34 protein-coding genes and 1 pseudogene are annotated in these 45523 nt (G+C 70.5%); 17 read left to right on the top strand and 18 right to left on the bottom strand.

Annotated elements, in window-relative coordinates; all coding sequences use genetic code 11:
• Positions 1 to 180: 180 nt before the first annotated feature.
• From OV207_RS29225 to OV207_RS29215, 3 genes are read right to left on the bottom strand one after another with little or no spacing between them, the layout of a single operon-like run.
• A complete protein-coding gene (locus tag OV207_RS29225; RefSeq protein WP_267558349.1) occupies positions 181 to 1785 on the bottom strand; it encodes an FHA domain-containing protein in 1605 nt (534 codons plus the stop codon).
• A 6-nt stretch (positions 1786 to 1791) separates the two neighbouring features.
• Positions 1792 to 2721 carry a helix-turn-helix transcriptional regulator gene (locus OV207_RS29220; protein ID WP_267558347.1) on the bottom strand — a complete coding sequence of 310 codons (930 nt, stop codon included), beginning with the start codon at positions 2719 to 2721 and terminating at the stop codon, positions 1792 to 1794.
• Positions 2718 to 3743 carry a helix-turn-helix transcriptional regulator gene (locus OV207_RS29215; RefSeq protein ID WP_267558346.1) on the bottom strand — a complete coding sequence of 342 codons (1026 nt, stop codon included), beginning with the start codon at positions 3741 to 3743 and terminating at the stop codon, positions 2718 to 2720. The genes OV207_RS29220 and OV207_RS29215 overlap by 4 nt, the downstream gene beginning before the upstream one ends.
• 363 nt (positions 3744 to 4106) lie before the next feature.
• Between OV207_RS29215 and OV207_RS29210 the strand changes: the two genes are divergently transcribed.
• The gene (locus OV207_RS29210; RefSeq protein ID WP_267558344.1) at positions 4107 to 4583 is read left to right on the top strand and encodes a hypothetical protein; all 477 of its coding nucleotides are present in this window, start codon (positions 4107 to 4109) and stop codon (positions 4581 to 4583) included.
• A 33-nt stretch (positions 4584 to 4616) separates the two neighbouring features.
• Here the strand turns inward: OV207_RS29210 and proB are convergent, their stop codons facing one another.
• On the bottom strand, positions 4617 to 5720 hold the full coding sequence (gene proB, locus OV207_RS29205) for a glutamate 5-kinase (protein WP_267558353.1): 1104 nt from the start codon (positions 5718 to 5720) through the stop codon (positions 4617 to 4619).
• A gap of 194 nt (positions 5721 to 5914) precedes the next feature.
• Here proB and hflX point away from each other — a divergent pair, with 194 nt between their 5' ends.
• Together hflX and OV207_RS29195 are read left to right on the top strand one after the other, a co-directional pair.
• Complete coding sequence (hflX, locus tag OV207_RS29200; RefSeq protein ID WP_267558343.1) at positions 5915 to 7585, top strand: GTPase HflX; 1671 nt, start codon at positions 5915 to 5917, stop codon at positions 7583 to 7585.
• A 46-nt stretch (positions 7586 to 7631) separates the two neighbouring features.
• A complete protein-coding gene (locus OV207_RS29195; RefSeq protein WP_420715273.1) occupies positions 7632 to 8093 on the top strand; it encodes a hypothetical protein in 462 nt (153 codons plus the stop codon).
• 49 nt (positions 8094 to 8142) lie between these two features.
• Here OV207_RS29195 and OV207_RS29190 read toward each other — a convergent pair whose 3' ends face one another.
• Positions 8143 to 9150, bottom strand: coding sequence for an NAD(P)H-dependent glycerol-3-phosphate dehydrogenase (locus tag OV207_RS29190; RefSeq protein WP_267558342.1), 1008 nt, complete (start codon positions 9148 to 9150; stop codon positions 8143 to 8145).
• 32 nt (positions 9151 to 9182) lie between these two features.
• On the bottom strand, positions 9183 to 9731 hold the full coding sequence (locus OV207_RS29185; protein ID WP_227026920.1) for a hypothetical protein: 549 nt from the start codon (positions 9729 to 9731) through the stop codon (positions 9183 to 9185).
• Between the two features lie 579 nt (positions 9732 to 10310).
• On the opposite strand from OV207_RS29185, the gene OV207_RS29180 reads away from it, so the two are divergent.
• Positions 10311 to 11468, top strand: coding sequence for a hypothetical protein (locus OV207_RS29180; protein ID WP_267558341.1), 1158 nt, complete (start codon positions 10311 to 10313; stop codon positions 11466 to 11468).
• A gap of 176 nt (positions 11469 to 11644) precedes the next feature.
• Complete coding sequence (locus OV207_RS29175; protein WP_267558339.1) at positions 11645 to 14365, top strand: hypothetical protein; 2721 nt, start codon at positions 11645 to 11647, stop codon at positions 14363 to 14365.
• Positions 14366 to 14414: 49 nt separating this feature from the next.
• On the opposite strand, the gene OV207_RS29170 is transcribed toward OV207_RS29175, so the two are convergent.
• Positions 14415 to 16448 carry a c-type cytochrome gene (locus OV207_RS29170; protein WP_267558338.1) on the bottom strand — a complete coding sequence of 678 codons (2034 nt, stop codon included), beginning with the start codon at positions 16446 to 16448 and terminating at the stop codon, positions 14415 to 14417.
• A gap of 256 nt (positions 16449 to 16704) precedes the next feature.
• Here OV207_RS29170 and OV207_RS29165 point away from each other — a divergent pair, with 256 nt between their 5' ends.
• Together OV207_RS29165 and OV207_RS29160 are read left to right on the top strand one after the other, a co-directional pair.
• A complete protein-coding gene (locus OV207_RS29165) occupies positions 16705 to 18237 on the top strand; it encodes a sensor histidine kinase (RefSeq protein ID WP_267558337.1) in 1533 nt (510 codons plus the stop codon).
• A complete protein-coding gene (locus tag OV207_RS29160; protein ID WP_193346986.1) occupies positions 18234 to 18938 on the top strand; it encodes a response regulator transcription factor in 705 nt (234 codons plus the stop codon). Before OV207_RS29165 ends, OV207_RS29160 begins: the two co-directional genes overlap by 4 nt.
• A gap of 18 nt (positions 18939 to 18956) precedes the next feature.
• Here the strand turns inward: OV207_RS29160 and OV207_RS29155 are convergent, their stop codons facing one another.
• Positions 18957 to 19655, bottom strand: coding sequence for a class I SAM-dependent methyltransferase (locus OV207_RS29155; protein ID WP_193346985.1), 699 nt, complete (start codon positions 19653 to 19655; stop codon positions 18957 to 18959).
• 220 nt (positions 19656 to 19875) lie between these two features.
• On the opposite strand from OV207_RS29155, the gene OV207_RS29150 reads away from it, so the two are divergent.
• The 4 genes from OV207_RS29150 to OV207_RS29135 all read left to right on the top strand — a co-directional run bounded on the left by OV207_RS29150 (position 19876) and on the right by OV207_RS29135 (position 26874).
• Entirely contained in the window at positions 19876 to 21567 is a 1692-nt protein-coding gene (locus OV207_RS29150) for a hypothetical protein (protein ID WP_267558335.1), read from the top strand.
• Positions 21568 to 22001: 434 nt separating this feature from the next.
• Positions 22002 to 24608 carry a right-handed parallel beta-helix repeat-containing protein gene (locus tag OV207_RS29145; protein ID WP_267558333.1) on the top strand — a complete coding sequence of 869 codons (2607 nt, stop codon included), beginning with the start codon at positions 22002 to 22004 and terminating at the stop codon, positions 24606 to 24608.
• A 195-nt stretch (positions 24609 to 24803) separates the two neighbouring features.
• The gene (locus OV207_RS29140; RefSeq protein ID WP_267558332.1) at positions 24804 to 26168 is read left to right on the top strand and encodes a sigma 54-interacting transcriptional regulator; all 1365 of its coding nucleotides are present in this window, start codon (positions 24804 to 24806) and stop codon (positions 26166 to 26168) included.
• A gap of 58 nt (positions 26169 to 26226) precedes the next feature.
• Positions 26227 to 26874 carry a DUF3332 domain-containing protein gene (locus OV207_RS29135; RefSeq protein ID WP_267558331.1) on the top strand — a complete coding sequence of 216 codons (648 nt, stop codon included), beginning with the start codon at positions 26227 to 26229 and terminating at the stop codon, positions 26872 to 26874.
• Positions 26875 to 26930: 56 nt separating this feature from the next.
• On the opposite strand, the gene OV207_RS29130 is transcribed toward OV207_RS29135, so the two are convergent.
• From OV207_RS29130 to OV207_RS29120, 3 genes are all read right to left on the bottom strand, one after another.
• Complete coding sequence (locus OV207_RS29130; RefSeq protein ID WP_267558330.1) at positions 26931 to 27449, bottom strand: hypothetical protein; 519 nt, start codon at positions 27447 to 27449, stop codon at positions 26931 to 26933.
• Positions 27450 to 27604: 155 nt separating this feature from the next.
• Entirely contained in the window at positions 27605 to 28156 is a 552-nt protein-coding gene (locus tag OV207_RS29125) for a hypothetical protein (RefSeq protein ID WP_193346980.1), read from the bottom strand.
• On the bottom strand, positions 28153 to 29472 hold the full coding sequence (locus OV207_RS29120) for a hypothetical protein (RefSeq protein WP_267558327.1): 1320 nt from the start codon (positions 29470 to 29472) through the stop codon (positions 28153 to 28155). Before OV207_RS29120 ends, OV207_RS29125 begins: the two co-directional genes overlap by 4 nt.
• 180 nt (positions 29473 to 29652) lie before the next feature.
• Between OV207_RS29120 and OV207_RS29115 the strand changes: the two genes are divergently transcribed.
• Together OV207_RS29115 and OV207_RS29110 are read left to right on the top strand one after the other, a co-directional pair.
• Positions 29653 to 30303, top strand: a complete 651-nt coding sequence (locus tag OV207_RS29115; protein WP_267558326.1) for a gluconate 2-dehydrogenase subunit 3 family protein — start codon at positions 29653 to 29655, stop codon at positions 30301 to 30303.
• Positions 30300 to 31946, top strand: a complete 1647-nt coding sequence (locus OV207_RS29110; protein WP_267558324.1) for a GMC family oxidoreductase — start codon at positions 30300 to 30302, stop codon at positions 31944 to 31946. Before OV207_RS29115 ends, OV207_RS29110 begins: the two co-directional genes overlap by 4 nt.
• 17 nt (positions 31947 to 31963) lie before the next feature.
• Here OV207_RS29110 and OV207_RS29105 read toward each other — a convergent pair whose 3' ends face one another.
• Complete coding sequence (locus OV207_RS29105; protein WP_267558322.1) at positions 31964 to 32431, bottom strand: hypothetical protein; 468 nt, start codon at positions 32429 to 32431, stop codon at positions 31964 to 31966.
• Positions 32432 to 32491: 60 nt separating this feature from the next.
• Between OV207_RS29105 and OV207_RS29100 the strand changes: the two genes are divergently transcribed.
• A complete protein-coding gene (locus OV207_RS29100; protein ID WP_193346976.1) occupies positions 32492 to 32926 on the top strand; it encodes a hypothetical protein in 435 nt (144 codons plus the stop codon).
• Between the two features lie 59 nt (positions 32927 to 32985).
• Here OV207_RS29100 and OV207_RS29095 read toward each other — a convergent pair whose 3' ends face one another.
• The 5 genes from OV207_RS29095 to OV207_RS29075 form a co-directional block, all read right to left on the bottom strand.
• Positions 32986 to 35289 (bottom strand): hypothetical protein, encoded by a 2304-nt coding sequence (locus OV207_RS29095; RefSeq protein WP_267558320.1) that lies wholly within the window; start codon positions 35287 to 35289, stop codon positions 32986 to 32988.
• A 20-nt stretch (positions 35290 to 35309) separates the two neighbouring features.
• The gene (locus tag OV207_RS29090) at positions 35310 to 37100 is read right to left on the bottom strand and encodes a VWA domain-containing protein (RefSeq protein ID WP_267558319.1); all 1791 of its coding nucleotides are present in this window, start codon (positions 37098 to 37100) and stop codon (positions 35310 to 35312) included.
• Positions 37097 to 39085 (bottom strand): cell-cell cohesion protein MtsD, encoded by a 1989-nt coding sequence (gene mtsD / locus OV207_RS29085; protein ID WP_267558318.1) that lies wholly within the window; start codon positions 39083 to 39085, stop codon positions 37097 to 37099. Before mtsD ends, OV207_RS29090 begins: the two co-directional genes overlap by 4 nt.
• A gap of 33 nt (positions 39086 to 39118) precedes the next feature.
• Positions 39119 to 40438 (bottom strand): cell-cell cohesion MYXO-CTERM protein MtsC, encoded by a 1320-nt coding sequence (mtsC, locus tag OV207_RS29080; protein WP_267558310.1) that lies wholly within the window; start codon positions 40436 to 40438, stop codon positions 39119 to 39121.
• A 170-nt stretch (positions 40439 to 40608) separates the two neighbouring features.
• A complete protein-coding gene (locus OV207_RS29075; RefSeq protein WP_267558308.1) occupies positions 40609 to 42246 on the bottom strand; it encodes a calcium-binding protein in 1638 nt (545 codons plus the stop codon).
• Between the two features lie 247 nt (positions 42247 to 42493).
• Here OV207_RS29075 and OV207_RS29070 point away from each other — a divergent pair, with 247 nt between their 5' ends.
• The 3 genes from OV207_RS29070 to OV207_RS29060 all read left to right on the top strand — a co-directional run bounded on the left by OV207_RS29070 (position 42494) and on the right by OV207_RS29060 (position 44399).
• The gene (locus OV207_RS29070; RefSeq protein ID WP_267558307.1) at positions 42494 to 42805 is read left to right on the top strand and encodes a hypothetical protein; all 312 of its coding nucleotides are present in this window, start codon (positions 42494 to 42496) and stop codon (positions 42803 to 42805) included.
• Positions 42806 to 42906: 101 nt separating this feature from the next.
• The gene (locus OV207_RS29065; RefSeq protein WP_267558305.1) at positions 42907 to 43440 is read left to right on the top strand and encodes a hypothetical protein; all 534 of its coding nucleotides are present in this window, start codon (positions 42907 to 42909) and stop codon (positions 43438 to 43440) included.
• Positions 43437 to 44399: a hypothetical protein gene (locus OV207_RS29060; protein WP_267558304.1), complete on the top strand. Its 963-nt coding sequence runs from the start codon at positions 43437 to 43439 to the stop codon at positions 44397 to 44399. Before OV207_RS29065 ends, OV207_RS29060 begins: the two co-directional genes overlap by 4 nt.
• A gap of 24 nt (positions 44400 to 44423) precedes the next feature.
• On the opposite strand, the pseudogene OV207_RS29055 reads toward OV207_RS29060, so the two are convergent.
• Positions 44424 to 45523 (bottom strand): annotated as a pseudogene (locus tag OV207_RS29055) (MtsA protein); the annotation flags it as partial.

Below are 45523 nucleotides of genomic sequence, written 5' to 3'. Positions count from 1 at the left end.
GGCGCTCGGCCCTCACCGGCCGGGCCCCCATGGGAGCCTGCCCTTCCCCTCCGCCCTCCTCCCCCCGAAGCTCACGCATCACCCTTTTCAGGGTGGGAACGGAAGGGGGGGCCGGCAACCCGGACGGGCCCTGCCCGCCTCCCAGGCGGGGTTGCACCGTTGGCTACCGGACCCGGCGGACTACAGGCCGTACTCGGTGCGCTTGTTCTCCGCGCGCGTGGCGCACGGCTGGTCGTACTCGGGGAAGTACTCGCGCATGTGGTTCAGGGTGGCGGCGGCCTGCTTGTACTGGCTCTGGTTGTAGTAGCCCTCCACCTCCAGCAGCAGCTTGGAGCAGGTCCGGTCCAGCTCCTGCTGGGCGGCCTTCATGCGCTCCTGGGCCTCGAAGTAGAGGTCCGGCTTGGGGTCCGGGTGGGCCTCCAGCATCAGCCACGCCTCGCGGAAGGACTTCCACGCCTCGTAGCGGTTGCCCGCGCCGATGTCCGGCGTCTCGAACTTCTTGCGGCCCTTCTTGTAGGACTCGCTGGCCATCTGCACCAGCTGCACCGTGGAGAGCTGCTCCGGCAGCAGGGCGCGCTCCACCCAGACGTTCCAGATGCGCCAGGGGTCCTCGCCGGGCGGGTTGCGGGTGTTGTCGAAGATGATGCGGTTGGGCTCGCCCTTGCGCAGGTGCTGGGGCGGGATCATCAGCTCCAGCGAGCGCTCCTGGCTGGCCAGCGTGTCCGGGGGCACCTTGCCCACGTCCACGCCGTTGACGCTCACCACGATCTCGTCCTTGGAGATGCCCTGCGCCTGGTAGTGGAGGATGACCACCGCGCGCGTGGCGGCGACGAACTCCCACTCGAAGACCTTCATGTCCGGCCGGTTCCAGGTGACGCCGGGCCCCAGGCCGAACGAATCGTTGATGGGCTGGTTGCTCAGGCGCACCGGCTCCTCGCCGCGCTGCACCTCTTCACCGCCGCCCAGCACCAGCCAGTACAGCAGGCCGAAGAGGCCCAGCACCACCACGGCGCCGCCGGCCATGACGACCCCGCGGACCTTGGCGTTGGCCTCCGCCCAGAACAGGCGCAGGTTGGCCGCGATGCCCGGCGTCTCACGGCGGATGCGGGCGCGCTCCGCGGCGGACAGGCCGCCCCCGGTGCCGGCGCGCGGAGACGACGCGCGGGCCACCGACCGGGAGGACTGGGCGCCCGTGCGGCGCGCGGGGGAGGACGCCCCGGACGGACGCGGCGCCAGCGCCTGGGGCGCGTCCTCGTCGGGGGGCGGCAGGGCGGCGCGCTGGGGGTTCGTGGTGGGCCGGCGGATCGCCCGCATGTTCATGCGGGTGGACTCCGCGCGGATGCCCTGGAGCTCCTCCTCGTCGGCGCCTTCCGGAGCCAGCGCCGCGGCGGCCTTCTTGTTGCGCTGCTTGCGCAGCGAGTCCATGGACACGATGCGGGTGCTGTTGGCGCCGTCTTCCTGGGGCGCGTCGTCCTCGCCCGTTTGCGCCTCGTCCTGCGCGATGGCGAACAGGAACGTCACCGGCCCCAGCGTGATGGCATCCCCGTCGACGAGCTCGTGCTTCTGCACCGCCGCGCCGTTGATGAGCGTGCCGTTGGCGCTCTTCTGGTCCTCCACCCCGTAGCCCTCGCCCATCTTCACGATGCGGCAGTGGCGGCGGGACACACCGGGGTCGTACAGCACCACGTCACACTCGGAGGTGCGACCGATGAGCACGGAGTCCTGGTCGAAGACGAACTCCTTGCCAGCGTCTTTTCCCTCGGAGATCGTCAGTTGGAAAGCCATGTCGTCCTAGGAGCCTATCGAGGCATGCACGGCTCGGGCAACGGCGGCGCGAGCGCTCGCCGGCTCCAGCACCTCCGCCTCGCCGCCGAAGGATAGCACCCACTGGGTGAGCCAGCGCTCACTGTCTCCGGCCACGCGCACCTCCACCCCTCCGTCAGCGAGCGGGCGGGCGTCCTGCCCGAAGCGCTCCTTCACGTAGGGTGCGGCCGTGGGCGAGAAGCGCACCCGCACGGAGGCCTCGCTCGCGCCGCGCGCCGGGTTGGGCACGTCCGCGCGGGCATCCGCCGGGGGCTGGAAGCCGGTGGTGGTGACGCCCAGGTCCTCCATCCGGTCCAGCCGGAACAGGCGGGCGTCCTGGCGGGTGTGGCAGAAGCCCTGGAGGTACCACTGACCCCGGTTGCTGAGCAGCTCGTAGGGGCGCACCCGGCGCGGCTCGGACGGGCGGCCGGGGCTGGCGTAGGCGAACGTCACCTCCAGCCGCTCCAGGATGGCCCGGGTGAGCGGCCCCAGCGCCAGGGGCGCCTCGCCCGTGGCGTCGATCTTCCGGTACATGTCCCGGAAGCGCTCGCGCGCGGCGGGCGGGATGATGTTCTCCAGCTTCGTCAGGGCGCTCTGGAGCGCGTCCCCGGTGGCCGGGCGCAGCAGCTCCGCCGCGGCGGCCAGGGCCGCGGCCTCGCCCGCCGTCAGCCGGGGCGGCGCGTACAGGCGCTGATCCAGGTCCACGTAGACGCGGTCGTTGTCCACGTAGATGTCGATGTAGTCGTCCGGGTTGAAGGGCGGCCGGCCCACGCACGTGAGCAGGTCCAGCTCCTCCAGCAGGTCCTCGCGGCTGATGGTGAGCGCCTTGGCCAGGGCCTCCACCGTGACGCCCGGGTGCTTGGAGACGTAGGGGACGAGGAACAGCAGGCGGCGCAGCCGCTCGTGGACGTTGCTCATGCGCTCACCCGGGGGCCATCCACCATCGCGTGCTTCTCCAGGATGCGCGCCGCCATCCGCTCCAGCCGCTCGCGCGCCTCCGGAGGTCCCTCCACGCGGCAGTCCGCGCCGAGCGACAGGACGAACCGCGCCAGCCCGTCCACGAACGTCACCGGGAAGCGGGCGCGCGTCACGCCCTCCCCCACCGGCTCCAGCGCCGCGCCGGGGAACAGCGAGCCCGCGCGCGAGGCCAGCGGCCCCGTCAGCAGCAGCGTCACCTCCATGGGCTCATGGAAGCGGTACTGCCACGGGAAGTAGGCCACGTGCGCGTCCAGCGAGAAGTCAGCCGGAACCTCGAAGTCCGGGGTGCGCGGCCGGGCGGTGTTCGCCTTCAGCTCGCGGATGCGGTGGACGTGGAAGGTGCGCAGGCCCTGGCGCAGGTGGCAGTAGCCCACCAGCGTCCACACGCCGCGCCGGAGCGCGAGCCCATACGGGTCCACGCGCCGCTCCGTCACCCCCACCTGCTTGGGGCTGCCGTAGGTCAGCTGCACCCACTTGTGCGCGGAGCACGCCTCCCAGAGCGTCTCCAGCCGGGCGGAGACCTCCTTCTCCTGGCCCTCCTGGCCGGTGCCCAGCTCCATGCGCACGCGCGGGGTGGGCAGGGATTCGCCGGCGAAGAAGCCGATCTTGCGCAGCGCGTGCGCCAGGTCGTCCCGGCCCGGGAAGGCCCCGGACGCCAGCGCGGCGGAGCCGGCGGCGTAGAGCACGGCCAGCTCCTCCTTCGTGAGGTCCGCCTCCGGCAGGTAGTAGACGTTCCGGTCGACGAGGTAGCCGTCGCGCCGCTCGTCGTCCCCCTGCACGTAGCTCAGGGGGAAGCCCAGCTCGACGAGCTCCGCCTTGTCGCGCTCGAACTTGCGCTCCGCGGCGTCATCCGAACCGCCGTAGTCGGCGGGGAAGTGCTCGCGCAGCTCCGCCCACGAGATGGGTTCCCGCGCGTCGAGCAGCAGTGCCACGAGATCAAGGATGCGTTCCGTGCGGTCCATTCAGAAGATCGGTGACGATGGCGGACAGGACCCGGGAGATCAAGCAGACCGGGTACTTCCGGGAGGTTTTGGGGGGACATGGAGCCAGGGAAGGGACAGCTCCATGAACAGCGCGGAAGGCCGCGCCCGTCCGGAAGGGATAGCCTCCCCCACCTGAACAGGCAAGCAGGTATCGGCATGGCCTCCCTGATTCGTCCGCAAGGCAGCAGACAACCAGGGGCGTGGGGCTCGCACTCGGGGCGCGTCTGGGTTATTCCTTGGGAATTGTCGAAATGAGTGCGAAGCGACGGCGGACCTTCGCGGGTCCGTTGGCTGCCGTGGGGCCGACGCGGCGGACGGATGCTTTAGACGAGGGGCTCACCCATGGACCGCACCTCCCTGCTGAAGACATGGCTTCCCGGGCTGGCGCTGGTGCTGCTGGCCCTCTTCGCCGCGCCCCCGGCGCACGCGCGCTCCGAACCGCTCTACTTCGCGCTGGAGGTCCGCCGCGACGGCCGGCTCATCGCCCAGCCCAAGCTGCTGGGCCAGTCCGGCCGCACGCTGCGCGCCGAGCGCCGCCGTCCGGGCGCCCTGGCCCCGGACTACCGCCTGGTGCTCACGCCGCGGGGTGAAGGGAACGCGTTCCAGTTGGAGCTGGACCTGTCGCTGCCCGAAGCCGAAGGCCACTCGCGGCTCGCCCTGCTGCACGGCCAGGAGCGCAAGTTCCAGCTCGGCCGGGTGCCGGGGGAGCTGGAGGTGTCGCTGCTCCTGATGAAGGTGGACTCGCCGGAGTTCCGCGCGCTGATGCGGCTCACGGAAGAGGCGCCCGGCACGGTGCAGTCGGTCTCCTCCTCCATCTAGGCGGCCCGGGGCCCGCGGCCGTTGCGCCTCCCGCTACAGCACCGCCAGATCGTCGCGGTGCACCGCTTCGTCCAGGTAGCGGTAGCCCAGCACCCCTTCGATGTCCGCGCTGCGCCGTCCGGCGATGCGCCGCAGGTCGCTGGCGTCGTAGGTGGAGAGCCCCCGGGCGAACACCGTCCCGGTCGCATCCGCCAGGTCCACGGGGTCGCCCCGGCTGAACTCCCCCTCCACGCCCTTCACGCCGCTGGGCAGCAGGCTGCGCTTGCCGGTGACGATGGCTTCCCGGGCCCCCGCGTCCACCACCAGCCGGCCCCGGGGCCTGAGGGCGTGGGCGATCCACGCGGTGCGCGCGCTGCGGCGGCTGCCCGCGGGCTCGAAGAGCGTGCCCACGGGCTCGCCCTCCAGCACGCCGCGCAGCCGGCCGGGCACCGCGCCGGAGGTGATGACGCACGGGATGCCCAGCTCCGCGGCGCGCGAGGCGGCGCGGACCTTGGACGCCATGCCTCCGGTGCCCACGGCGCTGGTGGCGTCCCCGGCGAGCGCCAGGACCTCCGGCGTGACGCCCGGCACGGTGGACATCAGCCGCGCCTCGGGGTCGCGGCGGGGGTCGGCGGTGTACAGGCCCTCCACGTCGGACAGGAGCACCAGCGCGTCGGCCTCCACCACGCCGGCCACCAGGCTCGCCAGGGTGTCGTTGTCGCCGAACTTGAGCTCGTCCACCGACACGGTGTCGTTCTCGTTGATGACGGGCACCACGCCCGCGGCCAGCAGCCGGTCCAGGGTGTGCTTGACGTTGAGGTAGCGCCGCCGCTCCTGCACGTCCTCATGGGTGAGCAGCACCTGCGCCACGGCGCGGGCCGCGTGGCCGAAGGCCTCCTCGTAGGCCTGCATCAGGCGGCTCTGCCCCACCGCCGCGCACGCCTGCTTGCCCGGGATGTCCCGGGGCCGCGCGGGCAGCCCCAGCCGCTCCATGCCCAGCGCGATGGCGCCGCTGGACACCACCACCAGCTCCCGCCCCCGGGCGGCCCACAGCAGGTCCTCTCCCAGGGCCTGGAAGTGGGCGCGGTTGAAGCGGCCGGTGGCGCTGGTCAGCGCGTTGGTCCCAATCTTCACCACCACGCGGCGGGCCCCGCGCAGGGCGTTGCGTGCGGAATCGGTCACCCGGTGCAGCGTAGGCTGGAAACGGGAGGGACGCGCGCGGCCCGATTGTTCTCCCATGTCCGTCGCGGTCCGAATGGTGGTGGCTTTGTCATGAAACCCGAAGGCCCGCTGTCCATCCAAAGCCTTGAACATGGCGCGGGCCCGTCGATGGCCGTGCCAGGAGAAATGGTTTGAAGGAAATCTTCGGCAATACCCTGGGTCTGAAGTCGAGCGAGCAGCAGCGGCTGCGCAACACCTTCCGCCGCCGGGTGGATCCGCGCGAAATCGTCTCCGCGGAGCTTGCCCGCCACCTCACCGAGCTGTCGCACGAGCTCAACCGGCAGGTGGGCGTCCTCATCAACCGCAAGGGCGACATCGAACACGTCGTGGTGGGCAACGCGCACAAGCTGGAGCTGCCGGACATCGGCCGTGCGCGCGCCGGTCAGATCCGCCTTCGTGGCCTGCGGCTGGTCCACACGCACCTGAAGAGCGAACCCCTGACGAAGGACGACCTCACGGACCTGGCGCTGCTGCGCCTGGACTGCGTGGCCGCCGTGGGCGTGGGCCAGGAAGGCCTGCCCGGGGTGCTGCACTACGCCCACCTGGTGCCGGAGAACGGCACCGGCGAGTTCTGGCAGGTGGCCACGCTGCCCAGCGTGCACGTCGAGCAGCCGGACCTGCTGGCGACGCTGGACGCGCTGGAGGAGGAGTTCAACCGCAAGGCGGCCGCGCGCACGGTGTCCGGCCGCGAGCGCGCCATCCTCGTGGCGGTGTGCCTGGACGGCAACCGCGCGCGGGCGGAGTCCTCGCTGGAGGAGCTGAAGGAGCTGGCGCGCACCGCGGGCGTGGAGGTGATGGACAGCGTGCTCCAGGTGCGGCGGGAAGCGGATCCGCGCTACCTGATTGGCCGGGGCAAGCTGGACGACCTGAACCTGCGCTCCATGCAGTCCATGGTGGACCTGCTCATCTTCGACAAGGACCTCACCCCGTCGCAGGGGCGCCACATCGGTGACGCGACCAGCCTCAAGGTGCTGGACCGCACGCAGCTCATCCTGGACATCTTCGCCCAGCGCGCGCAGACGGCGGAGGGCAAGCTCCAGGTGGAGCTGGCGCAGCAGAAGTACCGGCTGCCCCGGCTGGTGCAGGGCGACGACTCGCTCAGCCGGCTCATGGGTGGTGGCGTGGGCGGACGCGGCCCCGGCGAGACGAAGCTGGAGATCGACCGTCGCCGCGTGCGCGAGCGCATCACGAATCTGGAGAAGCGCATCGACCTCATCAGCCGCGAGCGCAGCGTCCGGCGCGCCCAGCGCAACCGGCGCGAGGTGCCCGTCATCTCCATCGTGGGCTACACCAACGCGGGCAAGTCCACGCTGCTCAACGCCATCACCAACGCGAAGGTGCTGGCGGAGGACAAGCTGTTCGCCACGTTGGACCCCACGAGCCGCCGGCTGAACTTCCCCCGCGACCGCGAGGTCATCATCACCGACACGGTGGGCTTCATCCGGGACCTGCCCAAGGACCTGGTCGCCGCCTTCCGCGCCACGCTGGAGGAGCTGTACGACGCAAGCCTCCTGCTGCACGTCGTGGACGCGAACGACCCCGCCCGGGATGAGCAGGTGGAGGCGGTGGAGACCATCCTCAACTCGCTGGGCCTGATGGAGAAGCCTCGCCTGATGGTGTGGAACAAGGCGGACCTGCTGGCGCCGGAGGAGGTGGAGACGCTGCTGCGCTCCCAGGGCGGCGTGGCCATCAGCGCGGCGAAGCGCGAGGGCCTGGCGACGCTGCTCGCCAAGGCGGACACCACCCTGTTCGCCGAGGGGGCGTCCGAGTCCATGGGCGTCGTCCAGGCGCCCGGGGTGTAGGAGCGGGTTGCCGGCACGGGGGCCTCCCCTCTAGAGTCGAGGGGCCTTGGCTCCCGTGCTGAAACTGCTCATCCCCCTGTTGACGGCTCAAATCGAAGGCCTGCCCGGACAAGACTCCGAGCCGGCCTACGACAAGCCCGTCTCGTCCATCTCGACCGGCTACATCGAGGTGCTCGAGAAGAACAGCCACATCCTCTACCCGGCCATCGCCGTGGTGACGCTGGCGCTCATCGCCTGGGGCATCCTCTCCGCGTGGCGGACGCAGGACCTGGACGGCGTGCAGAAGAACGAGTTCAAGCGCGCCATCATCAACGAGCTGCGGCGGCAGCTCAGCGGCATGCCCGGTGACCTGCTGGGCAAGACCATCGGGCTGGACCGCCTCAAGACGAACCGCCTGCTGGAGGAGATGCAGACGGAGGGGCTGGTGCAGAGCCACACCAACTCCGAGCGGCTCACCGTGTGGCGCGTGCGCGGCGCGGGCCCGGAAGTCAAACCCCGCCGCTACTGAGCCGCGCCCCCCGGGCTCCGGCCTTCCCCGGAGCCCACCCCACCGCGCGCTAGCCGCCGGACAGCTCCGACTTCGGCTGGCGCGTCATCAGGTCCACCACCGCGGTCTTCGCGTTCTTGCCCTCGTAGGCAATCTCGTAGACCTGCTGGCAGATGGGCAGCTCCACGCCCGTCTTGAGCGACAGGTCGCGCGCGCTCTTCGCCGTCTTCACGCCCTCGGCGACCTCCTTCATGTCCGCGAGGATGTCCGGCAGCTTGCGGCCCTTGCCCAGCTCCATGCCCACGTGGCGGTTGCGGCTGAGCTCGCCCGTGCACGTGAGCACCAGGTCCCCCATGCCGGACAGGCCGGAGAGCGTGAGCGGGTTGGCGCCCTTGCGCACGGCGAGCCGGGTGATCTCCGCCAGGCCGCGCGTGATGATGGCCGCGCGCGCGTTGTGGCCCATGCCCAGGCCGTCCGCCATGCCCGCGGCGATGGCGATGACGTTCTTGAGCGCGCCGCCGTACTGCACGCCCACCACGTCCGTGGAGGTGTACGAGCGGAAGGTGTCCGTCTGAAGCGCCTTCTGACAGCGCTGGGCCACCTTGTCCCAGTGCGACGCGATGGTCACCACCGTGGGCATGCGCCGCGCCAGCTCCTTGGCGAAGCTGGGGCCGGAGAGCACCGCGACGTACGGGTGGAACTCCTCCGGCAGACAGTCCTCCAACAGCTCCGTCATGGTGAGGAGCGTTTCGTTCTCGATGCCCTTGGACACCGTCACCAGGGGCACGCCCCTGGGCAGGAACGTCTTCGCGCGCGCGAGCACCTCCCGCGTGGCGTGGCTGGGCGTGGCGAGCACCACCATCTCCGAGCCCGCCAGCGCCTCCTCCAGGTCCGTGGTGGCGCGCACGCGCTCGGACAGGGGGATGCCCTTGAGGTAGGTGACGTTCTCGTGGCGGGTGTTGATGGCTTCCACCGCGCCGGGCTCGCGGCCCCACAGGCGGACCTCCTCGCAATTCACGGCGAGCACGTTCGCGAGCGCCGTACCGAACGAGCCTGCACCGATGACACTGCCGCGCATGGATGACCTCGGGGGGAGTAGGAAGGGGGCTTCTAGAACAACGTGGACACCACGCCCATGGACAGCGTGGGCATGAACTCCGCGTCCGTGGAGCGGCTGCGGAAGTCGCCTCCCACGGAGACAGCGTAGGACGTCTTTTCACCGACCGGAAACTCCAGGCCCAGGCGCAGGAGGATGGACGCGTCCACCTTCCACGCGGGCGGCACGCCGCCCAGGGGGTCGGACTGGATGGGGTCCAGGTCGAAGGCCAGCAGGCACCGGAGGTCCATGTACGGCCGCACCGCGCGCGGCGCGTCTCCCTGGAAGGAGGCCACGACGCCCGGGGCCACGTTCCAGTCACGCCGGCCGCTCAGGTAGCGCGCCCCCTTCTGCTCCGTGTCCGGAGGGCGCAGGAAGAACGCGCGCCCGCCGTCCACCACCGCCGCCAGGCTGACGTTCGGGCTGTCCAGGAGCGTGAAGCGCGCGCTCGCGCGCGCCTCCGTCATCAGGCCGTAGACGCTGTCCACGCCCAGCCCCAGGTCCAGGCGCGGCAGCACGCCGTACACGCCCCGCGCGGACACGAAGGGGAAGCCCACCTCCATGCCCACCCCCAGGCGCCCCGCCCCCAACGACCGTCCCCCGTAGAGCCCGTACCGGTTGGGCGCCTGGGGAGGCTTGGGGGGCGGGGAGGGGCGCTCCGCGGGGAGTGGCGGCGGCGTGTACCGGGGGGGAGCTTGCGGCGCGGGGATGGGATCCGGGGCACCGGGAAACGCCTCCCAGCCTTCGTCTCCGGAGGGAGACGTCTGGGGGCTGGGGGACGCGTCCGGTTCTCTCCGGGGTGGGGCCTCGGAGGGGGCAGGGCCTCCCGGTTCGCTCCAGGACTCGTCGGGCGCCACGTCGCGGGCCGGAGGGGGAGCTTCGGGGGCCTGGGCCCGGGCAGGGCTTCCCCAGGACAGGACCAGGGCCGACAGGGTGAGGAGACCGGGGACGCGCATGGTGGAAAGAAGGCAGGCAGCCTAGCCCACGCTCCAGCCGTGAACGAGGCCGGCCTGCCCGTCCTGCGTCCCACCCTCCGGCCGCATCCGGAAAGTGGCAGCCCTGGCACAATGCTGATGACGGGGGCTGGGCCCGGTCTACCATCCGCGCTCGCGCGAGATGCGTCGGTGAGGAGAGCAGACGGGATGAGGGTCGGACGGGGGGCATGGCTGGTGGCGCTCGCCCTGGGCGCGTGCAGCAGGCCCGGCGCGAACACGGGGGCGGCGGACGCGGGCGCCATCGGGCTTCCGGGAAGGCCCTCCCCGCTGGCGATTCCCTCGTGCGACGTGCTCCTGCCGGAGGACCTGCGCGACCTCACGCTCAACGGGTTCACGATGAAGGAGGAGCGGGCCTGTCCCTCGTGTGGCCCGCTCTGCACGTTGCGCTCGGCCGCCGCGCCCGACGTGTCCCTGTCCGTGACCTACGACTGCCAGCCGGGGTACGCGGGCGCGGACGTGCGCGCGTTGCTCGCGCCCACGTTGAACGCGGGCGGCGAGGAGGTCTCCGCGCTGGGGCGGGCCGCCGCCCGGCGCAGCCCCGTGCAGGGCATGACGCAGGTGGTGGCGTGGGATGACGACACGCCGTGCGTCGTCGTCGTCACCTTGCTGGGGGATGATCCCGACCGCGCGATGGACGTGGCCCGGCTCGCGTTGACGTCCCACAAGGGGATGGGGGACGCGGCCGCCGACGCGGGCACGGCGGAGGCACCGCGCGCCGAGGGCGACAATCCGTTCGGGAATGCGCCGCTGGAGCCGCTGGACAACCTCACCACGCCGCGCGCTGGAACGACGGACGTGCTGTCCGCGCCCTCGGGGACCCGCGCCCCTGCGCCGCCCCCTGCCCCGCCTCCGCCTCGCCCTCGTCCCATCCGGGCGGCGCCGCCGGACGTCGGCGCCACGGCGGGAGGAGTGGCGCCGGTGCGACCTGCGACCGCGCCCCCCGCCAACGTGCCCGCCGAGGCGACACCGCGTCCGGCGACGGCGCCCGTGACGCCCACGCCCGCGCCAGCTCCGGATGCACCGGCGGCCGGGACGCCTGCGCCCAAGCCCGTGACGCCCACGCCCGCGCCAGCTCCGGATGCACCGGCGGCCGGGACGCCTGCGCCCAAGCCCGTGACGCCCGCGCCGGAGGCTCCGAGCGCAACGGCTCCCGCTCCGACGAGAGCGCCCGCGCTGGAGGCTCCGAGCGCAACGGTTCCCGCTCCGACGGGAGCGCCCTCGCTGGAGGCTTCTAGCGCAACGGCTCCCGCTCCAACGGGAGCGCCCGCGCCAGCCTCCGCGACGGACGCACCGAACGCGGGATAGGCATCCCGGTACGCGGCGCCTGTGATTGCGCGAGGACGGGTGCGCCCGTCCTACCCCACGCGTTCCACGACGTTGAAGCTCCGCCCGGTCAGGGGGGGAGCGTGTGGCAGGTGTGCTAGGAACTGGAGGGTTTGGCGGACCGTCGCTCCCACTCTTCGCACCTGCTCCAATCGCTCATGAAGAAAGTCATTCTCGTCCTGGCCGTCGTCCTCGTCGGACTTGGCGTGGCCGGCGCGTTGCTCTACCGCAACGCCTCGCCCTCCAACGCGGACCACCGGCTGCTCTCCGTCGCCTCGAACGATGAGACGGTCGCGTCGGTCGTGGTCAACCTGCGGCTGCTGAAGTCGGTGCGCTCGGTGGCGTCCTGGAAGGACCGCATCGAGCCGGCGGAGAAGTACCTGCTCAAGGTCGGCAACCTGCCGCACCGGCACCGGGAGCTCCTCCTCGAAACGTTCTCGTCGTTCGCCTCGGGCTTCGTGAAGACCGCCGAGGGCCCCGCCCCCTTCCGCATGTTCGCCTCCCACGGCTCGGCGGAGGAGGCCCTCGACGCGCTCAAGAAGGCCCACCTGGTCGAAGTTACCAGCGGCGAGGACTACGTCCTCATCGACGCCGAGACCTGCGACCGCGAAGGCCCGTTCCGGCTGCTCAAGGGCGACAAGCTCCTCGCCTTCGTCCCCACCGCGCTCGCGACGGACCTCGCGGCCCGGCTCGCCCAGGAGCCCGGTCAGAAGATGGCGCCGCTGTTGATCGCCCAGGGCGCCATCAACCTGCTCCCCTTCCTTGAGTCCCTGGCCCCGCCGCTCGTGCAGATGGCCCTGGCGCGGGAGGAGATCACAGACAACGCCAAGAGGCTCACGCTCACCCTGCGCACGGACACGGACGGAGGCATCTGGGCGGAGCTCGACGTCTTCGGCGAGCACCCGGATCAACTCCAGAAGCTCTGGGAGAAGGCCACGGCCGCGGACTCGCCGCTGAAGTCCGTGGCGGAGACGTCCGTCAAGGTCACGCCCTCGAAGGACGCCTTCCGCCTCACCGTCGACGTGAACGCCCTCCAGAAGCACACGGACGTGCTGACCCGCAGCTTCTCCCCCTTCCAGAACGAAGCGCTCACGGCGGAGGCCCTCAAGGAACTCGACGACGTCGAGGAAGCGCTGCTGGACCCCAAGGACCTCCACCCCTACGACGAAGCCCTGACGCCCGCATCCTTCTTCACCCTCTCGGGTGAGGACTGCAGCCCCAGGAACGGGTTCGCCCTGGATGACACGAAGAAGCTCCGCCTCGCGTTCGCCTCCCTGAGCAGCCGGGAGAACCAGCCGGGGGTCGACTTCGTCAGCCTGACCTCCTCCGTCTGCCTGCCGCCGCACTACACCCCCGTCCTCGCGAAGCGCGAGTGGATGGAGGTCCGCATCCAACAGCCGGAGCTCGGCCGGCCCACCTGTGGCCCGCTGGCGGACGAAGCGGACGGGATGACGTCCGAGGAGGACTTCTCCAGCGAAAGCTCCAACGACATGGACGTCGCCAAGGCCCGCGTCGGCTTCGCGCTCAAGCCCGGCGTGGACACGCAGAAGCTGTCGTCCATCGAAGGCTCGGTCACCGTGCAGGTCCCCACGCGGGTGAAGAAGGCCACGCTGGCCTTCCGTCCCCCCTATGGCAGGGCGGAGCTCGTCTTCCCCGAGGGCAAGCTCTCCGTGGAAGCCACCCGCGTCAGCGGCGACGGGCTGACGTTCCAGCTGGGCTCGGAGGGCACCCCGCCCTCGGTGCTGGCCGTGCGCGTCCTGAACGCGGCCGGGAAGCACCTTGAAACGGAGTCGCGCTCGGGCTTCTCCGCCAGCATGACGCTGCCGTTCATTGGCCGGGTCCAATCCAATGACACCTCCATCCTCGCCCGTGGCAAGCCCGACCAGCTCGAGTTCGTCCTGGTGGACGCGACCACGCCGCACGTCCTGCCCTTCAAGCTCACCCCACCCTTCCCCGCATCGGAGGAGGACGAGCAGGAAGGCGGCGAGGAGCCCGGCGCCACGCTCGAGCCGCTCAGCCAGGCCGTCTTCGAGAAGACGCTCCAGGCCCCCGAGGCCATCGCCCAGAGGCAGGAGCACTACACCCGCTACGCCAGCGGCGGGCTGATCGCCTCCCCGGAAGCGCCGGGCGCCGTGCCCTCCCCGTTCAAGGTCCTGCTGCAGACCCAGGGCATCTTCGAGAACAACCTGGAGATCGTCTGGACGGAGGACGTGCGGCGGCACTTCGTGCAGATGGACACGACCCTCCAACTGGAGATCCTGGAGGTGGACTTCGTGGACGGCACGCGCCTGCGCCCCGAGAACATGCAGGAGACCCAGGAGTCAGAGTCCGGCGCGAAGGAATACGTCTGGGGCTCCCGGTTCGGGGATCAGCGCACCTGGAGCAAGACCGTGTCACTGGGCAGCCCCAACGTCGCCGCCAACGACCTCCGGGGCGTCCTCTACAGCGACTTCCTTCCCCACCGCCTGGAAGAAGTGCCCATCGCGCGCATCAAGGGCCAGCTCTCGTTCTCCCTGCCCGAAACCGTCGCGGTGTCGCCGCTCACGCCGCTGAGCCTGCACTCGCGGGCCACGATTGGGGAAGCGCGCTTCCACGTCTCCTCCATCGCCCAGGAGGAGCTCAGCCTCCTGAGCGAGAACACGGCCCTGCCCGGCTTCGCGGCGATGTTCGCCGACGCCCAGGGAAGGCCGGTGCGCGCGAACCTGGAGAAGCGCACGGACTTCGACGACGCGACCTTCCGGCTCGACTTCGAGACCCAGGGGCCCGTGCGCCAATGGCAGATGCTCCAGGCCGGGGGCGCGAGCAAGACCTATACATACCCGTTTGAGATCACGGCCCAGGCGCCGAAGCCCGTGGCCGCGCGCAAGCAGAGGCGGTGACCGGGGCGCTCTCCGGGGCGCGGCTTCCGCCCCGGAGCGCCAGCAGGGCCTACAGCGTCTGCAAATACGCCACGAGGTCGTCCACGTCCGCGTCGGACAGCTGCGACGTCTGGCCGTGCTGGTTCGTCTCACGGCCGTTCAGCAGGCGGGCCCGGAGCGTGGGCGCGCTGCCGTCGTGCAGGTACGGCGCGGTGCGGCCCACGCCCAGCAGCGACGGCGTGTTGAGCCCCGCCTTGATGACCTGCGCCGCGTCCTGCAACACGCCCGTGCGCACGAAGGTGCCCACGTCCGCGTTGGTGTTGTTCGTGAGCACGGCCCCACCGTGGCAGGTGTCGCACGCCGCCTTCTTGTAGAGCGCGGCGCCGCGCGCCTGGGCCTCGTTCAGCGGCTCGCCCCGGTGCGGGTTGTCCGTCGCCGGGATGGTGTCGATGAACGCCGCCAGCTTCGCCACCGTGTCGGCGTCCAGCTCCGTGCCGCCCATGCGGTCCTTCACCGTGGCGTTCATGAACTCACCCAGCCCGGAGAACTCCCCGCTCCAGTGGAAGGGCGCCGTCGACGTCGTCATGCGTCCCGCGAGGCTGGGCGTCTGGCGCGGCCCGTCCGGGAAGCCCCAGACGTGCCCGTCCTCGCGGCCCTCGAAGTGACACGACGCGCAGGAGACGGCCACCCTGGGGCTCGTCATCCGCGCGTCCGCCGCGGAGAAGAACAGCCGCCGGCCCGCCGCCGCCAGGGGCGCCAGGACATCGCCCGCGAGCGCCAGCCGCTGGCGCTCCTCGAACACGCCGCCCTCCGGCCCCTCTCCGCCGCTCACCAGCGTGCTGAGCGTGTGGTCGAACGCGTTGTAGACGTACGCCTTGCGCCCGTCGCGCGTGAGGGCGATGCCGTTGGGCCCCGCGCCCACCGCCACCACCTGCCGCACGGAGCTGGACGGGTTCGGCATATCGCCGCCCGAACGACGCCAGGCGGGCACGATGGCCACGTTGTTCGTCTCCTGGTTCACCAGGAACAGCCACGAGCCCGACGGATCCACCACCGCCGCCGTGGGCCCCTGCAGGGGCGTCAACATCGACGGGCTCGCGATGAGCGACGTGGGGTAGTCCGGCTTCTCCTCGGGCGGCGGCCTGCACTCGTCCAGGTCGTCCACCACCGGCTCCGGCGCCTCCCCGTCCGCGTCGAAGGTGATGAGGCCCGCGGCCACCACGCCTCCGCCCACGTCCGCGCCGCAGGGCGTGCCTCCGCCGTACATGGAGCCGCCCCCCGACATGCCGTCATCCGGCGAGGCGGCCAGCGGATCCTCGCGCGACCAGAGCACCGGCGCGAAGAGGCGCCGTCCGTCCGGAGCGCCCAGCAGGTCCGCCATCGCCCGGGCGCGGAAGGTGCGCGGCCCCTGCTTGGGGCCGGGCAGGGGTGGGGACTCCAGGGCGGAGACGCGGTCGGGCCTGGAGGCCGCCCGGTTCGCCCGCGCGTTCAGGTCCGTCCCCTCGCGCAGGACGCGGGGCCGGTCCGCGTCCGTCAGGTCCACCGTCATCACGTCGCCCTGCCGGAACAGCGTCACCGCCGCCTTCCGGCCGTCCTCCAGCAGCGCGATGCCGCGCGGCTCCTCGCCCAGCGGCAGCTCCCAGCGCGCCGTCAGGGAGTCCGTGTCGATGGCGGTGAGGCTGCCGTGCTCGCTGGACGCGAGCGTGGCGCTGTTCACCACGTACAGCGTCCTGCCATCCGGCGACACCGTGAGCCCCGTGGGCTCCACGCCCACCGGGATGCGCGCCGCCTCCACCGCGTCACCCCTGCGGATGACGGACACGCTGCGGCCGCCCCGGTTCGTCACGTACACGGTGTCGTCCGGGCCCACCGTCACGCGCTCCGGACGCGACCCCACGCGCACCTCGGACACCTTCTCCCGGCGCTCGGTGTCCACCACCGCGAGGAGGCCGTTGTCGGCGTCCACCACGTAGAGCAGCGAGTCATCGCGGCTGAGCGCCACGGACCCGGAGGCATTGCTCCAGGTGTCCACCACCTTGCGCTCACTGCACCCCGAAAGCACCAGCGTCACCGCGCAGAACGCGGCCCAACCCTGCCGTCGCATCGGAAAGCCTTCCCCTCCCGTGTGGCCCGCGCGTCCGTCCCGGCCCCGGTCTCTTTCGCGCGTGTGCCCCACGGCCTGTCGGGAGCGTGCCGGCCCTGCTCACACGCCGTCCCGAGGGCCGCATGCTCGCCCACCCGTCCACCAGAAGTCGATGCCCTCCACACCCGCCGTGCGCCCCCGGACAGTGTGGGGAAGCCTCCCCCCTGCTCCAAATGCCCCGAGCACCGGGCCCCCGTCGCGTGTAGACACGGAGGTCGTGTTACGCCCCGCGCCCGTCATCCTCAGCTTCCGGCGCACGTTCGCGCTGCTCATCCTGCTGGTCGTGCTGCCCTCGGCCGGCCTGTCGGGCTTCGGCGTCGTGGCCATCATCAACGAGCGCGCCGCGGTGGAGAAGCGCCTGGAGGCCGCCTGGCGCGGCACGCTGGCGGACCTGTCCGCGGAGGTGCCCCGCGAGCTGAACAGCGGACGGCTGGAGCCGGTGGAGGACGGGCGGCTGGCGTTCCTCCTGCCGGACGACCAGGAGCTGTCCGACCCGGAGGGCACCTTCCACGTGGAGAACGGGATGGTGCGCACGAAGGACCCCCAGCTCGCCGAGTCCCTGGCGGCGCTGGTCCCGGAGGCCGCGTCGCTGCCGACGGTGCCCACCGTGTTCTCGCTCGCGACGGGCAACCGGGCGGTCATGGTGGCCGCCGAGCGCAAGGGCTCCACGGTGCAGGGCGTGCGGCTGTCCGCCATCGCGCTGGACCGGCTCCTGTCGGACAAGGCCCAGGGGCGGGCCACGTCGGAGCCGGTGCGCTTCACGCTGCTGCCCGTGCCGCGCGACACCACCAGCGAGGGCGGGCTCGTCAACCGGCTGATGTCGGAGGTGGCGCAGGCGCGGCAGAACGCGATGGGGCCGCCGGTGCTCGCGGAGCGGGTGCTGTCCGCGCCGCTGCAGGACTTCCGGCTGGTGGTGCTGCCCACCGGCGAGGACCCCGTGGCGAGCACCTCCACGCGCAACCGCGCCGTGTACGGCGTGCTGCTGGGCCTCTTCTACCTGACGCTCACCTTCGGCGTCATCTACACCGGCCGCGTGCTCTACCGCGAGGCGCGCCTGTCGCGCATGAAGACGGACTTCGTGTCGCTGGTGAGCCATGAGCTGCGCACGCCGCTCACCTCCATCCGCATGTTCATCGAAACGCTGGCGCTGGGCCGGCTGAAGGACCCCGCGCAGATGCAGGAGGTGCTGGACCTGCTCACGCGCGAAACCGAGCGCCTGTCGGAATTGATTGAACGGGTGCTGGACTGGGCGCGCATCGAGAGCGGCCGCAAGGTGTACCAGCGCGAGCCCGTGCCGGTGGCGGAGGTGGTGGAGGCGGCGGTGGCGGCCTTCCGCGCGCAGCGACTGGGGGACGACATGGAGCTGAGCGTGGAGGTGGCCGGGCCGCTGCCGTCGGTGGACATGGACCGCGTCGCGGTGTCCGGCGCGCTGCTCAACCTGTTGCAGAACGCGTACAAGTACAGTGGACCGACGAACCGGAGAATCGCGCTACGGGCGCGCAGGGACGGCAGACACGTGAACCTGTCGGTGGAGGACAACGGGGTGGGAATCGCCAGGAAGGACCGCAGGCGCATCTTCGAGCGCTTCTACCGCGTGGACAACCTGCTCACGCGCAGGACGGAGGGCAGCGGCCTGGGGCTCGCCATCAGCAGGCGCATCGTGGAGGCGCACGGCGGGCGCATCACCGTGGAGAGCGAGCCGGGCCAGGGCAGCCACTTCACCATCCAACTGCCGGTGGGCCGCGCATGAGCACGCCTGAAGAGAAGCCTCGCCGCATCCTGGTGGTGGAGGACGACCTGTCCATCCTCACCGGCGTGTCCATGAACCTGCGCTTCGAGGGCTACGAGGTGCTCCAGGCCCAGGACGGACGCACGGGCCTGGCCAAGGCGCTGGACGAAGCGCCGGACCTGCTGGTGTTGGACCTGATGCTCCCGGAGCTCAACGGCTACGAGGTCATCCGCGAGCTGCGCGAGCGCGGCCGCGACACGCCCGTGGTGGTGCTGTCCGCCCGGGGCCAGGAGTCGGACAAGATCCTGGGCCTCAACCTGGGCGCGGACGACTACGTGGTGAAGCCCTTCGGCCTCCAGGAGCTGCTCGCGCGCATCAAGGCGGTGCTGCGGCGCCGGTTCGGGGCCACGGGCACCACCGCGCCGCCGGTGACGTTCGGGGACGTGAAGGTGGACCTGGGCCTGCGCACGGTGGCGCGCGACGGGCAGCCGGTGGAGCTGACGGCGCAGGAGTTCAAGCTGCTCGCGCACTTCCTGGCGCACCCGGGCCGCACCTTCACCCGCGAGGAGCTGCTGTCGGGCGCGTGGGGCTACCACTACGAGGGCAGCGCGCGCACGGTGGACAACTTCATGCGGCAGCTGCGGCTGAAGTTCGAAAGCGACCCGGAGGCGCCCCGGCACTTCCTCACCGTGCGGGGGCTGGGCTACCGCTTCGAGCGCTGAAGCGCGGCCCTCCCCAGCTCACAGCCCCGCGACGCCGATGTGGCGCAGGTCCTCCAGGTCGAAGGGCTTGCCGTCGAAGCGGCCGAAGCGCTCGCGGGGGGTGAGGCCGCTGGCGATGAGGGCGGCCTCCAGCTCCTCCGGGAGGAAGTGGCGCAGCTTGAGCCGGCGGATGGGGCTCGTCCCTCCGGGCGGGCGCCGCTCGCGCAGGTGCAGGGCGAACAGCGGGCGGCGGGGCTCCACGGAGGCGCCGGGCTCGTCCTCGTCGCGCGGCAGCACGGGCTCGCGCGGGGCGTTGAGCACGTCGTAGACGAAGGTGCCCCCGGGGGCCAGGTGGTGGACGACGGTGGCGAGGAAGGCCTCCACGTCGTCGCGGCCGGGCATCAGGCCCAGCGCGTGCTGCGGGGCGAGCACCAGCGGGAACTTCTCCGGCAGCCGCAGCGTGCGCAGGTCCTGGGACATGAGGCGCGTGCGCCCGGAGACGTCCGGGGCTTCGGAGGCGCGGCGCTCCTCCGCGGAGCGGATCATCACCTCCGAGGGATCCACGCCCACGGTGGCGAAGCCGTGGCCCGCCAGGGCCCAGGGCACCCGGCCGTTGGCGGCGCCCAGCACCAGCACGGGCGAGCCGTGTTCGGTCGCCTGCCGCGTGTAGAAGACGAGATCCGGCTCCTGTCCCACGAGGGACAGCGGGGTGCGGCCGCGTGCGTCGTTCCCAGCCATTGCCCAGGCCCTAGCACGGTTGCGGGGCCCTCCGGGACTCCCGGGTGCGCACCGTGGGCAATCCTTTGCCCACCCGCTGTCAGCCAACCGACGCCCTCCTGACGCTTCCCGACGGTTGTCCCGTCCCCAGGGGCTGGCACCTTCCTTGCCTTGGTCCGCCCCATCACGGGGCGCCCGTCCGGGCGCTCCGCCCTTTGAGCGGATGTGAGGTGTTCGTCATATGAGGCACGGGTGGCGGTGGACGGGGGCGGTCCTGCTGGTGGGAGCGCTGGGGTGGGCGGGCTGCGGCGGCGATGACGGTGCCACGCGCGACGTGGACGATCCGGTGGTGCCGGTGACGCCCGTGGAGGATCCACGGCTGCCGGGCACCGGCGCGGACGCGGGCACGGGCGGCACCGACGCGGGCACCGGCACGGACGCCGGCACCGGGACCGACGCGGGAACGGGTGGCACGGACGCGGGCACGGGCGGCACCGACGCGGGTACCGGCACGGATGCCGGCACCGTGGACCCTGGAGAGACGACCTACCCGATGCCTTCCGCGCCGGGCTGGACGTTCTACGGCCGTGAGCAGGGTGGACCGCGCCACGTCTACGGGGTGACCGCGGATGAAGGCGGCAACATCTGGGTCGCCGGAGGTGAAGAGGGGCTGTTCCTCCTGAAGAAGGGAGAGAGCCGCTTCAAGAAGTTCACCATGGCCGAAGGCCTGCGCCCCTACGGCTACATGCCAGATGGCAGCGCGCCTCCGGGGACGCCCTACCTCAAGGTCATCTCCGTCGCCGGCGCATGGGATGGCACGGTCTTCGTGGGCTACGAGGGCAAGCCGTCAGGCCCCGGAACCGCGCCCTGCGAGGGCGAATTCGATGTGGCCAAGAATGACAAGCGCCCCGCGGACGCCAGCATCTACAAGAGCGGAGATGCGGATCGCGTCAGCCTGCGCGCCGACGGGAGCCTGGACGTCGTGCACTACGACATCTCCTCCGGGCCCGGCGTCGTGCCGGGCTATGAGCGGCGTGAGAAGATCTGCAACATCTGGCGGATTGCCTACGACAAGGATCCCGACCCCAAGAAGAGCAGCGTCTGGTTCGGCGCGAACCACGGCTTTGCTCGGGGTGACGCGCACTACGCCGGCAATCCGACGTGCAATGGCAGGCTGACCTGCTCGGGCGTCGAGGAACACAGCCACCCGGCCTACAGCGCCTTCATCTACACCAACGCCGCGCGGGACAAGGAAGCCTACGGCACCGACTACGCGAAATATCAGGTGCGGGACGCGCTGCTGACGGACGCGTACTGGGGACTCGCGCCCCTGCCCAACCACGACGTCTGGATTGGCGGCGCCAACCGCTCCACCAAGTACTACTACGGCTCGAACGGCAACAACTTCTGGGCGGCGCAGTCCCTGACGGAGGACGCCGAGAACAAGTGGAACCGTCGCGACCTCTGGCAGGACGCGGTGGGTGAGAAGGAATGGCCCTACGCCCGGCCGGAGGAGCGGACGGAGGACCTCGTGTCGGGCATGGCCATCGTTCCCGCGGGGGACCTGGCCAACATCAAGGTCTGGGTGAGCTCCTTCGCCAACGGCCTCGTCCAGTTGGACGCGGAAGGAAACGTCCTCCGCTCCCTGAAGAACGACCTCGTCGCGCCGCACACGGCCAGCGTCGCCGTGGATCCCCTGGACAACAGCGCCTGGGCCGGGGCGGCCTGGGGCGGCGGCATCAGTCGCGTGGGCAGCGGCGTCACGAAGTACAGCTACTCGCTCTTCGGCAACCCGCTCTCCGACATGCGCATCCCGGACATCCAGGTGGACCGCTCCGGGGCACGGCGCCGCATGCTCGTGGCCTTCCAGGGAACCGCGCCCAAGACGGGCCCGGTGGTGCCTGGCGCCATCGGCATCTACGACGGCGACTGAGCCCCCTCTCCACGGCAAGTGATCCCACGGCCGTCCTCCTCGTCATGGGGAGGGCGGCCGTTGTCCTTGGACCGTCGACCTTCCAGCAAAGCATTCCGCCCAATGACAACCGGATGACAAATCATTTCCCTCGCGGACAAGGAGTGCCGGCTTGCGGTCAGGCATCAGCCTCCCGGACGTAGTGGAAAGGCGCGGTGAGGACAGACATCGCGCACAACCCCCACCCATCCGGAGCGTCTCCTGTGAAACGCCGTGCCGTCATCCCATTCCTGCTCTGTGCGACCTGGCTTCTCGCCCCGCCCGCCCACGCGGCCCTTGAGCGAGACATCGTCGCGGGCTCTGAAGCCTTCGCCCTGCCCCACGCGAACTTCGTCCCGGCTCCCGCCAACCTCCGCTACGTAGATTCAGCCTTTACCGGCACCTCGGATGGCAGCGTGAGCCACCCCTGGAAGTCCATCCAGGCGGCCATCAATGCCTTGCAGCCGGGACAGGCAGCCTATGTCCGAGGCACCTTCCTGGAAAACCTGAGCTGGAACGCGGCCGTGCACGGCACCGGCGCCCTTCCCATCACCCTGATGGCGTGGCCGGGCCACCGAGCCGTGGTGCGCAATCCGGGCGCGGGACCGCTGATGGATGTCGCGAAGAGCTATTGGATCATCGATGGCTTCGAACTCGACGGGAACAACGTCCTCGCGAACGTCGTACGGTTCAAGGGCTCAAGCTCCCATGACTCCATCCTGCGCAATGCAATCGTCACCAACGCACGCGGTGGCGCGGCCCTCTTCGTCGGAGACTTCGCCCACCACATCCAGATCCATCGCACCACCGTCAAGGGGACCTCGCACTGGAGCAATCCACGTCCTGCCACGAGCTGCGACACCCATGCGGATTGCGCGGCCCAGGAACCCGCCACGCCCGTGGGGCTCGTCTGCACCCATCTGGACCAGTGCGCCACCCGCGAGGACGGCCACGCCGTCAGCATCTACCCGGACAGCCACCACGTCCTGCTCACCGAGAACACGCTGCGCGACAATTCGGGAGACGGCGTCCAGTGCGTGGGCCCCGTTTACGCGGAGCCCACGGGCACCGGCACCGTGCGCCCCCACGACATCCTGATGATCGACAACACCATCGACAACACGAGTTCCAGCGATGGCAACACGGAGAACGCCGTCGACATCAAGGACTGCGACCGGGTGACGATCCGTGGCGGCCAGATGAGCCATTTCCGAGCGACCCGCAACGAGACAGGCAACGCGAGCAAGGGTGAAGCCATCGTCGCCCACTTCGATGCCCAGGGAATCCTCATCGAAGGCGTGGAGATCTCCGACGCCTGCCGCGGCATCTACCTGGGCCGCTATTCCGCGAACGAGCAACTGGCCAACGTGGTCATCCGCCGCAACATCATCCGCGACCCGACACTCAAGACGGAGCGGTGCCCCTCGAACGCGGTCTGGATGACGCGCATTTCGGGCGTGGACATGTACCACAACACGTTTGATGGCTGGGAAGGCGCCACCGTGTCCGTGGGAGAGGAGATGGCAGGCGTCAATGTCGCGAACGTCGATATCTGGAACAACATCTTCAAGGGCGGCGTGGGCTACTACCTGGGCGCGAGTCAGTACGGCGTGAGCCAGTTCGAGAGCGGCTACAACCTCTTCGCCCAGGGTACGTCGAAGATGCTCCGCTGCAACTACGACTTGGTCGACATGGTGGGATGGAAGGCCTGCCTGGGCATTCCTGGCCTGTCGCTCGAAGCGAACAGCGAATGGGGAGATCCGCTCTTCTCCTCCCTGGCACGCGACACCCAGCCCGTGTCGCCGGCCCGGGACATGGCGCTCAATGACAGCCAGACCCTGGACTACTGCGGCGATGGCCCGGACGTGGGCGCGAAGGAAAGCTGCTCCACCGGCACCCAGCAACCCACGGACGTCGCGCCTTCACCTTCGTGGGGGCTCCAGCGTGGCACCACGGAGGACGACGTCTTCGAGGCGGTCACCACCAATGCGCAGAACGACATCTTCTATGCAGGCTGGACGCAGGGTGAGTTCAACTATCCGCAGCAGGGGGGCGAGGACGCCATTATTGGTCGCTACTCGTCCTCGGGCTCCCTCGGATGGTCGCGTCTGCTGGGCGGTTCGGGCCACGAAATCGCCTACTCCGTCACGGTCGATGCCACGAACAATGTCTACGCGGCGGGGGGAACCTCCAGCAGCCTGGGGGGCCTCCAGTTGGGCGGGGGAGATGGTTTCGTCGTGAAGTACGACGTCAATGGCGTGAAGCAATGGGTCGTTCAGCCCGGGACCGCACAGGAAGACATCCTCCAAGGCATCACCTCGGACGGCAGCGCGGTCTACGCGGGTGGATACACCCGGGGCAGCTTTCCGGGTCAGCCCCATCACGCGGTGGCAGGGGGCGACTATCTGCTCGTGAAACTCGATGTGAACGGCAACACGCTTTGGACCCGCGTGTGGGGCACGGAAGAGGACGAGTCCGTGGAAGCCGTGGCCTACGGCGCAGGCGGCGTGTACGTCCTGGGGCACCGCTACAACCGGTTCGTGTCGGTCACAAAGTTCACGACCAGCGGCGACAAGGTCTGGGAGAAGTTCTTCCACCAGCCACTTGCCCGGGCCTCCGACATCACCGTCGATGCCACGGGTAACGTCTATGTGGGTGGCTTCTTCCAGCCCCATCCCGAGTCCTACACGCCCATGATCTTCAAGCTCGACAGCAACGGGAACGAGCAGTGGGCGCGGACCACCTTCACGCTGCCGTTCACCATCCTGTTCGGGCTTCGCACGGACTCGGCGGGCAACATCATCGCCGCGGGCCAGCACGGGCTGTCCATGGCGGTCTGGAAGCTCACTCCCGCAGGCACCCTCATCTGGGCGGGCGGCTATCCGAGCACGGCGGTGACCTACGGGCTGGGCGTCACGGTCGACAGCGCGGATGACATCATCCTCGTGGGAGAAACTCGGGGAGATGTCTTCAGCACCAACCAGGGCGAACGTGATGCGTTCATCCTAAAGTACCCCAACTAGCGCAACGCTCCGTGACGGCCCCTCTGCGCCAGCAGAGGGGCTGTCACACGGATGCGACCTCTCACGGGGCGAGAAACGAACCGTGGAACCGCCCACCCACCATGACCCACCGTGCCCGGCCGGCCACCGGGCGGGCACCGACTTCCGACAGAAAGCACGCGCGGGCCGGAAGGCGACTAGAATGCGTGGCCGTTCATGTCCACCGTCCCTCCCGCCCCCATCCCCTCGCACACCGTCGTCGTCGCCCGTGCGCAGGCGGAGCGGCTGTCCGCGCAGCGCTTCCACCTGGTGCTGCTGGACACCGAGCGCGCGGGAACCGTGTACCCGCTCTCCACCGAGGACCTGCGCGTCGGCAAGTCCACGGACAACGACGTCGTCATCGACCACCCCACGGTGAGCCGCAACCACCTGGTGGTGCGCCGCCAGGGCGACCGCTTCCTCGTGCAGGACCTGGACTCCACCAACGGCACCTTCCTGGATGGTGCCCAGGTGCGCGAAGCCTACCTGCGCCCCGGCGCCCTGCTGGAGGTGGGCGACGTGCGCCTGCGCTTCAGCCCGCAGATGGCGCCCGTGCAGGTGGAGCCCACCGTCGAGGACCGGCTGGGCGACCTCGTGGGCCGCAGCGTGCCCATGCGGCAGATCTTCGCGCTCCTCCAGCGCATCGCCCCCACGGACTCCACCGTGCTGCTGGTGGGCGAAACCGGCTCCGGCAAGGGCGCGGGCGCCAAGGCCATCCACAAGTTGAGCCCGCGCGCGGCCGGGCCCCTGGTCGTCTTCGACTGCGCCAGCGTGTCCGACTCCCTCATCGAGAGCGAGCTGTTCGGCCACGAGAAGGGCGCCTTCACCGGCGCCGTGTCCCAGCGCATCGGCTGTCTGGAGCGCGCCCACGGCGGCACGCTCTTCCTGGACGAGATCGACGACCTGGCGCTGGACCTGCAACCCAAGCTGCTGCGCGCCATCGAGGACCGGGAGTTCCGCCGCCTGGGCTCCTCCACGCCCATCTCCTTCGACGCGCGCATCGTCGTGGCCAGCAAGAAGGACCTCTGGTCGGAGACGCAGGCGGGACGCTTCCGCGAGGACCTCTACTTCCGCCTGTCCGTCTTCACCGTCAGCCTGCCGCCCCTGCGCGACCGCAAGGAGGACATCCCGCTGCTCGTGGGCGCCTTCGCGGGCGAAGGCCTGTGGCCCCGGCTGCCGGAGAAGATTCAAGAGCAGTTCCTGGGACACACCTGGCCGGGCAACGTGCGCGAGCTGCGCAACGCCCTGGAGCGCGCCCGGCACATGGTGGACATCCCCGGCCTCACCGGGGACAACCTGCTGCGCGAGTTCACCCGCGACGTGCCCTCGCCCGCAGGGGACTTCCTGCCGGTGGAGTTCACCGGGCCCTTCAAGGTCTGCAAGGACGAGCTGGTGCGCGCCTTCGAGCGCGAGTACCTCACGCGCCTGCTGGGCCGAGCCCGGGGCAACATCGCCCGCGCCGCCCGGGAGGCGGAGCTGGATCGCAAGCACCTCTATTCGCTGCTGCACAAGTACGGCCTCGTTCAGAGCGAGTCAGACTGACCCTTCGTGGCATGGTGGCGCCGCTTTCGAGGTCCACCTACCCCCCAAGGAGGGTCCCATGAAGATGCGTTCGTCTCGCTGGCTGGGCGCGCTGTGCGCCGGTGTCCTGATGACGCATGCGACGGGCTGCTTCGGCTCGTTCAAGCTCACGCAGAAGATCTGGCAGTTCAACAAGGGCGTCTCCGGCAACAAGTTCGTCCAGTGGCTGGTGTTCCTCGTCCTCGTCGTCGTCCCCGTCTATGAAATCGGAGCGCTGGTGGACGCGCTCGTCGTCAACAGCATCGAGTTCTGGACCGGCGGCAACCCGGTGAGCAGCGTGGAGGGCGAGGATTCGAATACGCGCATCGTGAAGCTCGGGCCCACCGACACTCTGAAGATGACGCGCGACCTGGACTCCGGCGTCATGCGTCTGGAATTGCAGCGCGAAGGCCAGGCCCCGCTGGTGCGCTACTTCGAACCGCTGGAGGACGGCATGGTCGCGCGCGACGAAGCGGGCGCCCTGCTCATCCGCGCGCAGGGCCAGGAGGACGGCGCCGTGAAGGTGACGAACGCCACGGGCGCCACGATGACCGTGCACGCCCGGGACGCGGTGGACACCGCGCGGCAGCTCTTCATGGACGGCGGCGCCCCGGCGCTCGCGCGGTTCGCCACGCACCAGGGACAGCTCTCCCAGGGCATGGCGGCGCTCAACACCTGCACGCCCTGAAGCCTGGCACGTCGTGCAGCGGGCTTCCGGTGGCTGAAGGCACCGGAAGCCCCCTGTCAGGTCGGTCCGAACAACGTCCAGAGGGTCCGCAGGTAGTACAGCGTTGGCACCGGGCGGAAGAACATGGCCAGCACGAGCAGGACCGCCGTGGTCGCGCCCCCTACCGCGCAGACCAGCCGAAGCGCCCGGGGTGCGGGAAAGCGGCGCACCTGCACGAACGCCGAGGCACCGCTTGCCAGCAGCAGCAGGGGCCACCAGAAGAAGGCGGAGCCCATGAACACGCCAAGGGAATCCGGAAGCACTCCGCGTCCACGAAAATGGAGCAGCAGGAGCCCCAGGACCACCGGACCCGCGATCAACCGGAGGACTTCGGTGAGCGCGATGGAGGCCCAGAACAGCGAAGCGGCTTCATGACGCCAGGCACGCCGGGCCCCGGCGAAGCAGAGCCCCAGGATGACGACGGCGCCAGCGACGTCCCCCACCCGCTCACCGCCATGTATCGAATCCTGCAAGAGGATGATGGAGGAGGCGAACCCACCCAGAGAGGTCCAAACCAGGCCTTCCGCCAGGACCACGCAGACGCCCCCCAGCACCGCGGCGACGAAACAGAGAGGTAGCGAGGCTCGCGTTGAAGCGGTCATGGATGGACACCGACCAGGCCCTGGACTCCGGAGCAACACCGCCGCTCCCCGCGAGGATGGGGAGCGGCGACACGGAACGCCCCAGGGGTTCAAGGCGCGGGTTCGTCCACCACCACGTCACCCACGTCCGGTCCGAAGCCCGCGTCCAGCGCGGTGGCGGAGAACGTCCCCTCCATGCTGCGGCCCGCGCCGTACCCGTCCCCCTTCTTGAACGACAGGGAGAAGTCACCGCGCGTGAGCTGATCCGGGTTGCCGCCTTCGTCCAGCACCAGGTCGCCGCGCTCCACTGGGGTGAAGACGCGCGCGGGCTCTCCCGCAGCCACGTGCACCACCGACGCACGGTCGCGGCCGGAGGGCGTGGTGCCCCCCAGCTGCACCTTCGTGCCCGGCTTCAGGTCCACCCCTTCGGTGTCCACCGTGAGCCGCGCGACGAGGTCCACGTCCAGGCCGTTGTTGCGGAAGTAGCTCACCTGGAGCGCGTCCGGGTTGCGGCGCACCTCCACGCGCGACACGTCCGTGATGGGGAACAGCTCCGACACACTGCCGGACAGCTCGTTGTCCCCCCGGCAGCCGACCATGCCCGCGCCGGACATCAGCCCCGCGAGCCCCAGCGCCACCAGGGCGCGTCCCGCGTGCCTCACCGCTCCACCGCCAGCGTCAGGGCCTGGGTGCGTCCGGAACGGTAGAGCAGCACGCGCTGGCCCGACGACAGGAACGCCAGCTTCGGCGACCAGGCCCCGTCGAAGTCCACCGTCGTCTCGCGCCACTGCCCCTCCACCCGCGTGGCGATGACGAGCGCGTCGTCCGCGGGCGAGCAGCTGCCTTCGTTCCGCCCGGACTCCAGCGAGCAGATGTGGAACGCGATGGACGGATCATGCGTCGCCGGGTCGAACGCCAGCGACGGATACCAGCCTCCCGACCCCGTCTGGAACACGGGATCCGGCAGCGTCCAGTCCCCCGCCGCCGCGCACTTCGCCCCCGTCGTGCCGTCACAGGAGATGAAGGTGAGCCGGTTGTTCGCGCGATCCACCGCCGCGATGCCGAAGCCCACCGTGGAGTCGTACGCCATCGACGCGCCCAGCATCGTGTTGCCCACCGCCTGCACCTGCACCGGCGGCGTCCAGGTGGTGCCATCCGCGTTGCGGCGCTGGAAGAAGACGTTCTGGCCCGGCGCATCCGCGGCCCCGAAGGCCTGGTCGAACACCAGCGCGGGCTGCCCGTCCGCCATCAGCATCTGGAGGTGCCCGCCATACGCGCCCTTCTGGTCACCACCCGAGGCCACCACCCGGTGCTGCCACGCCGTGGGGCCGCCGCTGGCCAGCTCCACGTCGCTTCCGGCCCAGTCCTGCTGGGGGAACTGCCCGTTGTGCCCATCCCGGTACACGACGAGCGCCTGGCTGCCATTGAAGACGATGGAGGGATTGAGCCCCACCAGGTAGCCCGTGTCGCTCACCGGGTTGCCCGCCACGGCCTGGTCGCCCCGCGTCACCGCGATGCGCTCGGTCCAGGTCCCGTTCGCGTTGCGGTAGGACACCGCCAGGTCGCTCTGGAACCAGAAGATGGAGTCGTCACTGCCGCCGCCCAGGTAGCTCACCGCCGGCTGCCCCGAGGGAGCGAAGGCCAGCGACACGCCATACACGCGCTGCACGGTGGCGATCTTCTCCGCCGTCGCCTGCACCTGACCGTCCTTCACCTCGCGGTAGCGAAGCTCGGAGTCCTTGTCGCTCACCTTCACAAAGTACGCGATGCCGATGCGGTCATCGGGCCCCACCGCCATCGCGATGGAGGAGATGGTGTGCAGCTCGCTCGGCTCCGTGTCCACCGTGAGCCGCGCGAACGGCGTCTCCGTCGTGCCCGCATCCGTCCCGGGGCCCGGCCCCGCGTCCGGGTTGGCCGGCTTGCCGCCGCCACATCCCAGCGCGAGCGCCGCACCCAGTAGCCACGCGTGCCGTTTCATCGGGTTCTTCTCCTTGGTCGAGTCGGTCTGCTTGAGCGCGCCATCCTACGCCAGCCGCGTGACTTCCAGGTCGGACAAGCCGTGGGGTGCGACCTTCCTGCACCCCGGCGGTGGGCGGGCAACCGACTCCGGTCCCTTCGTCGCACCGTGAAGGCCATGCATCTGGGCTAGGATTCCCCCATGGCCCGCGCGCGTTCGCTCCCCCGACGGTTGTCCCGGCGCACCTTCATCCAGCGCCTCACCTTCTTCGGCGGTGGCGTGGTGCTGCTGGGCGGCGCCGCCTGCAAGCGCTCCAAGGACCCGGAGCCCGCGAAACCTTCCGAGCCCTCGGGAACCACCGCCACCGGGCAGGCCCTGCGCACCTTCTCCGCCTTCGAGTACGCCGTCGTCGCCGCGGCCACCGAACGCCTGCTGCCCCGCGACGAGGACCCCGGCGCCCAGGACGCGGACGTGGCCCTCTACATCGACCGCATCCTGGAGACGCAGGGCCTGGAGTCCATGCACCGCGACTTCCTCCAGGGCCTGGCCGCGCTGCAGCGCCGCGCCGACCGCATGTTCCAGAAGGGCTTCGCCCAGGCCACGCCCGCCCAGCAGGACGAACTGCTCGCCATCTTCAAGGACAGCCCCGCCGGCAGCGGCGAGGCGCACTTCTTCGAGCTGCTGATGACGCTCAGCCTGGAGGGCTTCCTGGGCGACCCGTCCTATGGCGGCAACAAGGGCCGCGTGGGCTGGCGGCTCATGGGCTTCGACACCGTGGGCACCGTCGCCATGGCGCCGCCAGAGGGCTACGACGGCCCCAAGTGCCTGCGCGAGTGCGGAGGTCACCCGTGAAGGCGGTGGACGTCTGCATCATCGGCAGCGGCGCGGGCGGAGCACCGCTCGCGCTGGAGCTGGGCCGCGCGGGCTTCAAGGTCGTGGTGCTGGAGAAGGGCCGGCACTACCAGGCGAAGGACTTCGTCCACGACGAGATCCTCAACAGCCGCCGCAACTTCTTCATGCCGCTGCCGTGGGAGGAGCCGCACCTGGTGCGCCACGGCGCCAAGGGCCGCTACGAGCGCAGCAACGTCGCGTGGACCGCCAACTGCGTGGGCGGCGGCACCGTGCACATGAGCGGCTTCTTCTACCGCCTCAAGCCGGTGGACTTCCGCCTGCGCTCCACGCTGGGCGCCGTGCCCGGCACCACCGTGGCGGACTGGCCCATCTCCTACGAGGAGCTGGCGCCCTTCTACGACAAGGCCGAAGCGGAGATGGGCGTCTCCGGACAGGCCGTCCCCCACCCCTTCGCGGAGCCCCGGAGCGGCCCCTACCCGCTGCCGCCGCTGGACGTGCACCCCGTCGCGTCCGAAATCGACAAGGCGTGCTCGGCGCTCGGCTGGCACTCCACGCCCACCGCGCGCGGCATCCTCAGCAAGCCGTACAAGGGCCGGGCCTCGTGCGCGTACTGCGCGCTGTGCGGCAGCTACGGCTGCGAGACGGGCGCCAAGAGCGGCACCAACGTCAGCCTCATCCCCGCCGCGCTCGCCACCGGCAACGTGGAGCTGCGCCCCGGCAGCATGGCGCGCTCCATTGAAGTGGACCGGCAGGGCCGCGCCAGGAGCGTGGTGTACCTGGACAAGGACGGCGTCGCGCAGGAACAGCCCGCGAAGGTCATCATCGTCTCCGCCACCGCGGTGGAGAGCGCGCGCCTGCTGCTCAACTCCACCTCCAGCCGCTTCCCCAATGGCCTGGCCAACGGCAGCGGGCTCGTGGGCAAGAACCTGCTGTTCAGCTCGTTTGGCGCCTCGCGAGCCATCTTCCGCGTGTCCAAACAGAAGGAGGCGCGGCCGTGGCTCATGGATCCGGCGCCCTTCGTCAACCGCAGCATCCAGGACTTCTACCTGATGCCGGACGCGCGCCACGGCTTCCGCAAGGGCGGCACGCTGGGCTTCATGTGGTCGCACCCCAACCCCATCTTCGCGGCGGTGGGGCTCGCGGGCGCCGGCAAGTCGGGCGTGTTCGGCAAGGAGCTGAAGGACCGCATGCGCGCGTACCGCGACTCGCGCATCCTTGAGTTCGAGGTCTACGCGGAGTTCCTCCCCACGCCCGGCACCTCCGTCACGGTGGAACCCGGCGTGAAGGACAAGTACGGCATCCCCGTGGCCGCCATCACGCTGGAGCGGCACCCGGCGGACTACGCCGCCACGCGCTTCCTGGTGGAGCGCGGGGAAGAGGTGCTGCTGCGCCTGGACCCCGACGCCGTGGAGCGCGTGGGCACGCAGGGCGAGACGACCATCCTCCAGCACGGCACCTGCCGCTTCGGCGACGACGCGGCCGCCTCCGTGCTGGACAAGCACTGCCGCGCGCACGAAGTGCCCAACCTCTACGTGGTGGACGGCAGCTTCATGCCCACGGGCGGCAGCGTGCCCTCCACGCTCACCATCGCGGCCAACAGCTTCCGCGTGGCCCACCACCTGGTGAGCACCCTCAAGGGCTGACGCGCACGGCGCCGCTGCTACTGGATGCGCAGCGGCGTCACGTCCACCTTCACCACGTAGCGCGCCTGCATGTCGGAGTCGAACTCCACCAGGTGGTCGCCCACGCCGGTGACGTCCACCTGGCGGGTGAACTCGCCGAACTTCTCCATCTGGTCCAGCGCCGCGCGGCCCGTGGCGGCCTGCCGCTGACGCGCCCGGCAGCCCTCCTCGTGCACGGTGACGGCCGTCTCCTCGCCCGCCGCCGTCACCTCCTCCAGGAAGAAGCTCACCTTGATGGTGGACGCCTCCGGCACCCGGACGATGACCTGCCCGCGCCCGGGGAAGCGGCCCTCGGAGTAGCTCTCCGGCCCCAGGATGCAGCCCGCGAACTGGTTGCACACGGGCCAGGACGCCTTGCAGACATCCAGCACGCGCGCGCCGATGAAGTCCTCGCGCGAGCCGCCGCAACCGCCCATCACCATCAGCAGCAACGCCCCCGTCAGCACGCGGGCACTCCGTGTTACAACGCCAAACATTCTCTGAACCTCTCCGAGGAGTGGATGTCCATGCGCCTGCGCAACCTGTGGCTGCCCCTCACCATCATCGCCCTGTCGGGCTGCGGAGACGAGGTGGAGGAACTGCAAGACACGCCGCAGCTCCTCATCGACCGCACCGAACTGAGCTTCGACACCGAGTTCGCCGCCGGCACCTACGTGGGGGCGACGACCTTCAACACGCTCTACCTGGAGAACCGCGGCATCCAGACGCTGGAGCTCAACGAGGCCTCCCTCTCCGGCCCGGGCGTCTTCACCATGAAGAAGCCGGAGAACTGGCCGGAGAACGGCCCCATGAAGCTGGAGACCTACCAGCGCACCTTCATCGAGGTCGCCTTCAAGCCCAACGCGGCCCGCGACTTCGAGGGCAAGCTCACCATCAAGTCCAACGCCGCCAACGGCGACACGCGGGAGCTGCTGCTCAAGGGCAAGGGCATCGCCCCGTAGCCACCGCGAGCCACCGGAAGGCGGCGGCGGGCTGAAGCCCCGCCGCCTGCCCGGTGCCACTAGCGGGTGAACTGGCAACCGCCCACCCACGTCCCCGCGTCCTGCGTGGGCGCCGGGCACTGGGTGGGGCTGCCACCGTCCGGCGCCGTGTAGCTGCGCGGGTAGTCCCCCCAGCCGGTGCGCAGCGTGTAGCCCACGCGCCCGTAGTCCCCGCGCTCGGTGGCGCTCACCGCCACCTTGAGCGTGCCGCCCTGGATGAAGCGCCGCTCCAGACAGGCACACGCGTAGGGCGTCACCGTGACGCGCGTGGTGCTGGCCGTCTTCTCCAACTGGTACTGCGCCTGGTAGCTGGAGAGCGGCGTGCTGGCCGTGGTGTGCCAGGCGCGCATCACGCTCCCGCTGTACGCGAGCGTCAGCGCCCCGCCCGAGTTGGTGGTGGACACCGGCCTGCACGGGCCGACGCCGCCGTCGGTGGAGGGGCTGCCGTCACAGAAGGTCAAGTCCAGCGCCAGCCCATGCGGGGTGCCACCGTCGGGCAGGTTGTCCACCTCCCACTGCACCAGCCACGCCGCGTCCTCCGGCGCCGTGCGGCTGGGGAGCGTGTACGCGAACGTGTCCGTGTCGGACGGCACCGCGTCGTAGTCCGTGGGGCCGCGCACGCCCCGGCCCGTGGCGCGATCGTTGTCGCGCAGCCGGCCGTGGCCGTAGGACAGCTGGCCCTTCGCCTCGAAGGTGGCGTCGCTCGTCGGCAGGTTGCCCGCGCCCACGCCGTTGAGCGTCTTGGGGCGCTCCTGCTCCGTGCCTCCGCTGTAGGCGGCCACCTCTTCAGCGTCGTCGTCCTCCCAGCTCACCTCCAGCCGGTAGTCGCGGTCGTCCGCCCAGTTGGTGCCGTCGTCCTGCACCACGAAGTGGTACGTCGCGGCCGCGGTGTGCGCCGGCACCGGCAGCGCGCCCTGGAAGTTGCCCAGGTTGGGGAAGCGCGCCGGGTCACCCTCCTCGCGCAGCGACTGGAGGCACAGCACCGCCTCCGCGTTGTTGCAGTAGGTCTGCACCAGCGACGGCGCATCCGGGTGCTCGCGCACGTCGCGGGGACACACGGTGGCGTCGTTGGAGCAGGTGGCGCGCAGCTCCGTCGTGGGCGCCGCGCCCACGGTGGTGAACACCAGCACCTGCCGGTCCGCCAGCTGGCCCAGCGGCAGCGGCAGCGGCGCGAAGCGGCCGCCCGTGCCCAGCGGCACCAGCCGGTAGCGCAGCACGCTGGGCTTGTTGTACGCGGGCACGCGCAGCGCGTACCAGTCGCGGTCGGACACGTAGCCCAGCCGGCCGGTGAAGGACGTGGACGTGCCGGGCGAGCCCACGAGGTCGCGCGAGAAGGCCCGGGCGTAGGCGTCGTTGTCCCCGGACTGGTCCTGCGGATCCGCCTCGTCCAGGACGCGCACCTCCACTTCATAGGGCTGGCGCAGGTCGCCCGCGGGGGGCGGCTCGTTGGCCGGGCGGTAGCCCTTCACCACCAGCGTCCACGTCCCGGCGAGCTTCACCTTGCGCGCGGTGGCGAGCTGGCCCGGGTGCACCTTGGGCAGCACGTTGCCCTCGGCCTCCTTGTCGGAGGTGCCGGGCCGCAGCAGCTCATAGGACAGGCGGTAGTTGGGCGCGAAGCCCTGGTCCGGCGCGGTGACGCGCACGTAGGCCACCTTGCCCACCGTCAGCGGGAAGCTGAAGCGGTCCACGTCGTCGTCCGTCGCGAGGTAGCCGTTCGCGGTGCCCACCTGCGCGGCCCCCTCCGCCGCGAGCGCGATGGGCGTGGGCGTGACGTCGTTGGGCTCGTTGGCGTCCGGGTTCTCGATGAGCTCCACGGTGAGCCGGTAGGGATTGCGCGCGTCGAAGGCGGGGCGCGCGGGGTTGGTCGGCGCGTCGCGCACCACCACGATGAGCTGCGTGTCCGGGGTGCCGTACGGCAGGATGATGTCCACCGGCCGGGGCGCGCCCGCGCCGTGCTGGTCCGACTTGCCCACCAGCGCGGTGTTCTTGTCCTTCTCCTGCACGGTGACGGACAGGTTCACCGGGGTGCTGGAGGCCAGGTACACGCCGGTGATGTGCACCAGCGTGCGCGCGTTGGCGCTGGCGGGGATGCGGATGCTGTACCAGTCCTCGTCCCCCGCCTTCACGTCCCCGGAGAGCGCCAGGAAGCGCTCCAGGGCCACGCCGGGCTTCAATTCACAGTCGGCGTTCGTCAGGGCCTCGTCGCGGCTGTTGCAGAGGTCCTCCACGACGCCGGTGCCGGCATCCGGCGTGTCCTCTCCGCCCGAGGAACAGGCGGCCAGGAGGAGGAGCGCGAGCGGGAGCAGTCGGGAACGAAGGCGCATGGGGGACTCGGGAGAGGCTTTCAGGGGAGGGGCGCGAGGGTCGGGAGGACGCCGGGGCAGCCCTCCACGAAGTCCTCGGGGTTCACGCGGATGATGCCGTCCGGGGGCGACTTGATGCCGCCCACCGGGTAGCGCACGGAGTCCACGCGGAAGGTGCGCACCAGCGTGCGCGCGGTCGGGTCATCCGCGGGCAGCATGGACACGGAGAGGTAGATGTCGTTGTAGCCCGCGCCGCGCTGCACCGTGCCGGCGTCCACGCCACCGTCCACGCCGCCGTCCGCGATGAGGGCCAGCGTGGGCGCGAGCAGCACGTTGTCCACGCGGAAGCGGTAGCACTGGCGGCCGTCCGCATCCACGGGGCCGTCCGCCTCCATGCTGTAGCGGTACGCATCCGACGCCAGGTTCGCGGTGTCCACCTGGAGCGGCCGCATGTGCATGCGCACCTCGTTGCGGTTGGTCAGCCCGTCGGTGTCGGGGTCCTCGTCCAGGTCGTTGCTCGCGCCCTGGGTGCCGCCCCGCCACTCCATGCCGTCCGGCACGCCGTCGCTGTCGCTGTCCTGCAGCGTGGCGTTGGTGCCGATGAACTGCTCGTCGCAGTCCAGCAGGCCGTCACAGTCCGTGTCCGTGCCGCGCAGCGCGGGGGGGCAGCCCTTGTCCAGACCGCCGCCGTCCGGCTGCACCACCTGGTTCGGGTCGAACTGCACGCCCCGGTCGCGGAAGTAGACCTCCACGCCGTCGCTGAAGCCGTCGCCGTCCGTGTCGCGCAGGTTGGGGTTGGTGCCCAGCTGGGCCTCGCGCGCGTCGGTGAGGCCGTCGCCGTCCGTGTCCGCCTCGTCCAGCGGGCTGCCGGCGGGCGCGGAGAAGTTGGAGGCGACCAGCTCCTTCAGGATGAAGGCGCGGCGCACCTGGCCGAACTGGAAGTTGAGGAAGTTGATGGGCTCGTTGTTGCGGAAGTCGCGGAAGTTGCCGCCGCCCAGGCCCGCCATCTTCTCCAGCCGGTCCGCGTTCTGGTTGATGATGAGCAGCGGGCAGCCGCCGTCCCCGAAGCCGCCGTCCTCCGCCACCAGGTCGCACACCGACGGCACCGGCTGCGTGGGGTTGAAGACGTGCACGGTGTTGAAGCGCACGTCCTCCACCAGGTCCCGCAGCTGCCGGATGCGCACCACCGCGTCGCCGCGGATGAGCTCATCGTCCTGGTTGTTCGTGGGCTTGCCGTCCGACAGGAAGATGACGGAGTAGCGCGCCTGCGCCAGCGCCTCGTTGCCGTCGGGCTGCAACCGCGCCCGCGCGATGTCCGTGTTGATGAGCGAGTAGATGTCCGACAGCGGCTTGACGAAGTCCGTCGAGTCCCGGTTCGGAGAGGTGTCGGTGTTGCGGAAGGTGAGCAGCTGTTCGGTGAGCTTCGCCTTCGCCGTCGCGTCCAGCAGCGACAGCTGCACGAAGCCGTCCTCCAGCGGGGGGCCCGGGTTCTGCGTGAGGAACGCCGTGGTGCTGCCGGCGAACAGCATCACCGCGATGGACACCTCGTCGTCCTGGGGGAGGCTCTCAATCAGCTCCACCAGCGCGGTGGCGCGGCTGCCATCCGGGTCGCTCACGCGCATGGACTGGCTGGCGTCCATGGCGACGATGATCTTGATGGGCCGGAGCACCTCGTTGGCGCCCAGCGTGCAGAAGCGCCCGTCCAGCGCCACGGCGCGGTCCGCCGGCACGTCGGTGTCCCGGCGCGGGTCGTAGAGGTAGGAATCGGTGCAGGCCACCACCACGGCCAGCCCCAGCAGGCTCAGCGCCCACAGACGTCCGGTGCGGCTCACGGCGACGCGCCCCCCTGCGACGGCGACACGCCGACGCAATTGCCCTGGGCCCTCCAGGGGTCCACCAGCAGGTCCGGACGGATGAAGTTCCGGTCCTCCATCGCCAGGTCCGGCCCCAGCGGCACGCGCACGCTGGGCGGCGCGTACTGCGCCCAGGCGCACCCGGTGCGCCAGACGCCGTAGTCGGTCGCGACGCCGCTCTCCGGCGCCTCCGCGAACCACACCTTGAACAGGTTGTAGCCCTGCTTCACGCCCGAGCGGTCCGGCGGCGTCACCATCTGGAGGTTGGACACGGTGAAGTCGTAGCAGACGCCATCCAGGTCGTCGCCGCCGGCCACCTTCTTCACCTCGTACTGGATGCCGTACTTGTCGTGGAACGGCCGGTCGCGCCGGGTGGGGTCGCTGCCCGCCTTCAGCTCCACGTCGTCCGGGACGCCGTCGCCGTCCGTGTCCAGGCCCGACACGCTGGACTGCAGCGGGTTGAGGCCGTACTTGGCCTCCAGGCCGTCCGGCGCGCCGTCGCCGTCGCTGTCCACGATGCCCTGGCGCGTCTTGAGGTAGTCCTCCGCGAACTGCGACAGCCCGTCACCGTCCGTGTCGCGGCACACGCAGCCGGGCGTCAGCGGGGACTGGGGGTCGCAGCCGCGCGCGTCCAGGTCGTTGCCCGGGCGGAAGCCCTGGTCCTGGCGGCGGTACTCGAAGCCGTCGCCCAGGCAGTCACCGTCGCTGTCCAGCGTGAAGGGGTTCGTCTTGAGCTGGAAGCTGTTGTCCAGGGAGTCCGGCACGCCGTCGCCGTCGCTGTCCAGCACGCGGCCGTCGTCGCCGGGCGCGGAGCTGAGCGGCTCCACCAGCAGCGTCTTCATCACGTTGGGCGACGCGAAGGAGGAATAGTCCAGCGCGCCCAGGCCCAGCTCGGAGATCTCCGCCGTGTCGCTGAACTCCTGGTACACGCCGTTGCCCATCTCCGCGAAGCGCTTGAGCAGGTACGAGGCGATCTTCTTCGCCGCCGCCGGGTACTGCGCCTCCGGGACGCCCGGGTAGGTGCCGTAGATGTCCTGGCAGATGGGGCCGCAGGCGCGCACCGCCTCTTCGTTGAAGAGCAGCACCGTGTGCATGCGCACGTCGCCCACGTTGTACTGCGTCTTCAGCTCCATCAGCCGGCGCACGTAGCTGAAGAGCTGGTAGTTCTGGTTGCGGTCGGTGCCCACCTCGAAGCCGGTGATGGCGTCGGTGGTGCTGGTGGCGTTGCAGAAGCTGGAGATGGAGTCGCGCCAGGTGAGGTCCGGGCTGTCCGGCCCGGCGTACACGGACAGGTCGTCGTTCGCGGAGCAGCGCGGGTACGGCGTGCCGTCGGTGAGGAACACGACGACGTAGCGCGTGCGCGGCAGCAGCTCCGGCGTCGCCTGGGACACCGCGGCGATGTCGCTGGCGATGATGCTGTAGGCGTAGCTGAGCGCGCCCTGGTAGTCGGTGCCCTTGCCCAGCTGGGACTGGAGCCCTTCGATGTAGCCGTTGATGTTCCCCGGAGGCGCGAAGCGGTCACCCGTGGCCGCGGGCGGCCAGGTGTTCTTCACGTTCGTCTCGAACGGGGCGATGGCGATGCTGATGTTGCCTTCCCTGCGGTCGTTGATGCGCTTGAACCCCGCCACCAGGTTCTTCAGCGCGCGCACCCGCGCCGGCTCCGTGACGCCGGGCGGGATGATGGCCTGCACCTCCGCGCGCTCGCAGAAGCCGCTGCCTTCCTGCGAGCCCGGAGGATCCGACACGCACATGCTGCCGGACTCGTCGACGACGAGCACCACCTTCACCGGGAAGCCGGTGGGGTTGGCCGGGCGCGTACACACCCGGCCGGTGAGCGTCAGCTTGTCATCCAGCTGAGACTGCTCCTGGGCGCGCGGCTCCAGGAGCGAGTCGGAGCAGGACAGCCCACCCACCAGGGCCAGGAGGCCGGTCGCAAGAAGCGGAACCACGAGCTGACGGCGCATGCGATGCGGACCTCCGGGCATTGGGGGGAAACCTTACGCCTTCCGACGGCGGCGCAGCAGCAGGCCGAGCACGCCCGCACCCAGGGCGGCGACACTGCCTCCCGCGGGGAGCGACGTGCAGCCGCTGCCGGACTCGTCCTGGCCCACCTTCAGGAACAGGCTGGACACGGAGGAGCGCTGGTCGGGGAACACGCGGTCCGCGAAGGCCAGGCGCGTGGACACCTGCAGCTCGTACTCACCTTCCTTGTCCGGCTGGAAGTTGGGCACGCTGCCGTCCACGTACTGGTACTCCCAGTGACGGCTGTAGGTGACGGCGCCCTTGGGGTTCTCCACCACCGCGGTGGAGCCGGAGGGGCGCTTCACCACCGTCCAGGTGTACTCAATGGCCGCGCCGTTGCGGTTGGCGAACAGCGGGGGCCGCACGGCCAGGCCCGTCTTCTCCACGCTCAGCACGCCGCCGGTGCCCACGCTGAAGGGCGCCTTCGGATCCAGGCAGTCGTTGGGGCGGTCCTTGTTGAGCACCACGCAGTAGCGCGTGTCGCACGCGTCACCGATGCCGTCGCCGTCGTCGTCCGCCTGGTCGCGGTTGGCGACCGCGGGGCAGTTGTCCTGGGCGTTGAGCACCGAGTCGTTGTCGATGTCCGCGTCGCAGCCATCACCGATGCCGTCCGCGTCCGTGTCCTTCTGGTCCGGGTTGGACAGGCCGGGGCAGTTGTCCAGGTTGTCGGAGACGCTGTCGCCGTCCGCGTCCACGCGGCACAGGCTTTGGTCCGCAGGCAGCACCTGGTCCACGTTGCTGACGAGCGGGCAGTTGTCCGCGCCGTCCTTGTGCCCGTCGTTGTCGTCGTCGTCGTCGCAGACGTCGCCAATGCCGTCGCCGTCATTGTCCGCCTGGTTCGCGTTGGGCACGGAGGGGCAGTTGTCCTCGCCGTCCATCTTCTTGTCGTTGTCGTCGTCGTCGTCGCACGCATCGCCGATGCCGTCGCCGTCGGTGTCCAGCTGCGTGGTGTTGGAGACCGCCGCGCAGTTGTCGCAGGAGTCACCGGCCAGGTCGCCGTCGCCGTCCGTCTGGTCGCGGTTGGACGAGAACGGGCAGTTGTCCTTGTCGTCCGCCTTGCCGTCGCCGTCCGCGTCGTCCGTGTACGACAGCGTCTTGCCGTCGTCCGTGTACGCGACCCAGACGGAACACCCACAGCCACAGCCACAGCCGCCACCCACCTCCTTCGGGCGACCGCACTCATCTCCGAGGCACTCCGGGTTGTCCGGGTTTTGATCCTGGGCCTGCACGGTGCTGGGGGACAGCACCAGGAAGGCGCCGAGCGCCAGCAGCGGGGCAAAGCGGGGGATAGTCATGGTGACTCCTTTCACAACCCCTCTCCTAGCAAGAGGCGATCCGTCTGCCTGTCTGCTCGGGATGCCAGGAAAATCAAGAGGTTGGCGGTTCGTGAGGGAGTGCTACAGGCAGGGTGTGGGGGGCACACCCCATTGAGACTGTGGGGGAAACCCCACGTCACGGCGGGGACTCAGGTCCCGACGATGAAGTCATCGGAGGTGAGGGGAACGATGCCGGCGGGGGTGCGTCCGGTGTCGGCGTCGTACTGGATCTCCTGGATGAAGAGGGACCCCACGCCGGCGCCGCGCGGATCATTGTCCCGGCCCACCTGGAGGTAGAGGTAGACCTCGTTGGTGCCGGCGGGGATGAACTCGCCGGGGAAGAACGGGTGGGGGCGCTCCAGGGTGGGGACCAGGGAGACGTTCTCCACGCGGGTCTGGTAGCAGGCGCGGTTGCTGGTGCCGGCGGGGGGCAGCGGGACGATGGAGTAGCCGTAGCCGCGCTCCCGGTGGAAGTCGCGGTCGGCGCTCAGCGGGTCGCCGTGGGCTTCGACCTCCGCGACGTTGGAGAGGCCGTCGCGGTCGCTGTCGAGCAGGTCCTCCGGGACGAGCGGGTTCGTCTGGGACAGGGCCTCCACCAGGTCCGGCAGCCCGTCACCGTCGCTGTCACCCACGCAGGGGTCGGTGCCGAGCACGCGCTCCTCGCAGTCGTTGAGCCGGTCGCCGTCGGTGTCCTGCACCACGCTGCAGCCGTTGATGACGTCCACGGCGAGCGGGTCCAGGCCCATGCGCAGCTCGACGCCGTCCATGAGGCCGTCCTGGTCGGTGTCGGAGACGGTGGGGTCCAGGCCGAGCGCGCGCTCGTCGTCGTCCCCCACCCCGTCGCCGTCGCTGTCCGCCAGCATCTGGCCGTTGCGCACCTGGACGTTGCGGTTGAAGGCGAGGAAGCGCTTGAGCTTGAGCGCGTTGTCGAGCGAGCCGTAGTCCAGCCGCGCGAGCGCGTTGGGCAGGCCGGCGAAGTCCGTCTCCACCGGCTCGCTGCCGCCCGCGTTGGCGATGGCGGCCACCTGGAGGCGGGTGGTGGAGTCCGGTTCGACGCCGCGCACGTAGATGGGCTGGATGCTGACCTCGCCCGCGCCGAACTGCTCCGCGAGCGCCTTGAGCTCCCCCACCACGGCGGTCAGCTCACACTGGCTGCACGCCGCGTTGCAATCCAGCTGGGCCTGGGGGTTGTCGCGGCAGGTGGAGGCCTGCGCCAGCGCTGTGCAGCGGCTGTCGATGCCGATGTTGTACGCCGGGTTGTCGCAGCTGACGTCCGCGCTGCGGATGACGGGCACCACGACGTAGCGCGAGCGCGCGACCTCGCCCCGACAGGAGGCCTGCATGTCGCCGGACATCAGGCTCTTGGCCAGCCGCAGCGCGGAGCGGATGCTGATGGGCCCCTGCTGCTGGTAGCTGGCGTAGCGCGGCAGCACGGCCTGGAAGGTGGCCGCGTCGGTGAAGCTGCCTTGCAGGCCGGTGGCCACCGAGTGGAAGGCCACGAGCCCGAAGCGCATCTGCGGGCCGGTGAAGCGCGAGGTGAGCGTCGTGAGCCCGTCCACCGCGTAGCCCACCAGCTCCGTCTCCACGCCGGTGCCGCCCTGGAGCGCGAAGATGACCTTCACGGGGAACGCGTCCCCGGTGGCCTCCGGGACGCAGAGCTCCCCCTCGAAGCTGGCGCGGTCGCGCGAGCCTCCCGAGCGACGGTCGAGTGCGTACAGCCCCGCGTCGGAGCACGACAGCAACAACGCTGGAACGAGGAGCCAGGCGACCCGGGGGGAGGAACGCATCCGTTGGATTGTAGACCCCAGCCCCCCGGTGTGACGCAAGCGTCCAGCAGCATGAGGCCGCGCGCGGACACGCAGCCAGGACCGACATTTCGCGCGGATGGAGAAAAACCACGCCTGCCTGGCGCTCATGGGCGTGCGCTCCCGCCATGCCCCCGGTGCCCAACAGAATCCCTGCCTTACCGGGATGCTACCGAATTCCAGGAGAGGAAAAACATTGCCGTCGTTGTCCAATCCCAAGGAGCACACAATGAAGAAGACGAACCTGAAGGTCGGCGGCACGGTGGCGATGCTCGCGTTGGCGCTGGGTGCGACGGGGGCGATGGCGAACGGCTCCGACGTGAAGAGCAACGACCCTCGGCAGGCGGTCGCGATGGAGGAGGTCGTCCTCGTGGCGAAGGACGGCGTCCTGGCGGGCGGCAGCGGTGGGGGCAGCGGCAACGGCAACTGCGGGTTCATCGGCACCTTCATCGGCAACAACAACGGCAACGTCGTGGGCGGCGGGAGCATCATCAACCTGCTCGGCCTCTTCGGTCAGAACGTCAACGGCAACTGCAACTGAGCCGTCCCGAGTCCCCCGATTCCCCTTGGTCGTCGTAGCAGTTGTCCCCAGAAACATCCGACGCCGGAGGTCCCCCCTCCGGTGCTCGGGCTGGAGCCCCCATGCGACACTCCCTGACCCCGTGGCACGGGTTGTTCACCGGCCTCGCCGCGCTACACATGCTGCTGGTGGCCTGCGGTGCGCTGCGAATCCCCGTCGTCACCAGTGCACCGGACGCCGTGAGGCCGTGGGCCAAGGGCTACACGCACTGGACGGGCGCGAGCAGCGGCTACAGCTTCTTCGCCCCCGGCGTGAGCCCGGCGGTGCGGGTCTCGTTTGAGCTGGAGCACCCGTCCGGCGAGCGCCTGCGCGACGACTTCGAGTTCGACGACAGCGCGGTGAACGTGCGCATCCACTCCATGCTGTTGCGCTTCGGCATCGAGAAGAGCCGGGACGCCCTGGCCCGCGCGTGGGCGGCGACGATGTTCGGCCGGCATCCGGAGGCCCGCTCCGTCACCGTGCGCGTGGACACGCTCCACATCCCGAGAATGGGGGAGCACCACGACGGTGAGCGGCCCTTCTGGTCGGAAGGATACCGGGCGGTGTTCGAGCGCCGGGCTCCCGCGGCCTCGTCGGTCGGGGCGGTGGCGCCATGAGCGCGGCCACGACCTGGAAGTCCCTCGCGGGCCAGCGCCTGGCCGCGTTCGTCGGCGCGCCGTCCTCGCCGCGGCCCCTGGGCGCGTTCCGCATTGGCGTCGCGTCGTTGCTGCTCGTGCAGGCGTGGACCCTTTCGGGGAGCCTTCCGGAGCTGCTCGGCAACCGGGGGCTGGTGCCCTGGAGCGTCAACGAACCGTTGGCCTCCACCGTGCTGCCCCGGGTGGATGTGGTGGCGGGCGCGCTGGCGCCGCTGGGCATCTCCCAGACGGCCGGCATCCACGGCCTGGCGCTCGCCTACGTGCTGTCACTCGTCGGGCTGTTGCTGGGTTTGCGCACGCGGCTGTCCGCGACGGTGGCGTGGGTGCTGCACACTGCGCTCCTGAACAGCATCAGCTTCTTCGCCTACGGGCTGGAGACCTTCGCGCACATCAGCTTGTTCTACTGCGTCGTGATGCCGGTGGGCGCGGCGTTCTCCTTCGACGTGAGCGCCGGGAGGACCTCCAGCGCACCGTCCGCGGCGGCGACGCTTTCGCTGCGCATGTTGCAGGTGCACCTGTGCATCATCTACCTGTCGACGGGGGTGGAGAAGATGCTGGGCCCCATCTGGCGGGATGGCACGGCGCTCTGGGATGTGCTGATGCAGCCCCAGTACGGCCAGTTCGACTTCGCGTGGCTCGCGTCGGTGCCGTGGATGGTGAAGCTCGCGACGTGGGGCACGCTCGTCGTGGAGGTGGGCTACGCGGTCTGCATCTGGCCCCGGCGCACCCGGGCCCTCTGGGTGCTGATGACGCTGGGCATGCACCTGGGCATCGCGGTGATGATGGGGTTGTGGCTGTTCAGCGCGATCATGGCCCTGTTCACGTTCGCGGCGTTCGGGTGGAACGTGCTCGCAGAATCGCTGACCGAGCGGGTCCGGGCCGCCGCGGTGCTCCCGTTCCACTCCGCGTCGGCGCGGTGAGCCACCTCCGCGCCCCTCTGCACCTCACAGCGTGAGCAGGTAGGCGAGCAGGTCGTCGCGCTCTTCCGGGGTGAGGGCCTGTGCCTCTCCGTGCTTCAGGCCCGGCGTCTCCAGCAGCGTGCGCAGCGGGAAGCGGGAGTCCACCACCAGCCGGTCCTCCCGCACCGCGTAGCCCGCCGTGGCGCTCGTCAGCAGCGGCCAGACGTCCCAGGTGCCCACCAGCGACGGTGGCGCCGCGCCCGGCACCAGGTGCTGCTGCTCCAGCCGCAGCGGCAGCGCGATGGGCGTGCCGACGTCCTGGTACTGACCCCGCGTCGAGGGGTCCTGATCCAGGGTGAACAGCGGCGCGGGGTGGCAGGCCTGACAGCGCGCCTTCCCGTCGAACAGCGCCCTCCCCTTCGCCGGATGCCCTGACCTGCCATCCGGCAGCGTCACCGTCTCCAGCGGCGCTCCGCCCGCGTCCCGGTAGGGATTCGGCGGCGTGGGCAGCAGCGCCGTGAAGAGCGCCAGCGCCTCCACCTCCGACGGCAGCGGATCCGGGTTGTGGTAGCGGTTGCGCCCCCCCACCGTGTCCGCCGTCTCCGCGAGGCTGCGCGTGCTCGCCGGGGTGAAGTAGGGCGGCGTGTCCCGGCTGCCCAGCGCCGTCGTCGAGCGGTAGATGCGCATGGGCCGCGTCTTCTCGAAGAACACCCCGCCGGTGTGTCCCTCGATGTGGCACGCGTCACAGCTCATCCCCGTGCGCCCCACGTCCGAGAAGTAGAGCACCTGGCCCAGCCGGCGCTGCTCGCGCGAGCGCACGTCCACCACCGGCCACTGCCGCACCACCCGGGCCCGGCCCGCGCGGGCCTCGCGCACGTCCACCACCGCCACCGTGCCCGTGAAGCGGTTGAGCACGTAGAGCGTGCGTCCGTCCGGCGCCAGCACCAGCGAGCGCGGCCCTGAGTGCAGCTCGTCCCCCGCCCGCCCCTTCGTCCCCAGGTCCTCCTTCGGACGGATCCGCGGCGTGTCGTCGGGCGCGGGGATGGGCAGCGTCTGGACCACCGCGTCGCGCGCGGCCGCGTCCCCCTCCACCAGCTTCTTCGCGTCCAGCACCCGCACCTGCCCCAGGCCCACGTCCGCCGCGT

Source organism: Corallococcus sp. BB11-1, from assembly GCF_026626625.1.
GTDB classification, from domain to species: domain Bacteria; phylum Myxococcota; class Myxococcia; order Myxococcales; family Myxococcaceae; genus Corallococcus; species Corallococcus soli.
This window is presented reverse-complemented; position numbering and strand designations above follow the sequence as displayed.

What these genes read in the sequence shown, in the direction of transcription:
- OV207_RS29220 (WP_267558347.1), bottom strand. Translation starts at nt 2,721, where the DNA reads ATGAGCAACGTCCACGAGCGGCTGCGCCGCCTGCTGTTCCTCGTCCCC.
- OV207_RS29135 (WP_267558331.1), top strand. Translation starts at nt 26,227, where the DNA reads ATGAAGATGCGTTCGTCTCGCTGGCTGGGCGCGCTGTGCGCCGGTGTC.
- OV207_RS29070 (WP_267558307.1), top strand. Translation starts at nt 42,494, where the DNA reads ATGAAGAAGACGAACCTGAAGGTCGGCGGCACGGTGGCGATGCTCGCG.
- OV207_RS29140 (WP_267558332.1), top strand. Translation starts at nt 24,804, where the DNA reads ATGTCCACCGTCCCTCCCGCCCCCATCCCCTCGCACACCGTCGTCGTC.
- OV207_RS29160 (WP_193346986.1), top strand. Translation starts at nt 18,234, where the DNA reads ATGAGCACGCCTGAAGAGAAGCCTCGCCGCATCCTGGTGGTGGAGGAC.
- OV207_RS29150 (WP_267558335.1), top strand. Translation starts at nt 19,876, where the DNA reads ATGAGGCACGGGTGGCGGTGGACGGGGGCGGTCCTGCTGGTGGGAGCG.
- mtsC (WP_267558310.1), bottom strand. Translation starts at nt 40,438, where the DNA reads ATGACTATCCCCCGCTTTGCCCCGCTGCTGGCGCTCGGCGCCTTCCTG.
- OV207_RS29100 (WP_193346976.1), top strand. Translation starts at nt 32,492, where the DNA reads ATGCGCCTGCGCAACCTGTGGCTGCCCCTCACCATCATCGCCCTGTCG.
- OV207_RS29095 (WP_267558320.1), bottom strand. Translation starts at nt 35,289, where the DNA reads ATGCGCCTTCGTTCCCGACTGCTCCCGCTCGCGCTCCTCCTCCTGGCC.
- OV207_RS29175 (WP_267558339.1), top strand. Translation starts at nt 11,645, where the DNA reads ATGAAGAAAGTCATTCTCGTCCTGGCCGTCGTCCTCGTCGGACTTGGC.
- mtsD (WP_267558318.1), bottom strand. Translation starts at nt 39,085, where the DNA reads ATGCGCCGTCAGCTCGTGGTTCCGCTTCTTGCGACCGGCCTCCTGGCC.
- OV207_RS29185 (WP_227026920.1), bottom strand. Translation starts at nt 9,731, where the DNA reads ATGGAGGTGGGCTTCCCCTTCGTGTCCGCGCGGGGCGTGTACGGCGTG.
- OV207_RS29155 (WP_193346985.1), bottom strand. Translation starts at nt 19,655, where the DNA reads ATGGCTGGGAACGACGCACGCGGCCGCACCCCGCTGTCCCTCGTGGGA.
- OV207_RS29060 (WP_267558304.1), top strand. Translation starts at nt 43,437, where the DNA reads ATGAGCGCGGCCACGACCTGGAAGTCCCTCGCGGGCCAGCGCCTGGCC.
- OV207_RS29120 (WP_267558327.1), bottom strand. Translation starts at nt 29,472, where the DNA reads ATGAAACGGCACGCGTGGCTACTGGGTGCGGCGCTCGCGCTGGGATGT.
- OV207_RS29215 (WP_267558346.1), bottom strand. Translation starts at nt 3,743, where the DNA reads ATGGACCGCACGGAACGCATCCTTGATCTCGTGGCACTGCTGCTCGAC.
- OV207_RS29210 (WP_267558344.1), top strand. Translation starts at nt 4,107, where the DNA reads ATGGACCGCACCTCCCTGCTGAAGACATGGCTTCCCGGGCTGGCGCTG.
- OV207_RS29065 (WP_267558305.1), top strand. Translation starts at nt 42,907, where the DNA reads ATGCGACACTCCCTGACCCCGTGGCACGGGTTGTTCACCGGCCTCGCC.
- OV207_RS29170 (WP_267558338.1), bottom strand. Translation starts at nt 16,448, where the DNA reads ATGCGACGGCAGGGTTGGGCCGCGTTCTGCGCGGTGACGCTGGTGCTT.
- OV207_RS29115 (WP_267558326.1), top strand. Translation starts at nt 29,653, where the DNA reads ATGGCCCGCGCGCGTTCGCTCCCCCGACGGTTGTCCCGGCGCACCTTC.
- OV207_RS29190 (WP_267558342.1), bottom strand. Translation starts at nt 9,150, where the DNA reads ATGCGCGGCAGTGTCATCGGTGCAGGCTCGTTCGGTACGGCGCTCGCG.
- OV207_RS29180 (WP_267558341.1), top strand. Translation starts at nt 10,311, where the DNA reads ATGAGGGTCGGACGGGGGGCATGGCTGGTGGCGCTCGCCCTGGGCGCG.
- OV207_RS29075 (WP_267558308.1), bottom strand. Translation starts at nt 42,246, where the DNA reads ATGCGTTCCTCCCCCCGGGTCGCCTGGCTCCTCGTTCCAGCGTTGTTG.
- OV207_RS29225 (WP_267558349.1), bottom strand. Translation starts at nt 1,785, where the DNA reads ATGGCTTTCCAACTGACGATCTCCGAGGGAAAAGACGCTGGCAAGGAG.